A 55,642-nucleotide genomic window follows, 5' to 3' on the forward strand; every position below is an offset into this window, starting at 1 on the left:
GAGCGGCTGGCCCTTGAACGGCAGCGACACGCCGGTCGGACGCTCCGCGGACTTGCCCATCACCGTGCCGAGCGCATCGACGCGCTTGCCGGTGGTGTATTTGCCGGAGGTCTTGAGATCGGCGGGGGCGTCGGCCGGCGCGTCGATGAACGTGGCGGCCAGCATCACCACGTGGCCGGCGAGCTTGGCGGGAAATTCGCCTTCGCTCTGCGCGAGCGCGGCGCTCGCGGTGAGAATGATCGTTGCGACGGTGCCAAGAAAAGTCGCGCGCATGAGCGTCTCCTGTTATCGGAGGCCGTCTTATGCGGACCGCACATTGCAGTTTTGTGATGCCGGGCGAAACGCCGCAGGGTTATGCTATTCCTTTACCGCGCGCTGCGCCTCACGCGGTCTCGTAGACCAGTCTGGTGAAGAAACCGGGGTCGATCAGAAATTGTCCCCACCTCGCGTCGAACGCTTCTGTCGGCTTGGCGGCGACCGTCTCGTCGCGTGTCCTTCCCTGCTTCTTGAGATTGCCGACATTGTCCCTGATAGCGGCCAGCATGTCGCGGAATTCCTGCAGCTCGGCCTTGTTGCTTACGGGCTTGCCGTGACCGGTAATGATGATGGTGTCGTTGTTGGCGGCCGCCAGATTGGCGTCGCAGGCCGCGATCATGCCGCCGATGCTGCCGCCAGTCGAATGGTCGATGAAGGGGTAGATGCTGTTCCAGTAGGTGTCACCGGCGTGAAGAATGTTCGCCTCAGCAAATACGACTGAGATGTCGCCATCGGTATGAGCCGGACCGTTATATTTCAGCGCGATGGATGCGCCGTTGATCTTGAGATGATGCTCCTTGGCGAAGACCTCCGTCGGGACTGCCTTCGTCGCGAGAGGCAGGAAATTGTAATCCCAGTCTTCGACCCGCTGAATGCTGGAGAGATGCTTGCGGGTATTTTCGTGCGCAATGATCTTCGCGCCCGCGGCGCTCAGCCATTCATTGCCGTCGGCGTGGTCGAAATGCCAGTGCGTGTTGATGAGATGCGCGATCGGCTCGTTGCCAAGCTCGGCTAGTGCCTTGCTGAGCTGCGGGCGCGAGACGCCGATGCCACCGTCGACCAGAAGCTTGCCGTCAGGTCCCGTGAGCACGGCGATGTTGCCGCCGGATCCTTCGAGCACGCTGATGTTGTTGCGCAGCTTGTAAGTTTTGATCGGTGACGTCGCCGCGCTGTCCTTGATCAGGCTGACGAGGCCGCGGGCCTCGGCGTAGGCCTGTCGGGGGCTGAGCCATCCGCCTGTGGCGGCGAACGCAGCGGCGCCGACGCAACAGAAGCAAAATCCGCGTCGCGACATTGAATGGAGATTTGGCGATCCCATGCGAATCTCGCTTTCCGGGGCGAGTCTCGATGGCACCACGGTCGCCCTGCCGATGGTGCGGCAAAATGCGACCAAGGCGGACAGCAGTCTATCAGGATTGCACGATCAGTTTCCGTGCGGTGGCCCGCTACTCCTTCACAGCGCCGGTCAGCGACGACACGTCGTAGTCCACGAGCCGCGACTGGAAGATCGCAACCGGCAGCGAGCCGAGCAGCGATCCTGCCATCAGCGCACCCCATTGATAGACGGGCGCAGTGCCCGGGGCCTCGCATCACCTGTCGAGCGTTATCCGCCGTAACACGGCTTGCCGGCCATCTGCATTGCGCGGCTGCACCGGGGCAGCTTTTTGGTCTGTGGTTGCTTGCTATTCTGTTTGGTTGCGCTTGAGCTGCCAGTCTGGGCCTGCACGCTGGATGTGGCAGGGATGACGAACAGAGTCGCAACGACAATCAAAGCCAATGTCTTCATGTCAAATGCTCCAGAAAACAATGTGCAATGGCCTGGAGCTTATGCATGAGGCAGGCGCGTGTAAGGACGGCGCGAATCGCGCCAGACGTGTTTCGGGCGGTGCCGTTGAACGCGTTCCCGGAGCTTGGCTACTCCTTCACCGCGCCAGTCAGCGAGGACACGTAGTAATCCACGAACAGCGAATAGAAGATCGCAACGGGCAGCGAGCCGAGCAGCGAGCCCGCCATCAGCGCACCCCATTGGTAGACGTCGCCGGTGACGAGCTCGGTCAGGATCGCGACCGGCACGGTCTTGTTGGCGCCGCTCTGGATGAAGGCGAGCGCGTAGATGAACTCGTTCCAGGACAGCGTGAAGGAGAAGATGCCGGCCGAGATCAGCCCGGGCACCGCGAGCGGCAGCGTGATCCGGCGCAGGATCTGGAGCCTTGTGGCGCCGTCGACCAGCGCGCATTCCTCGAGCTCGTAGGGAATCGACTTGAAATAGCCGATCAGCAGCCAGGTGCAGAACGGCACCAGGAAGGTCGGATAAACCAGGATCAGCGCCATCGGTGAGTCGAACAGGCCGAACTGCACCACGACGGTCGCGAGCGGGATGAACAGGATCGACGGCGGCACGAGATAGGCAAGGTAAATGCCGAGGCCGACATAGGGGCTGCCGCGGAAGCGCAGGCGCTCGATCGCATAGGCGGCCAGCGTGCTCGCGATCAGCGACAGCGTGGTCGAGCCGACCGCGACCAGCATCGTCGTCCACAGCCAGCGCGGATAGGCGGTGTCGAACAAAAGGTGCTTGATGTGCGCCAGCGTCGGCGAGGTGATCCAGAACGGATTGTGCTCCTTGTAGTTCATCAGCTCCGCGTTCGGCTTGAACGACGTGATCGCCATCCAGTAGAACGGAAACAAGAGGATCAGCACGAAGCAGCCGAGCGGCAGGTAGATCATCATCAGCCGCCGCAGCCCGGAATCCCAGGCCATCGTGTCCGGCGCCGCCTTGGCGTCGGCGACGGACGGTTGGGCGACGGTATCAGTCATTGCTCTCTCCCTGCTGCCATTTGCGGCGCGCCAGGCCGAAATAGGAGAACAGCGTCGCGAACACCAGGAACGGGATCATCGACACGGCGATGGCGGCACCTTCGCCGAGCTCGCCGCCGGCAATGCCGCGCTGGAAGGCCAGCGTGGCCAGCAGATGGGTCGAGTTGCCGGGGCCGCCGCGGGTGATGGCGTAGACGAGCTGGAAATCGGTGAACGTGAAGATGATCGAGAAGGTCATGACGATCGCGAGGATCGGCATCATCATCGGGAAGGTGATGTAGCGGAAGCGCTGCCAGGCGCTGGCGCCGTCGAGCATCGCCGCCTCATAGAGCGAGGGCGAGATGGTCTGCAGGCCCGCCAGCAGCGAGATCGCGACGAAGGGAATGCCGCGCCAGATATTGGCGGCGATCAGCGAGAAGCGCGCCGGCCAGGGCGAGCCGAGGAAGTCGATATTGGTGCTGCGCACATGCAGCACGTCGACCAGCAGATAGGAGATGATCGAGAACTGGGGATCGTAGATCCACCAGAACGCCAGCGCCGACAGCACCGTCGGCACGATCCAGGGTAGCAGGATGATCGCGCGCAGCAGGCTCTTGAACGGAAAATGGTTGTTGAGCAGCAGCGCCAGCCAGAAGCCGAGCGCGAACTTCCCGAATGTCGCGATGCCCGTGTAGACCACGCTGTAGAACACCGCGTTCCACCACAGGGAATCGGTGAGCAGGTACTGGAAGTTCTCGAAGCCGACGAAAACGCCCTTTCGTCCGATCGTGGTGTCGGTGAAGGCAAGCCAGATGCCGAGGCCGAGCGGATACGTCAGGAACACCGCGAGCAGCCCGATCGCGGGCGCGAGACACATCACGACCAGGAACGGCTTGTAGTCGAACAGGCGGACCAGCCAGGACGGCTGCCGGTGTGCCAGGGCGAGAGGGGGAAGTGTGGTCACGGACATCGGTTTTTATTGTCCTGTCTGCGAAAGTCACCACGCCGTCATTACGAGCGAAGCGAAGCAATCCAGTCTGTCTCCGCAGTTGCAGTCTGGATTGCTTCGTCGCTTCGCTCCTCGCAATGACGGCCGTTGCTTCGGTTACTTCTGCCGCCGGAAGTACCGTTTGCTGCGCTGCTCGGCTTCCGCGGCCGCGGCTTCCGGCGTCGCAGCGCCGGTCGCGACGGACGCGAACATCTGAATCAGCACGTAGTCGGCGCTGACGGCGCCGGTCGCCGTCGATATCGGTCCCGCGTAACCGTCATAGTATGTGCTCTTCATTGTGTCCTTGAACAGCGCCACCTTGGGATCCTGCGACCACACGGCGGCCTCGGCATAGGCGGCCAGCGGCTGCGACCAGTAGCCGGAATTGGCATTGAGCCACGGCTCGTACTGGTCCTTTTCCAGCATGTATTGCAGGAAGGCCTTGGCGGCATTGGGGTACTTGCTGTGCTTGAACACCATGGCGTTCAGCGTCAGGCCCGCCATCGGCGAGACCTTGGCCACGCCCTTCGGCAGCAGTTGATGCTCGCTGTCCTCGGCAATCGCCTTGGTCGCCGGATCGTTCTTCAGCGAGAAGTACAGCGAGACGCCGTTGGCGGTCAGCGCGATCTCCTGCGCGGCATAGGCGCGGTTGTTGCTGACGTCGTTCCACGACGTCGTACCCGCGATGAAGGTCGGGTAGAGCTGCTTGACCCAGTTCAGCGCCGCAATCGTCTCCTTGCTGTTGATGACGACGTCGCCCGCTTCGTTGAGCAAGGCGCCGTTGTGCGACCACAGCGCCCAGCTCGCGAAGCCGTTGCCGTCGCCCTTGGCGTTGCCGAGCGCGAAGCCCGCCGGCTTGCCGGCCTTCTGGAGCTTCTGGCACAGGTCGAGGATGCCGGCATGGTCTTCCGGCACCTTGTCGAAGCCGACCGATTTCAAAATCGACTTCCGGTAGATCAGGGGGCCTGCGGTGGCGCCGAACGGCAGTCCGATCCAGGCGTCGCTCTTGTTCTTCTTCCCGTAGCGCTGCGCCAGGGGCAGCCAGCCGCCGTAACGCTTCCCGACATAGTCGGCCACGTCGGTCAGTTCGATCAGCTTGTCGATATAGATGTGCGGCGCATCGGAGAAGCCGATGATGATGTCGGGGCCGGCGCCGGAATTGGCGGTCACCGCGGTCTGCTGGTTGATGTCTTCCCAGCCGACGAAGTCGACCTTGACCTCGACGCCGGTTTCCTTGGTGAACTTGGCCGCATTGGCGCGGAACACGTCCTCGTCGGCCTGGACGAAGCGTACCGGCCGCAGCATGCTCAAGGTTGCGCCCTTTTCGATCGGCAGTTTCGGCGCGGGGACGTCCGCGGCCTTGATCGCGGATTGGGCGTTCGCCGGAGCACCGGTTGCCGCGATGGCCGCAGCGGACAGGCCCAGCGCCAAGGCATCACGACGTGTGATGTCGTTCCTCATCAGATCCTCCCTGTTATGTCTCCCTTCCCGGCGTTGATCGCCGGTGAAGGGCCTTGATGGTCCTCGACGCTCTTTGCGCCGGCCGCCTTAGCTGTTCGGCCCGCGGTCCATGCTGACGGGTTGCCAGCGGCGGAGCGCGGTGTCTTGCAGCACCGACGGATTGACGCAGCTTACCGGCCACATGCCCTGAAGCACCAGTGACAATTCGTAGCCCACCCGGCGCTTGCGCGCCTCGTCAAACCGTGCCGAGGCTGAGGCGACATGGGCGGTCAGGGTCACGTTCTCCATGCTGAGGAGGGGGTTGTTGTGCGAGGGCGGTTCCTTCTCCAGCACATCGAGGGCGGCATGGGCGATCCAGCCCTCCTGCAGCGCTTTGATCAGGCTTTCCTCGTCCACCGTGGCGCCGCGGCCGGTGTTGACGAAGACCGAGCCCTTCTTCATCTGCCGGAAATGCTTCTCGGTCAGCATGTGATGCACCTCGGGCCGGGCTGGGGCGTGCATCGACACGAAGTCGGATTGCGACAGCACCTCGTTCAGCGTCGCCGGGATGACGCCGTGGTCGTACATCAGCGTTTCCTGGATGAAGGGATCGTAGGCCATCATGCGCAGGCCGAACGGAGCGGCGCGCTTCGCAACGGCACGCGCGACGCGGCCGAACGAGATGAAGCCCAGCGTCTGACCCATCAGCCGCGGGACCTTCAGGAGCGCCGGCCGTCCCTCGGCCCAGCGGCCGCTGCGCACCATCTTGTCCTGCTCGACCAGGCGGCGGAATCCAGCGAGCAGCAGCATCATGGCATGGTCGGCGACCTCCTCGATGAAGGTGTCGGGGATGTTGGTGACGGGAATGCCGCGGGCGGTGGCCGCCTTCACGTCGACGCTGTCGACGCCGACCGAGCCGAGCGTGATCACCTTGCAGCCCTCCAGCGCGTCGATGATGGTCTTGGTGATCGGGATGCCCTTGGCGTAGATCGCGTCAGCATTCTTCGCGGCGGCGATGAATTCGGCCTCGTTGGCGGGCGCCTCGACGATCTCGGCATCGATCGGATCGAGCGCCTCGCGCTCGTAGGAATAGTCGCTGCCGGCGACCGTGAAACTCGCGCCCTTCGGCGTCACCACCCTGTATTTCGGCATGTCCTGCTCCCGATCCGGTTTCTTGTTGTGACCCGCGTTCGCACGGGCCTTTGCGTCTTTTACGCGAAATCGATGCCCTTGCGTACAATTCCCGGTTGTCCGAACGAGGATAAATTTCCCGTTGTCCTTGCGTTTTCCGGGCTTCTACGGAGGTACGTAAGTAACTTGCTAAGGCCTCTCGCACTAAAAGTTGATTCGATTTCTACCGATCTGGTCGCGTGCCCCATCCCATTATTTGCCGGAGCTATCCCGTGAAATTGAGCAATCTGAAGATCGCCCCCAAGCTCGGCATTCTGGTCGGCGTCACCTTGTTCGGTCTCTGCATTTCCGGGGTCCTCGCCGGATACCTGATGAAGCAGGAGATGGTGAACGCGCGTATCGATCAAGCCAAGGCGATCGTGGAGATGGGACGGAACTACGCCGCCGCCCTCAGGAAGCGGGTCGACGCCGGCGAACTGACGAAGGATGCGGCCTTGGCCGAACTTCGCCGTTACGGCAACGCGATGACCTACGACAACGGCTCGGGCTATCTGTTCGGCACGTCCTATGACGGCATCACCCAGCTCGCGCCCGATCCGAAGCAGATCGGCACCAACCGCATGGATGTCGTGACCAATGGTCGAAAGCTGTCGACCGAACTGATGGACGGCGTCAAGGCCAATGGTTCGATCCTGCTGTATTATGAATATGTGAAGCCCGGTCAGGAGAAGCCGATTCGCAAGCTCGGCTACGCGGTCGCAGTCCCCGGCTTCGACATGTATCTCGGCACCGGCGCCTATCTCGACGACATCGACGCCAAGATGGGCCCGGTGTTCTGGCTGCTCGGCCTCGCCTTGCTCGGTATCGTCATCGTCGCCGGAAGTGTTGCCTGGCTGATCGGCCGCAGCATCAGCCGTCCGCTGGTGCTGCTCGGTGCCCGCATGAAGGATCTCGCCGACGGCAAGCTCGAAGGCGACATCCCCGGTGTCGGCCGTGGCGACGAGGTCGGCGCGATGGCTTCGACCGTCCAGATCTTCAAGGACAACGCGGTCCGTATCCGCGAAATCGAGAAGACCGAGGCCGATGCCAAGGAGCGTGCCGCGGCGGAACGTCGCAGTGCCATGGAAGGTATCGCCAGCGACTTCGAACGCAGCGTCAACGGCATCGTCCGCTCGGTCTCCTCGGCCGCGGCTGGCATGCAGAGCACGGCGCAGTCGATGACCGCGACCGCGAGCGACGCCTCGTCGCGCGCCGCCACCGTCGGTGCCGCCTCGCAGAAGGCCTCCGGCAATGTCGGCACGGTTGCCGCCGCCGCCGAAGAGCTGTCGAGCTCGGTTGCGGAAATCTCCCGCCAGGTCACGCGCTCGACCGAAGTGGCGAGCCGCGCGGTCAACGATGCCGAGCGCACCAACGCCACGGTGCAGGAACTCTCCACCGGCGCCGAGAAGATCGGCGAGGTGGTCAAGCTGATCCATTCGATCGCGGCGCAGACCAATCTGCTCGCGCTCAACGCCACCATCGAGGCGGCGCGTGCCGGCGAATCCGGCCGCGGCTTCGCCGTCGTCGCCTCCGAGGTCAAGGCGCTCGCCAACCAGACCGCGAAGGCGACCGAGGAAATCTCCGCTCAGGTTGCGGCAATGCAGACTTCGACCAGCGATGCCGTCGCGGCCATTGCCGGCATCACCCAGACCATCGCCGAGATGAGCGAGATCACCGCCGGCATTTCCTCGTCCATCGAGCAGCAGGGCGAGGCAACCCGCGAGATCGCCCGCAACATCCAGTCGGTCGCGGCGGGATCGAACGAGATCAACGCCAATATCGGCAGCGTCACCTCGGCCGCGGAAGCGACCGGCACGGCGGCCACCGACGTGCTCACCAACGCCCGCGAGCTGGACAGCCAGTCCGGCGCGCTGCGCAGCGCCGTCGACGGCTTCCTCGCCAAGGTGCGCGCGGCTTAAATCTCGCGATGAATTCGCAGGGTGGGCAAAGGCGCGCAAGCGCCGTGCCCACCTTTTCTTTTCGGTTCGTTGAAATGCCGGTGGGCACGCTTCGCTTTGCCCATCCTGCGGCGCCGCGGCGCGCATCAGCCCATTACTGCTTCTCGATCCCCGCATCCCGGATCAGCTTTTCCCACAGCACGAGCTGCTCGTTCACGAAGGTGCCGAGCTGCTCCGGCGTGCCCGAAAACGCGTCCATGCCGAGAGTGGCGAGCTGGGCCTTGATCTCCGGCTTCTCGACGATCTTCCGGATCTCGGCGTTGAGCCGCGTCACGATCTCCCTGGGCATGCCGGCCGGGCCGAAATAGCCCTGCCACGACGAGATGTCGAAGTTCGGCACGCCGGCCTCCTGCATCGAGGGCAGGTTCGGCACAAGCGGCGAGCGGTCCTTGGTGGTGACGGCGAGCGCGCGCAGCGCGTTGCCGTTGACATGCGGCAGGCCGGTCAGGATGTCCACGAACATCATCGAGACGCGGCCGCCCATGACGTCGTTGAGCGCCGGCGGCGAGCTCTTGTAGGGTACGTGCAACAGGTCGAGCCCGGCATTGTGCGCAAAGGTCGCGCCCGACACGATCGCCGACGAGGAGCCCGAGGCGTAGCTCAGCTTGCCCGGATTGGCCTTGCCATAGGCGACGAGCTCGCCGACGGTCTTCGCCGGCAACTCGGGGTGAATCACCAGCATGAACGGCAAATCGCCGGTGCGCGCGATCGGGGTGAAATCCTTGACGGGGTCGTAAGTGAGGCTCTTGAGCAGATAGGGATTGGCCGAGTGCGTGGTGTTGGTGGTCACCAGCAGCGTGTAGCCGTCGGGCGCGGCGCGCGCGACATAGGTCGCGGCGATCATGCCGTTGGCGCCCGCCTTGTTCTCGATCACGATGCCGACCCCGAGCGCCTGCGACAGATGCTGCGAGATCAGCCGCGTCGTGGTGTCGGTGCCGCTGCCGGCCGCGAACGGCAGCACCAGCGTGATGTTGCGGCTCGGCCAGTTGTCGGCTTGCGCGCCGGTTGCGGCGGCGAGACACAGCGCGGCCGCGCCGGCGTTGCGCAGGGCTCGGATCAGTGATGACAGCATGTCTGGACGTTCCCTCTTTTTGGTTGGCGGGGAACCTAGCCAATCCACATCAAAACCGGAAGACGCGATTGACCTGCTCTCGTGCCCCGGACGCAGCGCAGCGCTTCTTCAGCGGTGCGCTGCGCCCGGGACACGAGACTTGTTGTGCGTCCGCGGTGCGGAATTACTTCACTGCGGAGCCCTGGCGCGAGGCGATCACGACGCCGGCGAGGACCAGCGCGTAGCCGATCAGGTGGAACGGCTGGAGCTTTTCGCCGAGCAGCAGGATCGCCATCGCCGAGCCGAACACCGGCACCAGATGGAAGAACGGCGCGGCGCGGTTAGGCCCGATCAGCGCTACGCCGCGATTGAAGAAGAGGTAGGCGAGCGTCGAAGGAAAGATCAGGATGTAGCCGAGCGTCGCCAGCGTCACCGCGTCGAATTGCATGACGCGGCCGCTCCAGGTCTCCCAGATCGCCGTGGGCAGCAGCATGAACGCGCCACAGCAGGTGGTGAAGGAGAGGAAGGAAAGCTGATGGACCTTCGGCCGGCGCGGGATGAAGGCGGAGTAGAGCCCGAACGCCACCAGCGAGGACGCGAACATGAGGTCGCCCCGGTTGAAGCTGATGCTCGCGAGCGCCGCGAAATCGCCGTGCAGGATGATGACGAGCACGCCGAGAAGCGAGATCGCGATGCCGGCAAGCTGCGCGCCCGTCAACCGGACGCCGAACAGCACCAGCGACCACAGCGCCACGAACAGCGGTCCGGCCGACTGGATCAGCAGCGCGTTCAACGCCTCCGTGTATTGCAGCGCCCAGTACGAGATCGCGTTGTTGAACGCGAAGCCGACCAGCGACAGGAACAGCATCAGCGGCAGGCTCTTGCGCAGGTGAGGCCAGTCGCGCTTCAGATGCGGCCAGGAGAACGGCAGCAGGATCAGGAACACGCCGAACCAGCGGATCGTGGTCACCGTCAGCGGCGGGACATGCGCGCCGACATGGCGCGCGAGCACGATGTTGCCGGCCCAGAACAGCGAGCTCAGGCTGAGCAGCAGGTAAGGCTGGTTGTTGAGCCAACTGGCCGGATTCGAGGGCGGTGGCGCGGGCGAGGCAATCGTCATTGGCGTCGGATGCAACCTTGCGCCGGATTCCCGTCGTGACACAAGTCACGGCGCCGCAATGCTACAATGCGTGCATGATCTGAGGAGGCGTCTTTGGCGGTCAATATGTTGAACATCGCGGGCCTGCAAGGGCTCGACCAGCGTGCGCCGGTGGTGATGCTGAACCTGATGCGCTTCCACGAACGCTCGCGCGACGGCGACGGTTCGGGCTGGGAGGCTTATCTTCGCTACAGCGCGATCACCGTGCCCATGATCAAGGCACGTGGCGGCACGCTGCTCTGGACCGGAGACGCCAAGACGGTGGCACTCGGTCCGCAGGATGGCAACGATTGGGATTTCGTCGCGCTGGTCTCCTACCCGTCGGTCGCGGCCTTCCTCGACATGATGACGTCGGAGGCCTACGAGCGTGACGCCGATCCGCACCGCGTCAACGGCTGCGCCGAGCATGTGATCGTTGCGACGGAGCAAGCCTATAGTAAATTCAGCGCCGGCTGATCCTGCCGGGCTCGCGGACCATGCGTGCGTGTTTTATCTATAACATGCAACCCCTGGACGCGACTTCGGCGCAGTTGCGCGCCAAATGTGAACTATTCGGTTGCCTGGGGGTGCCAAAGATGGTGCCTTTGGCCGGTGAGCGCGCATGACGGGCATTGCAGGCCCAGCGTGACGCGTTGCGGTGCTGCTTCCTCCTGGTCGATTATTGCTTCGTTGGGGATCAGATGCTCTGTGAGCGTTGTGGCGGTGACAATCCGGCGACCAATCGCTTCTGTCACGGCTGCGGTTCGGCTCTGCCGATGGCCTGCTCCGCCTGCAATCATCTCAGCCCGCCCGGCTCGGGTTTTTGCGGGGCCTGCGGCGCGGCCCTGAATGCCGCGAGCAGGCCAATTCCGGCAGTGGCGGGGCATTCTACCAGGCCGATTCGGGGCGAGCTGAAGCAGGTGACGGTGCTGTTCGCCGATCTCGTCAGCTCGACCGAGATCGTTGCCGGCCTAACCGCCGAAGATGCCATGCAGCGTCTCAAGCCCGCGCTCGATTCCATGTGCGATGGCGTGGAGCGGTTCGAAGGCACAGTGGTGCGAACTCTCGGCGATGGCATCCTCGCCTTCTTCGGCGCACCGCGCGCGCAGGAGGGCCACGCCCTGCTGGCGTGCGAGGCGGCGCTGGCGATCCGCGACGCGTTTCGTGCGCGCGATGATGCCATGTCGGTACGCATCGGGCTGCATTCCGGCGAGATCGTCGCGGATGCTCCGATCGTCGACACGGTCACCGAGCACGGCGCTTACGGGCTCACCATTCATCTCGCAAGCCGCCTGCCGGCCAAGGCGGAACCGGGTGAGATTTGCCTGACCGACGAGACTTACCGCCTGGTGCGCTCGTTCTGCGATGTCGGGCCGCTCGGCCGTCATCGCCTGCGCGGTGTGCCAGAGCCGATCGAACTGTATCTTCTCAAGAACCTCAAGCCGGCGGTCGCCAGCCAGCAATTCCGCGGCGTCGCCCTGGCGACGTTCCGCGGGCGCGAGCGGGAGATGGCTCTGCTGCAGCGGACCCTGGCGGCGGTGGAGACCGGCAGCTCGCGCGTCACCGGCATCGTCGGCCCGCCCGGGACCGGCAAGAGCCGGCTGTGCTACGAGTTCGCTGAATGGTGCCGCGCGCGTCACATTCCGGTGTTCGAGGCCCGGGCGCAGCCCTATGGCACGGCAACGCCGCTGCAGCCGGTGCTCGAATTCTTGCGTTCGACCTATTTCAACGTCTCGCCGGACGACGAGCCCGATCTGGCGGTGAAGCAGATCGCCACGCGCCTCGCCGAGCTCGGCTCGACCTTCGAGGCGGACCTCTGGCTGGTCTGCGATTTCCTCGGCATCAGGCACGGCCAGGGCCCACCCTCCTGGCTCGGTCCGCGCGCCCGCAACGTTCGTCTGCTGGACATCGTCCGGCACATGATTCGCCAGCGCGGCGCGTCGGCGTCGGTGATCATCATCGAGGACCTGCATTGGCTCGATCAGGCGAGCGAGGAATTCGTCGCAACGCTCGTTGACGCGGTGATCTCCACCAAGACGGTCCTGATCGTGAATTTCCGGCCGGCCTATTTCGCGCCCTGGATGAGCGGGCCGCTGTACCAGCAGATCGAGCTCGCCGAGCTCTCGCCGACGGATACGGACGATCTCGTCAACGAGCTGCTCGGGCCGGGGGACGAGCTTCTCGACGTACGGCGGCGCGTCGCCGAGCGCAGCGGCGGCAATCCGTTCTTCGCCGAGGAACTGATTCGTTCCCTGGTCGAGCATCTGGCCATCGTCGGCGAGCAGGGCGGCTACCGGCGCGGCATCTCCGGTGTCTCCGACGTGCTGCCGCCGACCGTGCAGGCCGTGATCGGCGCGCGGATTGATCGGCTGGCGCCCGGCGATCGCGACCTCCTGCACACGGCGGCGATCATCGGCAAGGAGTTTCAGCTCGCGGTCCTGCAGAGCGTCGCCAACCTGCCCGCCGCTGAACTCGAGGCGACGCTGGCCCGGCTCTGTTCCGCCGAGATGCTCCAGGCGCGCAGCGGCGAGGACGGCCAGGGCTATAGCTTCCGTCATCCCCTGATCCAGGAGATCGCCTACTCGACCCAGCTCCGCGCGCGGCGCAGCCTTCTGCACGCGCGGGTGGCGCGCGCGATCGAGCAATTCTATCCGGAGCGGCTCGAGGAGTTCGCAGCGCTCCTGTCGCACCATTTCGAGCAGGCCGGCGAGGTCGACGCCGCCGCCGAATACGCCGCGCGCGCCGCGCGCTGGATCGGCTCGACCAGTCCGGCAGAAGCGATCCGGCATTGGCACAAGGTGCGCGCGCTGAAGGGGGGACAGAAGCGCAGTTCCGCGGGCGATGTGCTCAGGATCGCGGCCAGCAGCCAGATCGCCTGGCTAGGCTGGCGCGAGGGCATGACGTCGGAGGACGCAAGGCCCTTCATTCAGGAAGCGTTGGAATGGGCGCAGGAGATCGACGATTCCATGATCCCGCTCCTGCTGTTCGTCGAAGGACGGATCGCGGGCGCGAGCGGCGGGCAAGCCGATGCCTATGTCAACACCGTCAGGGAAGCCCTGGCGCTGACGGAATCGCGACAGCTCACCAGCCGCGCTGCGACGCTCAATGCCTCGCTCAGCCAGGCCTATGGCTGGGCCGGCCTTTTGCGCGAAGCCCTGACGGCGAGTGATGCGGCGCTCGCCGGTGTCCCCGGCATCACCGAGTTCGAGCACCAGTTCCTTGGCTACAATGTCGAGCACTGGATCCTCGGCTTGCGCGGCCGAATTCTCGTTCGTCTCGCCCGTTTCGACGAGGCGCGGCGGTGCTTCGATCGCATTCTCGCCATCGATCCGACGCTGATCGATCCGACGGTGCAGTTCATCGCGCATCTTGGGCATGTCGATCTCGCCTGGTGCCTTGGCGATTCCGCGATGGCCTCCACCCATGCATGGCGCGTGATCGAACTGGCGACGCGCCAGGCCAGTCCGTATTTGCGCGCCTATTCGCTGGCCTGCATCGGCACGGCGCAGGGCATCGCGCAGAACTATCAGGCCGCAATCCTGTCGTTGACGGAGGGCGTCGAGTTCGTGCGCGCGGCGCGCGTCGCCATGGAAATCGAACCGGAGATGCTTGCAAGCATCGCCGACTATCAGCTTCGTTCGGGCGCCCACGCCGCGGCCATCGACAAGGCGCGGGAAGCGATCGCGGTGGCGCAGGAACGGCACGCCCGGCTGCCGGAATGCCGCGCCACCATCGCGCTCGCCGCCGCGCTGGCGGCGAGCAACAACCTGGATCACCTCGGCGAGGTGGCCGTCCTCGTCGATCGGGCCGAGGCCTTGATCGAGCTGACGGGGGCGGGCATCTACCGGCGGCTGCTGGAGGAGACGCGACGACGGCTGTCGGTCGGTGCGTGAAGGCTAGACTTTCCGCACGATGAGCGTGAACTCCATCAATCCATAGCCGTCGTGCACCTCGGCAGTGGCATTGAACCGGCTGGCGCAGTAGCGCGCCCAGGATGCGGTGTCGGTGGTGTAGAGGCCGCGGCGGGCGGGCGCACCTGGCGGCCGCTTCATGAAATTGACGCCGAAGCCGCGCCTGGTGGTGCGATGGAGGTCATCGAAGCTCGCCGCGATGAACTGCTCCCAGTCGTGCTGCGGCTGATCCTGCGCGACGTTGAAAATACCGCTGGCGACCGCGTAGTCGGCTATCCGGGGGCTGTTATGGCCAAGAGCGAAGGCGGTGTTGCCGCGGTCCCGCCACAGCCGCCGCGCCCGCCGAACCATCGCATCCGACACGTCGATGCCGAGATAGTCCACCGCGCACCCGCCATGCCGGCGGCCGAGATAGGCGATCAGCGCGCCATAGCCGCAACCGAGATCGTTCAGCGAGAAGGGCGATGCGAAGTCGCACAATTTCAGGAGCTGGACGAAGCGCATCTCCTGCGTGGCCTGGCAGGTCCAGTCGACACCGTTCGGTGTCGCGCCGAAGCGTGCGACCTTCGCCGAATAATAGGCGGCGATGCCGCTGTAGATCCGGGCCAGGTCTCCGGCGCCCGGAGAGGCTGGCTCCCTTGCGACAACGGCGGCGCGCATCGGCCCGCCTATTTCTTCGGCTTCTTCTTGCCCTTGCCCTTGTCCTTGCTTCCAGGCGGGACCTTGGGCGCCATCGGCACCGAGATCGTGAGATAGGTTCGCTCGATGTAGAAGATCGGGTTGTCCTCGCGAACCACGACCCGCAGTCCGTAGCCGCCGGTATCGCGGGAATCATGGGCCTTCATGAAGCAAGGCAGCGGCGACTTGCGCGCAAAGTTCTTGATCAATGCGTTCACGATGCGCTGGTCGCCTGTTTCGCCGTCCTGGTCCGATGGAACCTTGGCCAGCCAGGCCAGCACGCTGTACCACCGGTTCTTTGCACGGTTGTTGTTCAGGCCGCCCAATCCGAGCAGCTTTGCGCTCTCGACGAACGGCCGTCCTTGCTGGAAGATTTCGAATTCGTCCTGCAGGGCCTTGATTTCGGACACGCCCCCGGCGGTCAGCTCGAGATCTGTCTGCTCGGGACCAAACCTCAAATTGAAGAGATCGAAAAGCGGACCGATATAGATATCGTCCTCGGCCATCAACGCGCCCATACCACTCTCCCTGACAATTGCAGTTGGGTTATTGGATCGGGAAGCCAGCAATGGGGATATTGAACCTTGGTCCCGGACAAATTGCAAGGAAGCGGGAGGGGTGTCGGCCTACTTCTTCCGCTCAACGCGCTTTCTGCCCCTCCAGTGTCAACCCATCCACAGCGGCGCGGCACGCATTGCGACCGCACAGCGGGTGGCGGCGGGGCTGCTCGGCATCACGGCGCTCTGCATGGGTGCGGCGCGCTACCTTTGAAGACGAGCTAGACTAGCTCGCCTGCTTCCTCGACGCCGCGAACACGCCCGAGAGCACCAGCGCGAAGCCGATGAAGTGGAACGCCTGCGGGTGCTCGCCGAGGAAGACCATTGCCATGATCGAGCCGAACACCGGCACCACATGGAAGAACGGCGCGGCGCGGTTGGCGCCGATCAGCCGGACGCCGCGATTGAAGCAGAGATAGGCGAGCGTCGAGGGGAACACGGCGACATAGAACAGGGTGAGCAGGTTGGGCCCGTCGAGCTTCATCACGGGACGCGCGTAGAGTTCCCAGATCTCCAGCGGGATAAGACAGGCGGCGCCGGCGCCGAAGGTGAAGGCAAGGAACGACAGGCCGTGCATCGGCGGGCGCTTCAGGCTCAGCACCGAATAGAGTGCGAAGATCAGCAGCGCGACGATGAAGATGAGGTCGCCCTTGTTGAAGTCGATCTTCGACAGGGTGGTGAAATCGCCGTGCAGGAGAATCGTCAGCACGCCGCACATCGACAGCAGCACACCAAAACTCTGCGCGCCCGTGAGCCTGATGCCGAGGATGACCAGCGACCACAGCGCCACGAGCAGCGGCGCGGCCGACTGGAGCAGCAATGTATTGAGCGCCTGGGTATGCTCCAGCGCCCAATATTGCAGCGTGTTGAAGGCGCCGATGCCGGTGATCGAGAGCGTCACCATCAGCCCGAGCCTGCTGCGGATGGCGGGCCAGTCCTGCGCAAGATGTTTCCAGGCGAACGGCAGCACCAGCAGGAAAGCGAAGAACCAGCGCAGGAAGGAGAGCGTCACCGGCGGGATATGGCCGGCGGCGAGCCGCCCGACGATGGCGTTGCCGGCCCAGCACAGCGCGGTGATGCTGAGCAGGAGGTAGGGCTGGTTGGCGATCCAGTTGTGGCCGGATGTCTCCGCGCGCGTGGTCTGGCCGGTGGCGGACATTGTGATCGTTATGGCCCCGCGTCATGCGCCGAGGCCCCGGCCCGGCGATGTCCGGGCCGGCTCATAGCCCGGCCAGCTCAAAGACACGGAAATCTGCCTGATATCAATGGGGCACGACGCATCGCGTCCATGCGCACGAGCGGCGGCGGGAACCGGCGACCGTTCATCGCTTCCGCAACGCGCGGATCGCAAGCGGCTTCAACAGCTCGGCACAGGCGAGATAGACCACGACCAGCAGCGCGACGCCGGCCATCATCATCGGTGGCGGTGCAACAAAGCCGAACCAGGCGCCGACCGGCGTAAACGGTACGATCATCGCGACCAGCAAGGCGATCAGCGAGGAGGCCGACAGCACGGGATCGGGCCAGTTGCGCCAGGGGCGGCCGTTGGTGCGGATGATGAAGATGACCAGGATCTGGGTCGCCATGGATTCGATGAACCAGGCGGTGCGGAATTCGTCCGGTGAAGCCTTGAACAGATAGAGCAGGGCGCCAAAAGTCAGGAAGTCGAACACCGACGACAGCGGCCCCATGATCGCGGCGAAGCGCGCCAGCCGCCTCATGCTCCACACCTGCGGCTGCGCGGTCGCCTGGCGCGAGACCTGGTCGAAGGGAATGCCGAGCTCGGAGAGATCGTAAAGCAGATTGTTGAGCAGGATCTGCGTCGGCAGCATCGGCAGGAACGGCAGCGCCATCGAGGCGATCGCCATCGACAGCATGTTGCCGAAATTCGAGCTCGCGCCCATGCGGACATATTTCAGGATGTTGGCGAAGGTGCGCCTTCCTTCCTCGACGCCGTCGGCCACCACTTCGAGGTCGGAGGCGAGCAGGATGATGTCGGCGGCAGCCTGGGCCACGCCGGTCGCACCCTCGACCGACAGGCCGATATCGGCGACCTTCAGCGCCGGTGCGTCGTTGATGCCGTCGCCGAGGAAGCCGACCACCGCGCCGCTTGCCTGCAGCGCCTTCACGATGCGCGACTTCTGGTCGGGCGCGAGCCGGCCGAAAGCGTCGGCCGATTGCACCTGCACGGCCAGCGCATCGTCGCTGAGCTCGGCGATGTCGGCGCCCGACAGCACGCGCTCGGCATTCAGCCCGACCAGGCCGGCGAGCCGTTTCACCACCACGGGATCGTCACCCGACAGGACCTTCAGGCGGACGCCGCCCGCCGCGAGCCGGGCAATGGCTGCTGCAGCCGTCGGCTTCGGCGGGTCGGCGAAGGCGCAAAGGCCATCGAAGACGAGTCCGGTCTCGTCCTCGGTCTCGACCTCGCGGGTTGCGCCGGTCCAGGGACGCGAGGCGATGGCGACGCAGCGCAGGCCTTCGCTCGCGAGCTGATGCACGCGCGCCAGTGCAGCGGCTCGCGCGTTGCCATCCATCACGCCGCTGCGCTGCGTCGTGCACAATTCGAGCACCGCCTCGGGCGCGCCCTTGACGATGAGCAGTGCGCCTTCAGGACCGGTCGCGAGCACCGATCCCAGCCGCCGCGAAAAGTCGAACGCCTGCCTGCCGGCAAGCGTCCAGCCTTGCGCGGCATCCGGCTTGCCGGCAACCAGCGCCGCATCGAGCGAGCCGCGATCGCCGCCGAGTGCCGCGGCGATGGCGCCGAGCCGCGCGGCACGGGGATCGTCCTTGCCGTCGGCATCGAGGCTCTTGGCCAGCGTGATCTCGGCCGAGGTCAACGTGCCTGTCTTGTCAGTGCACAAGACGGTCATGGCGCCGAGGTCGTGGATCGCGGCGAGGCGCTTGACGATCACCTTGCGGCCGGCCATGCGCAATGCGCCGCGCGACAGCGTCACCGTGGTGATCATCGGCAGCAGTTCCGGCGTCAGCCCGACCGCGAGCGCGACGGCGAACAACAGCGAGTCCATCACCGGGCGGCCGAACACCACGCGGACGGTGAGCACGATCAGCACCAGCGCGAGCGTGGCGCGCGCGATCACAAGTCCGAATTCGCGCAAGTCGCGTTCGAACGGCGAGGGCGTCTGGGCCTCTGCCAATGCAGACGCCGCCGCCCCGAACACGGTGTCGCGCCCGGTGTACACGACGAGCGCAATCGCCTCGCCGGTCTGGGCCACCGCGCCGCGAAACAGCGCATTCGACGTATCGTCGGGATCGGCGCATGGTCCGGCGCGTTTCTGTACCGGGTAAGGCTCGCCGGTGAGCGCCGCCTCGCCGGCGGTGAAGGCGGTGCTCTGAAGGATCAGCGCATCCGCCGGGATGATGTCGCCGGCACGAACGCGCAGGATATCGCCGGGGACGACCTGCTCGACGTCGATCTGGCCGAACGCGCCGCTGCGCTTGACCTCGGCCTTCAGCGCCACCGATCGTCGGAGGATATCCGCAGCCCGGACCGCGTGGCCTTCCTGGATGGTGTCGAGCCCGATCGAGAGCGTCAGGATCAGGACGATGATGAGACCGCCGATCTCGTCGCCGGTGAGCATCGAGACGATGCCGGCAAGCAGCAGGATCAGAGACAAGGGCTCCAGCAGCCGGCGCAGGATCGCGTGCATCGCACCTTCGGTGCGGGGCGGCGCGTCGCTGTTCGGCCCGAAGCGCCTGGCGCGCTCGGAGGCGTCCGCCGCAGCCAAGCCTGTGAGCCCGCAGCCCAGTCGCTTGCAAAGCTGGTCAGGTGAAAGGCGCCAGAAATGGTTGTCGGCGTGCGCTGGACTGTCCGGCAAGGCGAGGCTCCCGCTTCATGGCGTCTCGTTGGAGGCAGATGCCTCGAAATTCGGGGTAGCCTGTTGACCTGCCGCAATCTGGGATGCCGGGGGGCGGGCTAGCTTTGCCGGCAATCAAGCCCGGCCTTCGCCAGGGCGACAATCGAAATCGAGATAAGGACGAATCCGCCGGCCGGTTCGGCGGGATTCGGATGGCGTTTCATGGTCGAGCACGCAATGGTTCTGCCGCAGCACAAGAGCCGGTTCTCTGTCGCGGCGTTGTGGTCGGGATTTCTCGGTCACAAATGGTTCATTCTCGCGGTCGTCGTTCTGCTGGGCTTTGCGGCCTGGCAAAGCGTGCGTGCGGTCCTCGGGCCAGCCGTCGTGGTCGATCCGGTCAAGAGCGGCCGCCTGGTCGAGACGGTGGTGGCGAGCGGCCATGTCGAGACGCCGTTCCGGGTCGAGATCGGCAGCCAGCTCACCGGCACGGTGCAGGATGTGCTGGTGCAGCAAGGTGAAAAGGTCACCAAGGGCCAGCCCCTGATCTCGTTGGAAGCGCGCGAACTGAAAGCCAGCGTGGTGCAGGCGCAAGGTGCGGTGGCCCAGGCCGAAGCGCGCATCAGGCAGCTCGAGGAATTGACGTTGCCTTCGGCCAACGAGGCGTTGACGCAGGCCAAGGCGACCCTGCGCAACGCCCAGCAGACCTACGACCGTACCGCGCAGCTCGAACACAACGGCTATGCCACGCGCGCCGCGCTCGACGATGCGCAGAAGACCCTCGACGTCGCCCGCGCCCAGATGCGCTCGGCGGAATTCCAGGTCTATACCGCAAGTCCCGGCGGCAGCGACTACGTGATGGCGCAGACCCTGCTGAACCAGGCTCGCGCCAATCTCGACACCGCCGAATCCCGCCTCGGCTACGCGACGATCGCCGCGCCCCGCGACGGCGTCCTGATCACGCGCAGCGTCGAGCGCGGCACTGTGGTGCAGCCCGGCAAGGCGCTCCTCGTGCTCGCGCCGGCCGGCGACGCCCAGCTCGTGATGCAGATTGACGAGCGTAATCTCGGCAAGATCGCGCTCGGGCAGAAGGCGATCGCCTCGGCCGACGCCTATCCGGATCGGCGCTTCGCCGCCGTGATCACCTACATCAATCCCGGCGTCGACATTTCGCGCGCATCGGTCGAGGTGAAGCTGACGGTCGCCGACGCGCCGGACTATCTGCGCCAGGACATGACCGTCTCGGTCGATATCGAGGTCGCCGCCCGGGACGATGCGCTGATCCTGCCGTTGCGCTCGGTGCACGACGTCCTGTCGGCCAACCCCTGGGTGCTCGGTATCAAGGACGGTCGCGCCGGCCGGCGCCCGGTGAAGATCGGCCTGCACGGCAACAGCCATATCGAGATCGTCGACGGCCTCGCCGCCGGCGACGTCGCGATTCCGCAGAGTTCCGGCGTCCTGACCGGGCAGCGCGTACGGCCTGTCCTGCAATGAACCATTGGCTGCCGATCGAGTGGACCATGGCGGTGCGCTTCCTGCGCGAAGGCCGGCTCCAGACCATCTTCATCATCGGCGGCATATCGATCGGCGTCGGCGTCATCGTCTTCATGTCGGCCATGCTGGCGGGGCTCCAGGCGAACTTCATCAAACGTGTGCTGACGTCGCAGCCGCAGATCCAGCTGCTCGCGCCGGATCAGATCGCGCGCCCGCTGCGCAACGGTCCGGGCGAGATCGAGGATCCGGCGGTGCAGCGTCCGAGCCAGCGGGTGATCTCGATCGATCAATGGCCGAAGATCAGGAACCAGATGCAGGCGATGCCCGAGGTGGTCGCGGTATCGCCGACGATTCTCGGCTCGGTGCTCGCGATCCGTGGCGACGCCAGCCGCTCGGTGAATCTGTCGGGCATCGAGCCGGACTCCTACTTCAAGATCGTCAAGGTGCCCGACTATATCGTCGCCGGCGAGCCCCGCCTGACCAGCGAGGACGTCATCGTCGGCATCGAGCTCGCGAGGGAGCTGGGCGCGAGCGTCGGCGACAAGCTCAACATTCGCGCCGCGTCCGGCGCCACACGCGTGCTCACGATCTCCGGTCTCGTCGACCTCGGCAACAAGAGCGCCAACCAGCGCATCTGCTATGCGGCCCTGCGCACCGCGCAATCGCTGCTCGGCATGATCGGCGGCATCACCACCATCGACATCACGGTCAACGACATCTACGCGGCCGAGAACATCGCCCAGCGCATCCAGGCCGCCAACGTGGTCGAAGCCGACAGCTGGATCAAGACCAACGCGCAGTTCTTCAGCGCAGTACAGGCCCAGCAGAACACCAACACCCTGATCCGCCTGTTTGTCGGGCTCTCGGTCGCATTCGGCATCGCGGCCGTGCTGGTCGTCTCGGTGATCCAGCGCTCCAAGGATATCGGTATCCTGCGCGCGATGGGGACGTCACGCGGCCAGGTCCTGCGGGTGTTCCTGATCCAGGGCGGGCTGCTCGGCTTCGTCGGCTCGCTGTTCGGTGCCGCGATGGGCGCCTTCGCGCTGGTCTATTGGCACTCGGTCGCACGCCAGGCCGACGGCACCGAATTGTTTCCGCTGATCCTGGAGCGGAGCCTGTTCGCGTACACGGCGCTGCTCGCCACCGTCACGGGCCTGCTGGCCGCGATGGCCCCGGCGGTGCGCGCCGCCAAGCTCGATCCGGTGGTGGCGATCCGTGGCTAGCGTAATCCTGAAGCTCGAACGGGTGTGCAAGGCCTACAATGTCGGTCTGCCGACGGAGACCGAGGTGCTGCACGACATCGACCTCGAACTCAATCATGGCGAGTTCCTGGCGCTGATCGGCCCGTCCGGCTCCGGCAAGAGCACACTGCTCAACATCGTCGGCCTGCTCGACCGGCCGACCTCGGGCCGGCTGCTGATCAAGGGCCAGGACACGGCTGTCCTCGGCGATACCGAGGTCACGCATCTGCGCGGCCACACCATCGGCTTCGTGTTCCAGCACCACTTGCTGATCTCGGCCTTCACGGCACGGGAGAACGTCATGATGCCGATGCTGGCAGACCGCGGGTATCCGTCTGCGGAGATCGAGGCGCGGGCGGACCGGCTGCTGGCGCAAGTGGGTCTGGAGAAATTCGCCGGCAACCTCGCCAACAACATGTCGGGCGGCCAGCAACAGCGCGTGGCAGTGGCGCGCGCGCTCGCCATGAGCCCCGACCTCGTTCTGGCGGACGAGCCGACCGGCAATCTCGACACCAGATCGGCCGATGCCGTGTTCGAGCTGATGCGGCAGGTCAACCGCGACAGCGGCACGAGCTTCCTGCTGGTGACCCATAATATGGATCTGGCCCGGCGCTGCGACCGCATCATCGAAGTGGTCGACGGCCGCATCCGGGCCTAACGTCGTAGAGCCCGTCTGACAAAGCGGATTTTTAGGGGATATCAAGGGCTTGGATAGGGCGTTGGGCCCCGAAAAAGCCCCGTTCTTGCTTGCTTACAGAGGCCGCATCCTTTATCCGGGTGGCTGCCTCGCGTTGGAGCGGCCCCGGCCGTGATTGGGCTGGGCGCATCTAACAGATTGCATAGGGATTACCCGCGAATGGCCAATGTTGTCGTCGTCGGCGCCCAGTGGGGCGACGAAGGAAAGGGCAAGATCGTCGACTGGTTGTCGGAGCAGGCGGACATCGTCGTCCGCTTCCAGGGCGGCCATAACGCCGGCCATACCCTGGTGATCAACGGCAAGACCTACAAGCTCGCGCTGCTGCCGTCCGGCGTGCTGCGCGACCAGAAGCTGTCGGTGATCGGCAACGGCGTCGTGTTCGATCCCGCCGCCTTCCTCGACGAGGTCACCAAGCTGCGGTCGCAGGGCGTCGCGGTCAGCCCGGACAATCTGCGGGTCGCCGAGAACGTCACCCTGATCCTGCCGCTGCACCGTGAACTCGATGCCTTGCGCGAGTCCTCCAACGCGGCGACCGCGATCGGCACCACCCGCCGCGGCATCGGCCCGGCCTACGAGGACAAGGTCGGCCGCCGCGCCATTCGCCTGATGGACCTCGCCGATCTCGACACCCTCCCGCACAAGATCGACCGGCTGCTGGCGCATCACAACGCTTTGCGCCGCGGCCTCAATCTGCCGGAGTTCGACGGCAGGGAGATCCTGAAGGAGTTGACCGCGTTCGCGCCGCAATTGCTGCCCTATGCCGAGACGGTGTGGCGGCTGCTCGATATCAAGCGCCGCGAAGGCAAGCGCATGCTGTTCGAAGGCGCGCAGGGCGCGCTGCTCGACGTCGATCACGGCACCTATCCTTACGTCACCTCGTCGAACACTGTGGCGGCGCAGGCCGCGACCGGCTCGGGCCTTGGCCCCGGCGCGGTCGGCTATGTGCTCGGCCTGTGCAAGGCCTATACGACCCGCGTCGGCCAGGGCCCGTTCCCGACCGAGCAGGACAACGAGACCGGCCGCAAGATCGGCGAGCGCGGCCGCGAGTTCGGCACCAATACCGGGCGTCCGCGCCGCTGCGGCTGGTTCGATGCGGTTCTGGTCCGCCAGGCGGTCCGGACCTGCGGCATCAACGGTCTGGCGCTGACCAAGCTCGACATCCTCGACGGCTTCGACACGATAGAGGTCTGCACCGGCTATCGGCTCGACGGCAAGGAGATCGATCATTTCCCGGCCGGCGAGGGGGCCCAGGCCCGGGTCGAGCCGATCTACGAAACCATCGAGGGCTGGAAGGAGCCGACCGCGGGTGCGAGGTCCTGGGCTCAGTTGCCGGCCCAGGCCATCAAATATGTCCGCCGGATCGAGGAATTGGTGGGCTGCCCGGTGGCGCTGCTTTCCACCAGCCCCGAACGCGAGGATACTATCCTGGTGCAAAATCCGTTCGAGGCTTAACGATATCTTACCGGGACGTGCGCTAGTTGAGTTGAAATGGCTGATTATTATCCGCTGATCGCCCGCGCTATTGCCGCCCTGGACCCCAACGCTCCCGGCGAAAGCCGTCGCGCGCTCTATGAGCGGGCGCGCACGGCGCTGATCGCACAGCTGCGCAGCGTGCAGCCGCCGCTCTCCGAATCCGAGATCACCCGCGAACGGCTGTCGCTGGAAGAGGCCGTCCGCAAGGTCGAATCGGAAGCTGCCCAGCGTGCCCGCGAAGCCTCGCGCCCCGGTGGCGGCACGCGCAGCGGCGGCAGTGGCGATGCCTTCCGCCGTGCCAGCACCCGCGCCGCCGATGGCAACTCGCCCGCCGCCCCAACCGCTGCACCGCCACGCGCCCGTCCGGCCCCGCCGCCGCCGCGCGCCGACCGGCCGTCCTTCAACGTCGATGACCAGGGCGATGCCCAGCGTCCGCCGCGCGCCCCCCGTTTCGACGCGCCGCGCCAGCCGGGTCCTTCGGCCCCGCCGCCGATGCCCGAGCCGCCGGCGCCTGCCGGACGTGATCGCGCCGGTGGGCGCCGTTCCCCGGACATGGGATCCGCGCCGCCGCCTGCACCGGGTGTGCGCGGCTTCCGCGACATCACGGCCGACGCCAACGATCTCGGCGGTGCCGCCGCGCAGGCCAACCGTGCCGCGCGCCGCACCTACGCCAACGTGCCCTCGCCCTCGCCGGAATTCGACCGGCTCGAGCCGAGCCTGGAGAATCGCGCCGCCGGGGTGGACGCGCCGTATTCCTACGACGAATCGATCGAGGAGGCCGAGCGCTACGCGCCGCAGTCGCAGCCGCCGCGTCCGCACATTCCGGTTCTCGACCGCGATCCCAAGAAGAAGCGCGCCCGCACCGGCTCCGTGTTTCCGTTCAAGAGCGCGATCGCCGTCGGCATCGTGCTGATCCTGGTCGGCGCCGGCATTCTCTGGGGCAAGCAGCTGGTCCAGACCGCGAGCGGCCTGCTCAAGTCCTCGCCGACGCAGGTCGTGGAAGCGCCGAAGGATACGTCCCAGCCGCAGAGCAAGCCGAAGATTCCGGATCGCGTCGGCCAGCCTTCGGCCAGCGACCAGCCGATCGCGCCGGTGGCGCAGAAGGTCGTGCTCTATGACGAGGATCCGTCCGATCCGAAGGGCAAGCAATATGTCGGCTCGGTGGTGTGGCGGCTCGAGCCGATCAAGGCCTCGGGCGCCCAGAAGGCCGACGTCGCCGTGCGCGCCGACATCGAGATTCCCGACCGAAAGTTCAAGATGACGATGTCGTTCCGCCGCAACACCGATTCGTCGCTCCCGGCGAGCCACACCGCGGAGCTGACCTTCATCCTGCCGCAGGATTTTCCGGGCGGCAGCGTCTCCAACGTGCCGGGCATCCTGATGAAGTCGAACGAGCAGGCCCGCGGCACCCCGCTCGCAGGGCTCGCGGTCAAGGTCACCGACGGCTTCTTCCTGGTCGGCCTCTCCAATGTCGACGCCGACCGCAGCCGCAACGTTCAGCTCCTGAAGGAGCGCTCCTGGTTCGACGTGCCCCTGGTCTACGCCAACCAGCGCCGCGCCATCATCGCCATCGAGAAGGGCGCTCCCGGCGAGCGCGCCTTCAACGACGCGTTCGCGCAGTGGGGCGACTAGGGTAGCTGATGTTCACCTCTCCTTCCGGAGAGGTGAACTGACCTCTCGACGATCCAACCGAAATTGAACCGCGCCTATTGTGCAGCCGCTTCCCGCTTGCGCGATGTTGCTGCGGCTGCGTGCTCACGGTCCATCACGGCGCGGCAGCCGGGGCTGACCTGCGCCTTTTTCTGCACCATGCACGAACGGATCCTCGGGATGTCGGGGATCTCGCTGGAGCACAGCCGCATCGCGTCGCCCGAGCACATCTGCTGCGCTTCGGACGAGAAGGCCTGGCCGGGTGATGTCTGGAGGGTGATGGCGGCGGTGGCGACGGCGAAGAGAGTTGCGATTGTCTGGTAGCGTGTCATGCGGAATGCGTCCCCGAGTTCCGTGGGCTTGAGCCACTTGGTTTTTGGGGCGCCGCACGCGGCTTGATCTGCCGCATGTTACAGCCTTCACGCCGGGAACATTAATCCCGCATGTGGTCGCTCGATCTCTCGTGATGTTCGAATCGAAAAGTGCTGCGCCGCCCGAGCGAAGTATGCGCCATTGTCACGCAGCTGCAATGGCAAGCCAAAAGGATTTCCCGATTGTTGCGCGCACGTCACGCACAATGCGGGCGCGCGCGATCAGGTCAAACGATCGGAGGATACGCTCGCTTGTTCGGCGTCGCTCGCGCCAAGCGCCGCGGGATGCTCATCGACCGCCGTCACGCCCTTGGCCGTGAGCTCGAACAGGTCGCCGTCCTTCGTCACATAGCCGTCGGCGATCAATTGTCCCACCTTGCCTTGCCGATCGTCGGCGAAGGCGACCGATTGGCTGATGTCCCTGAGGATCGAAAGCTGTTCGTCGCGCAACATGGATTCACTCTCCGTTCACCGGGAATGGTTCCGGTCCTCACATGCCGTGACTCTGGAACACCTTGCTGCACGACTTCGACAGTTTGGCCCGGTTGGCCTGCAGACAGCCCTGCACCGCGCCGTCATTGCCGAGGTCCTTGCGGCAGAACCGCGAAGCGTCCCGCGAACAGGCCTGCTGTTCCTGCGGCGAGCCCATATGGCCTTGTGCGAGAGCAGGCGCGTCCGACAGGCCGCTCAGGGCTGCCAACGCGATCGTCGCCAGGAGAAATTTGCAGGCCATCGGCGGCTCCAATCTGACAAAATGGATATTCAGGTCCTGTCTGAACTCGTCGCCTTGCCGCTTGTTCCCCCGGGGGCAGAGCGCGTCCCCGCTATTCAAGGTTCCCGCGGCGCTGCTATAACACTGGGGAAGGTGAGGGTGCTCGATGAAACGCTATCTGGTGTTTGCAATGGTGGGCCCGTTCGTGGGCGGGTTTCTGCTGCTGCTGACGACGACCTATCAATCCGGCTATTGGGCCCAGACCAATCTCGCCGAGGTCGGCAAGCTGTTCGCCGTGTTCTTCAAATCCCTGCAGTACAGCTATCTGTTCGGCTTCCTGCCGTCGCTGATGATCGGCGCGGTCGACGACATCCTGGTGCACATTCGCCGGATCGGCCCTGTGCTGCGGATGCTGCTGGTCGGCCTGTTCGCCTTCGTCCTGGCCTCGCTGACCTACAGCTCGCGCGGACCGGATTCGGGCGCCGTGCAGTTCATCCTGTACGGCCTCGTCGGCTTCGTGCCGGCCGTGATTTCATCCTGGCTCGTCCATCGATATGTCGAGGAGCCGCAGCCGGTGGCCGCGCCGACCTGAGCGCGCGACGTTCGCCCGCACACTGCAACCTCGGCGGCCTATCGGCGTTTCCTCCAGGCGATGACCATGCCCGACGACGACATTCTTGCTCCGCGCAGGCCTCCTTCGGGAGGCGGCTCGCGCGCGTCTTCTGCGCGCACCGGAGCGCGCGGGCCGATCATCGATCAGGAGGGCCACGAGATCCGGCCCGAAACGCTGGAGCAGGGTTTCCGCGAATTTCGCTTCGAATTCGGTCAAGGGAGCCCGTTCGGCAATCTGACGCGCGAGCAGCGGATCGCGCGGCTCGAGGCGATCGCAAAGCTGCTCGACGTCGCCTTCATCCTGCCCGGCACCAACATCCGCTACGGCATCGACGGGCTGATCGGGCTGATCCCCGTCGTCGGCGACATCATCACCACCGCGATCTCGCTGTGGCTGGTTCGCGAGGCCCGCGCCCTGGGTGCGCCCTGGTACATCACCGCGCGCATGCTCGGCAACGTGGCCGTCGACGGCGTGGTCGGCATGGTCCCGCTCGCGGGCGATGCCTTCGACGTCATGTTCCGCGCCAACATGCGCAACGTGCGGCTACTCCGGCGCTGGCTCGACAAGCAGCCGCGGATCTGAGCTCCCCCGGAAACGCGAAAAGCGCGACGGCCCTTCGGACATCGCGCTTTCAACGCACATCGCAATGCTTGCGAAACTTAAGGCTTGCGAAAACTTACGCCGCGTCGGCGTCGGTGGTCGCTTCCACCGGCTTGGGGCGGCGGGGCAGCGGGAAGGCTTCGCTCTCATACAGCGAGCGGATGCCGTTCTGGTCGAAGCGCGCTTCCTCGACCTGCAGATAGGCGCCGTTCAGCGAATCCGTCGGCAACTGCTCCATCGCGAACTGCACGGCCTCGGCCGCGGTGCCGAACCGGCGATAGGTGAAGCCTGCGCGCTTCTTCTTGCGGATCGCGGCGGGGAAGAGCTCGGCGGAGGTGTTGAAGTTGAACGGACGCAGTGGACGCATGGTCAAAGACCTCGTGATCTTGTCTGGGGCTTTAAGCGCGTGGGGTTTTGACGGGCTGCGGCCACGATCGGGTGGGCCCGCCGCTCATGTCATTTTCGCCCTCTAATATAGGCCGATTTGACAAAATTGCGACCCCTGCGATGGGAGATGATGAATCCGCGCATGGCAGCCCCGCAAGAGAAATAAACCAAGTAAATTCAATGTCTTATTTGGTTTACAACTTGCCGAGCAGCAGCAGGACGACCAGCACCACCAGCACGAGGCCGCCGATCCCCATGCCGGAATGGCCCATGCCATAGCCATAGCCGCCGACCCGGCCGGACATGCCGCCCAGAAGATAAATGATCACCAGGATGATCAGGATGGTCCCGAGCGACATGGCATCCTCCTTCGCGGCCGCAGCACCGCGATGATCGGCCGCACCGCCACAGAAGGAAAGCACATCGCGGCGCCGGGTTCCATGGCGGAACCCGGCGCCGCGCAGCGTTTATTTCGGCTCGAGCTTCAACGCCGCCGAGTTGATGCAGTAGCGCAGGCCGGTCGGCCCGGGACCGTCAGGGAAGACGTGGCCGAGATGGCCGCTGCACTTGGAGCACAGCACCTCGGTGCGGATCATGCCGTGGCTGACGTCCCGCTCCTCGTCGACATGGCTCTCGACGGCGGGCTGGGTGAAGCTCGGCCAGCCGCAGCCGGAATCGAACTTGGCATCGGACTCGAACAGCACGTTGCCGCAGCCGGCGCAGACATAGGTGCCGGCACGGTGGTCATGCTCGTACTCGCCGGAGAAGGGACGCTCGGTCGCCTTCTCGCGCAGCACGGCATACTGCATCGGCGACAATTCCTGCCGCCACTGCTCTTCGCTCTTGAGGACCTTGTCGTCCGTGGGTTTCGTCCTGGTGTCGGGCATGGGTCTCCCGTTTTTTCGGTGATCTCGTTTTCAGTGATCTTGTTCAGTGATCTTGCGATCAGTTGGTGGCCTTGCTGGCGCTCACCAGCGTCGGCTTCTCGATGTAGTTATCCGCGAACAGCTTTTTCAAGTTCTCGACCTTCGGGAGGTCGTTATAGGCGATGTAGGGCTGGTTCGGGTGCAGCGTCAGATAGTCCTGGTGATAGGCCTCCGCCGGATAGAACGCCTCGAGCGCCCCGACCTTGGTCACGATCGGCTTGCCGAAGACCTTGGCGCCGTTGAGCTGGGCGATATAGGCCTCGGCCACCTTCTTCTGCTCGTCGGAGGTGGTGAAGATCGCCGAGCGATATTGCGTGCCGCTATCGGGGCCCTGGCGGTTGAGCTGGGTCGGGTCGTGCGCCACCGAGAAGTAGATCTGGAGGATCTTTCCGTAACTGATCTTCTTCGGGTCGTACTTGATCTCGACCGACTCGGCGTGGCCGGTCCGGCCGCTCGAAACGGTCTGGTAATCGGCGGTCGCCTTGGTGCCGCCGGCATAACCGGAGACCGCGTTGACGACCCCGGCGGCGTGCTGGAACACGCCCTGCACGCCCCAGAAGCAGCCGCCGGCGATCACGGCAGTCTGGATTCCGGTTGCGGGTGCTGAATCCACGGCGGGAGCCGGGATCACGACCGCATCCTCTGCGGCCCGGGACGGCATGGTGTAAGCCAGCGCCAAAGCTGTGGTTGCGGCGGCGGCGAGCAAGGACAGGAGGGCGGGGCGGCGCATGGTGGATCCTCTTTCGGAAGGCCTGCAGTCTAAGGCGGTTGGAGCCGGGCGAACAGCCTGCCCGGCATTTTCAGACATCTGAGATACGGGCCGGCCGGGCCATTGTTACGGCCTGACGGACACGGGTCCGTGAAGAAGGCCGCTCAGGACAGCGCGGCTTTGCGAGGCGGGGAACTCCGCGCTAGATGAACCGGCGCGATCGATGATCGACTTAGAAATGTGATGGCTGGAGCTGGTCCGAGAAACATGCTGCGCGTCGTATCCCTGACCCTCGTCGTCATGTTCGCCATGCTGGCCGCCTGGAGCCCGATCGCGGCCGCCGATCCGCAAGCCGGCGACGACCTCGCCACCTGCCATGACCGCCAGGCGGAGACCAAGGCCCGCGCGACGGCCTGCGACAACCTGCTCAACGCCGACCGCGTCACCGGCAAGGACAAGGGCATCGCGCTCTCCGTGCGCGGCAATACGCTGATCAACAAGCGCGACTACGTCCACGCGATCGAGACCCTGTCCATGGCCGTCGACCTCGATCCCGACAATGTCGTGACGCTCAACCTGCGCGGCCTCGCCTATGAGCGGACCGGCCAGGACGACCTCGCGATGGCGGACTACAACCTCGCGCTCCAGAAGCGCCCGACCTACGGTGTCCCCTACAACAACCGCGGCGTCATTCATCTGCGCAGGAACGCGCTGCAAAGCGCACTCGAAGATTTCAACCTGTCGATCAGGTACGCGCCAAAATTCCTGCTCGGCTGGACCAACCGCGCCCGCGTGCGCACCCTGATGAAGGACTATGACGGCGCGATCGCGGATTTTGCAGAAGCCGAAAGGATCGATCCGAACGCGCCGCAGATCGCCGGCAACCGCTGCATCACCTACGGCATGATGGGCAGGTTCGATCAGGCCTTCGCCGACTGCGACGGCTTGATCCAGAAGCAGCCGAAGAACCAGTACGCGCTCAACAATCGGGGCGAAGTCAACCTCATGAAGGGTGACTTCGATGCCGCGTTGACGGACTACAACACGGTCATTCAGCTCAACCCGAACAGTGTGCGCGCCCATTCCGGCCGCGGCCAGATCTACGAGCGCAAGCACGATCTCGGCCAGGCGCGCGCCGACTATCGCGCCGCGGCCTATTCGCTGACGAAGTTCGACGAGCTCGACGTCGCGCGCGCACGCGCCAAGGCGCAGGAGCGGCTCGCCGCGCTGACGCCGCAGGCGCCGGCCGGGTCCACCGGGCGCCGCGTGGCGCTGGTGATCGGCAACGGCGCCTACAAGAACGTCCATGCGCTGCCCAATCCGCCGCGCGATTCGAAACTGATCGCGAGCGTGCTGCACGATCTCGGCTTCCAGACCGTGATGTCGACCAGCGACCTGACCCGCGACAAGTTCTTCCAGGCCTTGCAGGCCTTTGCGGCGGAAGCGGAGAAGGCGGATTGGGCCATGGTCTACTATGCCGGACACGGTTTCGAGATCGGCGGCGTGAACTATCTGGTGCCGGTCGACGCCAAGCTTTCGGCCGACAAGGACGCCGAGACCGAAGCCGTGGCGCTGGAGCAGGTGATCGCGGCCGTCGGTGCCGCGCGAAAAGTCCGCCTCGTGGTGCTGGACGCCTGCCGCGACAATCCGTTCGCGCCGACCATGCAGCGCACGCTGTCGCTGAAGCTGGTCGACAAGGGCTTTTCCAACATCGAGCCCGGCGCGGGCTTCATGGTGGTCTACGCCGCCAAGCACGGCGAGACTGCGATGGACGGCGACGGCAGCGCCAACAGTCCCTTCGCCACCGCGCTCGCCCGCGACGTCAAGGAGCCCCGCGTCGAGATCAGAAAACTGTTCGACATCGTTCGCGACGACGTCTGGGCCGCGACCAGGCACGGCCAGCAGCCGTTCACCTACGGCTCGCCGCCGGGGCGCGAGGATTTCTATTTCGTCGCGGGGAAGTGAGGGCTGCGTCGGGATGCGAAAGCCGTGCGTCTCAAAAAGGGTGGGCACGGTGCCTTGCGCATTTGCCCACCCTGCGCCACCGGCGTGTCACACCACGATGCTCAGCCTTTTCGCCGCCCGCGTGATGCCGGTGTACAGCCACCGCGCCCTCGACTCCTGGAACGCAAAGCTCTCGTCGAACAGCACGACGTCGTCCCATTGCGAGCCCTGCGATTTGTGCACGGTCAGGACGTAGCCGTAGTCGAACTCGTCATAGGGCTTGCGCTGCTCCCAGGCGATCGCCTCGACGCCGCCTTCGAAGCAGTCGGCACGCACCGAGACCTTCGTCACCTTGTGCCCGAGATCCTCGTCGGGTGACAGCCGCATGCTGAGGATGCGCGATTTCGAGCGCGAGGTGTTGCGCGATTTCACGCGCCACAGGCCGCCGTTGAACAGGCCCTTCTTGCGGTTGTTGCGCAGGCACACCAGCTTGTCGCCGGCGACCGGGAAGACGTCCTCGATGTTCTGCCGCTGACGCACCCGCATGTTGTACGCGCGCCTTGTGTTGTTGCGGCCGACCAGGACCTGGTCGGCGCCCATGACGCGATCGGGATCGAGCTCCTTGCGCGACACCACCTCGCTCTCGCCATAGCGGCCGATGTCGAGCTCGCGCCCTTCGCGGACGTCCATCGACATCCGCACGATCGGATCGTCCTGGGCCTGGCGGTGCACCTCGGTCAGCATCGCGTCGGGCTCGGTGTTGGTGAAGAAGCCGCCGCCCTGGATCGGCGGCAGCTGGGCGGGATCGCCCAGCACCAGCAGCGGGCAGTCGAACGACATCAGGTCGCGGCCGAGTTCGGCGTCGACCATCGAGCATTCGTCGATCACGATCAGCTTGGCTTTGGATGCCGGCGCGTCGTCCCACAGCTCGAAGCTCGGCTGCTCCTCGCCGGATTCACGGGCGCGGTAGATCAGGGAGTGGATGGTGGAGGCCTCGTCGCAGCCCTTGTTGCGCATGACGAGCGCCGCCTTGCCGGTGAAGGCGGCGAATTTCACCTCGCCGTCGACGCCGTCGGCGATGTGCCGCGCCAGCGTGGTCTTGCCGGTGCCGGCAAAGCCGAACAGCCGGAACACCGGCGGCGTGCCGGCCCGGCCCGGTTTTGCCTTGAGCCAGTCGCCAACGGCCTTGAGCGCGGCGTCCTGATGCGGGGTGAAAGTGGCCATGTCTGTCTTGATGAGGGGGGCGAAACGGAGCGATTCGCCATCCACAAAACTAACCATTCGCCCCGCTGGTTCAAGCGCGGGGCCATCGCATTTCAAGGCCGTTGTTCGCGGCCCATCCTTCGAGACGCCCGCCTTTTTGCGGGCCCTCAGGATGAGGGCGGAGTGCGCGGCGGCAGTTTCGGCAGGCGAGGTGCCGCCTAGCCTCATCCAGAGCAGACCGCAAAGCGGTCGTCTCGAAGGACGAGGCGCGCGCTCAACGGATCGCCCCTACTGCCAGCCGGGAACGCCGCGCATGTCGGGCAGATGGTGGGCGATGCCCTTGTGGCAGTCGATGCAGGTCTTTTCCTTGGTGAACAGGAAGCGCTGGTGCGCCACCGAGGCCCGCGGCGACTGCTTGGTGATGTCCATGGAATCGGCGCTGTGGCAGTTGCGGCATTCCAGCGAATCGTTGGCTTTGAAGCGCGCCCATTCATGCGCGGCGAGCTCGAGTCGGTGGTCCTGGAATTTCTCGCGGGTGTCGATCGTGCCGAAAAGCTTGCCCCAGACCTCCTTGGAGGCCTGCATCTTGCGCGCGATCTTGTCGGTCCAGTTGTGCGGCACGTGGCAGTCCGGGCAGGTCGCGCGCACGCCGGAGCGGTTGGAGAAGTGGATGGTCGACTTCAGCTCGGCGAAGACGTTGTCCTTCATCTCGTGGCAGCCGGTGCAGAACTTCTCGGTATTGGTCAATTCCAGCGCGGTGTTGAAGCCGCCCCAGAAGATCACGCCGGCCGCAAAGCCCGCCAGCACCAGCACGCCGAGCCCGAACACCGAGCTCGGCCGGATCAGCACCTGCCAGAGCTCCAGCGCGAAATCCCGGCAGCGCGGGATGAAGCCGCGCTTGGCTTTTGGCTCGTCAGCAGTCGTCGTCATCGCCGGCCACCCGGACTTGCACGCGACAGCAAGGTGTCGATATCCGTAAAATCGTTGCTGACGGGCGGCGTGGCGGTGTTCTGCGGCACGTGGCATTCCGTGCAGAAGAAGCGGCGCGGCGAGATCGAGGCCAGGAACTGGCCGTCGCGGTCCATGAAATGCGTGATCGAGACCATCGGCGCCTGCGATTCGGCGATCCGTGCCCGCGCGTGGCAGGACAGGCATTTGTTGCCGTTGAGGTCGATCTGGTAGCCGTCGATCGTATGCGGGATCACCGGCGGCTGCTCCGGATAGTTGCGAACCTCTCGCTCGGACGTGTTTCGGTTCGGCAGCATCGGAGGCGCCGGACCCTCTTCATTGAGCGGGGTCGGACCGCGCAGGCCCGATGTCACCGTCTGCGCGGTCAGCGAGCTCGCGCCTGCGGCGACCGCGACCGCGAGCAGGGCGATTGCAAATCGTTTCATCATGACAGGTTCACCCGCTCGATGCGCACGGCGCATTTCTTGTAGTCGGTTTGCAGCGAGATCGGATCGGTGGCGTCGAGCGTCACCTTGTTGATCAGCTTGGATTCGTCGAACCACGGCACGAACACCAGCCCGCGCGGCGGCCGGTCGCGGCCGCGCGTCTCGACCCGGACGCGGATGAAGCCGCGGCGGGAGACCACCTTCACCTCGTCGCCGCGGCGGATCTTCGCTTCCTGCGCGTCGTCGGGATGCATGAAGCACACGGCCTCGGGGAAGGCCTTGTAGAGCTCGGGCACCCGGCGCGTCATGGTGCCGGAATGCCAGTGCTCGAGCACGCGGCCGGTCGAGAGCCAGAACGGATATTCGTTGTCGGGCGATTCCGCCGCCGGCTCGTAGGGCAGGGCGAAGATGCGCGCCTTGCCGTCGGGATAGCCGTAGAACTGCACGTCGGTGCCTTGCTTGACATAGGGGTCGCTGCCTTCGCGGAAACGCCATTTGGTTTCCTGGCCGTTGACGACAGGCCAGCGCAGCCCGCGTTCGCGGTGATAGGTGTCGAACGGCGCGAGGTCGTGGCCGTGGCCGCGGCCGAAGGCGGCGTATTCCTCGAACAGGCCCTTGTGGACGTAGAAGCCGAACGCCTTGGACTCGTCGTTGAGATAACCCTGCTCGATGTCGGAGACCGGGAACTTGTCGACCTGACCGTTCTTGTAGAGCACGTCGAACAGCGTCTTGCCGCGTACGTCCGGCTTCTTGGCGATCAGCTCCTCGGGCCAGACCTCCTCGATCTTGAAGCGCTTGGAGAATTCCATGAGCTGCCAGAGATCGGACTTCGACTCGCCCGGGGCAGCGACGAGCTGATGCCAGAACTGCGTACGCCGCTCGGCATTGCCATAGGCGCCTTCCTTCTCCACCCACATCGCGGTCGGCAGGATCAGGTCGGCCGCGAGCGCGGTGACCGACGGATAGGCATCCGAGACCACGATGAAATTGTCGGGGTTGCGGAAGCCCGGGTAGGTCTCCTCGTTGGCGTTGGGACCGGCCTGGAGGTTGTTGTTGACCTGGACCCAATAGGCGTTGATCAGGCCGTCCTTCAGCATCCGGCTTTGCAGCACGGCGTGGGCGCCGGGCTTGTCGGGAATGGTGCCCTCCGGGAGCAGCCAGATCTGCTCGGCCTTGGTGCGGTGCTCCTTGTTGGTCACGACCATGTCCGCCGGCAGGCGGTGCGAGAAGGTGCCGACCTCGCGCGCGGTGCCGCAGGCCGAAGGCTGGCCGGTCAGCGAGAACGGGCTGTTGCCGGGCGAGGAGATCTTTCCGGTCAGAAGGTGGATGTTGTAGACGAGGTTGTTGCACCAGACGCCGCGGGTGTGCTGGTTGAATCCCATGGTCCAGAACGAGACCACCTTGGTCTTGGGGTCGGCATAGAGCTCGGCGAGCGCCTCCAGCCGGTTCAGCGGCACGCCGGACATTTCGGCCGCCTTCTCCAGCGTGTACTCCGACACGAACTTTGCGTACTCGTCGTAGCTCATCTCGGTGGAATCGTTGGCCTTGGCCGCGCCTGTCGCCTTCTTCTGCAGCGGATGCTCGGGCCTCAAGCCATAACCGATGTCGGTCTGGCCGCGCCTGAAGATGGTATGCGCGGCAACGAAGTCCTTGTTGACCCGGCCGGTCTTGATGATGTGGTTGGCGATCGCGTTCAGCAGATAGAGATCGGTCTGCGGCTTGAAGATCATGCCGATGTCGGCGAGGTCGAACGAGCGGTGCTCGAAGGTCGAGAGCACGGCGACGCGGACATGCGGCGCGGACAGCCGGCGGTCGGCGAGGCGCGTCCACAGGATCGGATGCATCTCCGCCATGTTGGAGCCCCACAGCACGAAGGCGTCGGTGGCCTCGATGTCGTCATAGCAGCCGGCCGGCTCGTCGATGCCGAAGGTGCGCATCATGCCGGCGACGGCGGAGGCCATGCAGTGGCGCGCATTGGGGTCGATGTTGTTGGTGCGGAAGCCGGCCTTGAACAGCTTCACGGCCGCATAGCCCTCCCAGACCGTCCACTGACCGGAGCCGAACATGGCGACGCCGTTCGGCCCGCGCTTCTTGATCGCCTCCTTCCACTTCACCTCCATGATGTCGAAGGCTTCGGTCCAGCTGATGGGCGTGAATTCGCCGTTCTTGTCGTACTTGCCGTTCGTCTTGCGCAGCATCGGCTGCGTCAGGCGGTCGTGGCCGTACATGATCTTGGAGAGGAAGTAGCCCTTGACGCAGTTGAGGCCGCGGTTGACCTCGGCCTTGGTGTCGCCGTGGGTGGCGACGACGCGGTTGTCCTTGGTCGCGACCATCACCGAGCAGCCGGTGCCGCAGAAGCGGCAGGCGGCCTTGTCCCATTTCAGTTCGGCGACGTCGCGATCAGTGACGAGGTTCGCGGCGAGCGCCGGGACTGGCATGCCCGCGGCGGCGGCCGCGATCGCGGCGGCCTCCAGCTTCAGCATCTGGCGGCGGTCGAGCTTTGGTGATGTCATGATGGCTCTTCCTTGCTCAGGCGGTTTCGATGGCGTGGAAGACGAGCGCCGCGGAGTAGACGTCGGGCAGCGACTGGATGGTGTTGAGCAGGGTGCCGAGGCTGCCGGAATCCGGCGCCTCGGTCACCACGACGAGCTTGCCGCGTGGATCGCGGCCGTGGATCTCGCAGCCGGGAAGGGCGGTGATCGCGGCTTCCAGATCGGCGAGACGCTCCGGGCGGGCCTGCACGATGATGCTGGCGATCTCGCAGCCGGGGGGCGCGACGACGCGGTCGGCGCCGAGCACCCGGCCGGTGATCAATGCACGGCGGTTGTATGCGGTTTGGGCCATGATGCCTGTCTTTCGCTGTTCGGATGATCAATGCGGGGAAGGCGGCGGGCCGGGAGGGCCGGCGAACATCTGGTAGATCCAGACGCCGAGACCGTATGAGCCGACCGTTCCGACCGCGAGGACGGGCATCACGACCGCGGTCAGGAACAGGAAAGCGAAAATCTCCATGCGCTTACGGCGCACGCGCGATGTCGCGTCGTCAGGGGCCGACATATCCGGTCTCGTCTGAAATGTGGGGATTGGGACGGCATCCGGGCCGTTACCTTGCTGCATTTTAGATGCAGCCAAGCCGCTGTCGCGTTGATCTGGATCAATCTGCGAGGTCGCCGGAATGTCGCAGCCCGGCTTCCTGGGCAGCGCCGGACTGCCACGTGGGCGCGAAGAATCGTTCTCCCGCGCGGCGGAATTGCTGCTCCGTAGACAGCGCCGCCCCGCTCATTAAGATGCCTGCAACAAAAAATAAGCGGGCAAGAAACTTGGGAGAGACGGCGTCATGAAGTTCGGCATCTTCTACGAGCTGCAACTGCCACGGCCCTGGGTGGCCGGCGACGAGCTGAATCTCTACCAGAACGCGCTCTCGCAGATGGAACTCGCCGACAAGCTCGGCTACGACCACGCCTGGGTGGTCGAGCATCACTTTCTCGAGGAATATTCGCACTCGCCGTCACCCGAATCGTTCCTCGCCGCCGCGAGCCAGCGCACCAAAAACATCAGGCTCGGCCACGGCATCCTTCAGCTCACCACCAACCATCCGGCGCGCGTTGCCGAGCGTGTCGCAGTGCTCGACCTCTTGTCCAACGGCCGCTGCGAATTCGGCATGGGCGAGAGCGCCTCGATCACCGAGCTGACGCCGTTCGGCCGCGACATGGAAACCAAGAAGGAGGTGTTCGAGGAGGCCGTGGCCGCGATCTTCCCGATGTTCAAGGACGCCGGCTCCGAGCATCACGGCAAGTATTTCGACATCCCCCTGCGCAACGTCGTGCCCAAGCCGGTGCAGAAGCCGCATCCGCCGCTGTGGATGGCGTGCTCGCAGCTGCCGACCATCGAGCGCGCGGGCCGCCACGGCTTTGGCGCGCTCGGCTTCCAGTTCGTCAGCGCGGATGCCGCGCACGCCTGGGTGCATGCCTATTACAACGCGATGACCAAGCGGCTGCAGAAACTCGCCGACTACGAGATCAACCCGAACATGGCGCTGGTGTCGTTCTTCATGTGCGCGAAGACCGACGAGGAGGCGCGTGCGCGTGCCGACGGCGCCACCTTCTTCCAGTTCGCGCTGCGCTTCTACGGCGCCTCGCAGAACCGCCAGCGTCCCGCGCCCTACACCGTCAACATGTGGGACGAGTACAACAAGTGGAAGCGCGACAATCCGGAAGCGCAGGAGGCCGCGCTGCGCGGCGGCCTGATCGGCTCGCCCGAGACGATCCGCAGGAAGCTGAAGCGCTTCCAGTCCTCGCACATCGACCAGGTCATCCTGCTGAATCAAGCGGGCAAGAACAGCCACGAGCACATCTGCGAATCGCTGGAGCTGTTCGGCCGCGAGGTGATGCCGGAGTTCCAGAACGATCCGGCACAGGCTGTCTGGAAGCAGGGCGTGATGAGCGGCGAGATCAAGCTGGAAGAGATCGACACCGAGGCTTTTTCGGACCGCTACGGCAAGCTCGCCATCAACGTCGCGCCGGCGAAGGCTGCGGTGGGGTAGGGGACCGCTGATCGTGGCAAAACACCGGATTTATACGACGAGCTTCGCAAGCGTGTACCCGCTGTACGTTGCGAAGGCAGAGAAGAAGGGACGGACCAAGGCAGAGGTCGATCAGGTCATCTCCTGGTTGACAGGCTATGGTCAGAAGGAGCTGGAAGCTCAATTGAAAGAGAAGACGGACTTTGAAACCTTCTTTGCGAAGGCCCCCAACATCAATCCGTCGCGAGCCCTGATCAAAGGCGTGGTTTGCGGCGTCCGGGTCGAGGATGTCAAAGAACCGACGATGCAGGAGATCCGCTATTTGGATAAGCTGATCGACGAGCTGGCCAAGGGAAAAGCAATGGACAAGATCTTGCGGAAAAGTGGTTCCTGAGCCGCCAGCCTTCGTCCACCTCGTTCGGCGGCGTTGCGGGAGATACCCGACGACCCCGCCTTCCTCCGCGCAGCCATCGCTGATAAACCCTAGGCAAACGCGACAGGGAGAGAACGATGCGCCCTCACGGAGCGCCTGCAAATCCGGCGGCCGGCGATGTCGCCTCCGCGGTCCTCGCCATCGGCCGCCCCGATTTCCCAAACGTGCTGATCGATACGCTGCGCCGGCAGGCCGATGTCGGCCATTGCATGGTGTTCGCGCTGAGCCGGGCCGGCGCCGCACACTGCCTGCTCGATGCCGGCAACATCCCGATCGGCGGGGATCTCGGCGCCGCCTATGCCGGGCAATTTCACGAATCCGATCCCAACCGCGATGCGCTGTTCGAAGGCGAAGGCGGCGCGCCGATCATGCTGCCGGCGTTCGCACCGCGCATGTACGGCGCCCGTTATCGAAAGATATTCTTCCACGATTCCGGCATCGTCGACAAATGCGCGGCTGCGATCTGGACTGGCGACACTTGCTTCTACGTCAATTTCTACCGTATCGCCGCGCAGGGCCGCTTCAGCGTCGCGCAGCGCCAGCGGCTGGAGACGATCGCACCGGCGATCGCGGCGAGCATCGCGCGTCATTTTCAGGAGAAGGCAACGCCCGAGCAATCGCTCGCCGCTTTATTCGCAACGCGCGCGCCGCTTTCCGGTCTCACGCCGCGCGAACGCGAGGTCTGCCGGCGCATCCTCGAAGGCTTCAGCTCGGAGGCGATCTCGCAGGCGCTCGGCATCAGCCTGCATTCGACGCTGACCTATCGCAAGCGCGCCTATGAACGGCTCGGCATCTCCTCGCAGAGCGAGCTGTTCGCGATCGTGCTGCAACTGCTCGCCGGGCCGCGCAGCCTGAACTGAGGATTGGACCTTCCCATCCGAATTCAGCACATGGTCGGCAGGCTGAGGCGCTTTTGAGAAGCCACAAAACAGAGCTGAACACGCTGGCGCGGATGTCGCCAGCGTGAACCGCATGAGGCGTCTTGGCTAGAGCATGATCCGGAAAAGTGCGAAGCGGTTTTCCGAAAAGAACATGCTCAAACAAGAACCTGAAGCGCGATGACGATTCATCCCAATCTCATCGCGCTTTAGTGGGCGAACTCGCTCTTCGCCATCATCAGATGGTGCCGCTGGTGGTGTGCGCCCTGCACCATGATCCCCATGAAGCCCAGCGCCTTGAGCTTGACGACTTGCCTGGCGTCCGTGCTTGTGACGATGAGCTTGACCCCGTTGGGCAAGTCTTCCGTTTTGGCGTTCCAGCCAAGCTGGCTGAGTTCGTGTGTATGCGCGGGGACCATACGCTTGATCGCATCAAGTGTGCGGCCCTCTCCGGTCACGGCGATCTCAACGCCGTCATCAAGATTGCGCTGCGCAGCCGTCGCGCGCATCGTAACCTCGTCCATATCGATCAGGTGCTCACGTAGCGCCGAGATGTTCACTTTCGACCAGTCGGTCGTCGGATCGGCATCGAGGATACTTACGACTTCCTGGATCGTACCGAACGCTTCTTGCCCGGGCATGATCGGCTGACCGGTCGTTCCCGTCATGCCGTGCCGATGCATCCCATTTTGCATGTCGTGCATCATCGGGCCACCCTGCTGCATCATGGGATGCTGCTGATCAGGACTTCCCGAATTCATCTGCTCATGCATACGGGTGTGGTTGGGCATCTGAGCTGCTGCGTACGCAGTCGCGGCAACAATCGCGACGCCGGCAAGGCCGGACTTCCATGACCATGACATGATCGACCTCATTCCTGTGCGCGCCCTTGTTGCCTGAATATGCCATTGAGGCCGCATCCGCATATGATCACGATCATATCTTGATCACGCCAATGGCTTCGACAGCCTGATTTTTCCCTTAAGTCTTTCGATTTCACCGGCGGCCGCCATGTCGGCCAGTGTTCGGTATAACGCCTCATGGGTAAGGCCGAGCTCGCCCGCCAGGTCTTTGAGGGTGCCGGTCAGCTTGACATTGCGTCCGTCGGCTCCGGTATTGAGAGCCAGATAGTGCCGGACACGATCACGGGCCGAGTGAATGTTTCGCTGTTCAACGCGCGTACGCAGCTTCATGACCTGGCGAGCGAGCATCGCCATGAAGGCTTGTGCGGTTTCCGGGTTGCGCTCGAATTCGGTCAGCACTATCGCCTTGGGATAAAGGCGAACGACGGCGTTGGTCGTCGCAATCGCATCGCAGTGATAGGCTGGCGCGAAAAGCGAGGCTTCAGCGAGGGTTTCACCAGCCACGGCAACATGAAGCAGCGCCTCGCGCCCCGCGCGGTCCACGCGAACCAGCCGCAACTTGCCGGTGATCACCTCGTAGAGCCCGACAGTCCGCTGCTCCGAGCGAAATAGAACTTCTCCGGCCTTGAGCGCGCGCTCAACTCCAGCAATCCGAACATTCCGTGAGAGCCAGTCCGCCATATTGGTCGCCTCGTGGCCTCGTCACCTATCTAATATTGCTTCTGGGAGCACCGACGAACCCTAGACCAACGCGCGGCAAATGTCCGTAGTCGGCCCTTCGTTCGCTTATGCGTTTGCCGATGTCCGGGGTTGGTGGCCATGCTGAACTCGCTATCGCGACTGCCTGTTATCCGGCTCGTGACGACACGCCCGACGCCGTCCGTCCCTATCCCTAGGGACAGCCGCCGGCCTTCGATTTCGCTAGTCTGGCCTGGAAAACACGAGAATCCAGGGAGGCTGCCTTGAGCACCGCGCCACGCATCGACATCGACCCGGCCGCGTTCTGGGCCGATCCCTATCCGATGCTTGCGCGGATGCGGAAGGAGGCACCGATCGTTTTCGTGCCGCAGCTCGGCTCGACGCTTTTGACCAGCCGCGACGATATCTCGATCTCGGAGAAGCAGATCGACGTGTTTTCCTCGCACCAGCCCGCGGGCCTGATGAACCGGCTGATGGGCCACAACATGATGCGCAAGGACGGCGAGGCGCATCAGGTCGAGCGCCGCGCGATGTTTCCGACGGTGTCGCCGAAGACGGTGAAGGCGCACTGGACCGCGCAGTTCCAGGCCCATGCCGACCGCATCATCGACAGTATCGAACCGGGGCGGATCGATTTCATGCGCGACTTCGCGCTGCCGTTCTCCGGTGAATGCCTGAAGTCGATCACCGGCCTTACCAACATCGGCTTCCAGGACATGGATGCGTGGTCGCAGGGCATGATCGAGGGCATCGCCAACTACGCCGGCGATCCCGCCGTCGAGGCGCGCTGCCATGCGGCGACGTCGGGTATCGATGCGGCGATCGACGACATCCTGCCGGTGATCACGAAGAATCCTGACCAGAGCATTCTCGGCGTGCTGCTCGCCTCCGGCATGCCGATGGAGAGCGTGCGCGCCAACGTCAAGCTTGCGATTTCCGGCGGCCAGAACGAGCCGCGCAAGGCGATCGCCGGCACGGTATGGGCGCTGCTGGCCCATCCCGCGCAGCTCGATCTCGTGCGCAGCGGCGAGGTGTCGTGGTTGCAGGCGTTCGAGGAATATGCCCGCTGGATCTCGCCGATCGGCATGTCGCCGCGGCGCATCGCAAAGCCGTGGTCGATCCGCGACGTCGACTTCGAAACCGACGAGCGCGTGTTCCTGATGTTCGGTTCGGCCAATCGCGACGAGAAGCATTTTGAGCGCGCCGACCAATTTGATGTGAGACGAGACACGTCGAAAAGCGTCGCCTTCGGCGCCGGACCGCATTTCTGCGCCGGCGCCTGGGCCTCCCGCGCGATGATCGCCGACGTCGCGCTGCCGACCGTGTTCGCGCGTGCCAGGCAGCTCGAGATTGCCGATGACGAGCCGGTGCGGCTCGGCGGCTGGGCGTTCCGCGGGCTGCAAAATCTGCCGGTGAAATGGCTGCATTAGTCCGGCAAGGCCCGGCCCATCCCGAACGCCGCCATGATGCCATCTTGCCCCTGTTTTGCCCGACGTGTCAAATCGACTTCGGATAATACGTAAGTCGTTGTTTTCGCGGGCCCGGCTACTGTGCATGGGGTTGTTTTCGGGATTTTTTAAGTCCCGGGCCGGGCGAGGAGGGCCGGATCGCCCATGACGTCGTGGTTAACGCAGCCCGGCCGCGGGAGCACGGCTCCGCCGAGCTTGCCGGCCTCGAAGGCTCCATCATGGGCTACCTTTTGTCGGCGGATGATCGTACCTAAATAAGGGGAACCCCCGTTCGGGGACCACGCCATGAATGTAGTGCCTCGCGATCTCATGACCGAAATCCCCGTCTCGTCCGCCGATTTCCGCGGCGCCATGCGCCACCTCACCGGCGGCGTCAGTGTCATCACCGCCGGGCGGGGCAAGGACATTACCGGCATGACGGTGACCTCGGTGACCTCGCTGTCGGTCGATCCGCCGACACTGCTGGTCAGCATCAACCGGGATGCCTCGTCCTTCCCGCTGATCCGCCGCTACGGCGCCTTCGGCGTGAATATCCTCGCGGCCGACCAGCTCGACGTTGCCGAGCGCTTCGCCGGAAAGGGCGGGCTGAAGGGCGCTGATCGTTTCGCAGGCAGCCGGTGGGTGACGGCGGTCTCGGGTGTTCCGCTGCTGGTCGGCGCACTGTCCGCCGTGGATTGCGAGGTCGAGGAGATCGTCGAGCGCCATTCGCACGGTATCTTCATCGGCCGTGTCAGGGACGTCAGGAATTCGACCCGCAATGCCGCGTTGGCCTATTGGCACGGCCAGTATGTGGCGGTCGACCCGGACGAAGAAGACGCGGCCACGCTAGCCGACGTCAGCGTTCCCGCGCGCGGCCGGCGCGGCGTTTGATCGCCGCCCCCAAGGCTGGCCTTTTTTCCCTCATCGCTCTAGAAGCGCCCTGAGCCTTCCATCCGGGACGGCCATGGAGCGGAACGATGAAGCGCGTCGCGATCCTCGCCTTCTACGCCATCGGCGCGCTGGCGATCGCGTATCTCGCGCTGTTTGCCTATGCGACCTTCCGCGGCGAGCCGATCGTTCCCGGCGACCCCATCCACATCTTCCGCAAGCCGGACGCGCCGAGCTATTCGTAGAACCCGGCAGGTCTCGCAGGGTGGGCATAGGCGCACCTGCGCCGCGCCCACCATCTCCTGCGCCGCGAGAAGTTGGTGGGCACGCTCCGCTTTGCCCAGCCTTGCAATAGCTACGGCACCGTCATTCACCCCCGCAGAATCGCCAGCGCGAGCGCCTGCGCGCGCGGCACGATGCTGTCGAGCTCGAGATATTCCTCCGGCGTGTGCGCGAGCCCGCCGACCGGGCCGAGGCCGCAGATGGTCGGCGTGCCGACCGCGGCGGTGAAGCCGGAATCGGCGCAGCCGCCGGAGAACTCGCCCTGCAGCGTGGTGAGGCCGGCCTGCCTTGCCGCCGCCTGATAGCCTTCGAACAGCGCCTTCGAGGCTTCGCTCTGCACCACCGGCACGAACTCGCCCTTGATCGTCAGCGCCGCGCTGGTGCCCGGCACGTGGGAGGTCGCGACGATCGTCTCGATCGCGGCCATCACCGTGGCCCGGTCTGAAGGATCGACATAGCGCATGTCGATCTGCCCCTCTGCGTAGGGTGCGGTCGTGTTGACGGACTGGCCGCCCGAGACGAGGCCGACATTGAGCGTGATGCCCTTGTCGAGATCGGTCAGTGCATGGATCTGCACGATCTTGTGCGCGAGCTCGCCGATGGCGCTGACGCCGGCGGCGAAATTGGCGCCGGAATGCGCGGCTTTGCCGGTGATGGCAAGATGCATGAAGATGCCGCCCTTGCGGCCGGTGACGATGTTGCCGGTGGGGCGGCCCGGCTCGGAGTTGAACACGGCGCGCGCGGCGCGTCCCTCGCGCTCGATCACGGGGCGGGACGAGGGCGAGCCAATCTCCTCGTCCGAGGTGATCAGCACCTTGATCGGATGCGGGCTGCCGCCGAATTTATGGAAGGCGGTGGCAACGAAGATGTTCATCACGACGCCGGACTTCATGTCGGCAACGCCGGGACCATAGGCGCGGGTGCCTTGGATCGTGAACGGACGCCGCCCGGCCTCGCCCTTGCCGAACACGGTGTCGCGATGGCCCATCAACAGCACCGGCTTCTCGTTGCTGCCGGGTTTGGCGACATCGGCATGGATCGCATCGCCGAATGTGGCGTGGCTTTCGCGCCGGAACGGAATGCCGTGCTCGGAAAAATGCCGCTCGAACCGCGCTCCGACCGCATCGACGCCTTCCTTGTCATAGGATCCGGAATCGATGTTCACGACATCGCGCAAGAGATCGATCATCGCCTGCCGCTGCGACGCCAGCCAATCCGTGATTTGAGCTTCAGACATGTATATCCTCGCATGGTTCTCACGCGGGGTTATAGAGCCTTGCGCCGGTGCGACCTAGTCGCCGGATGCGGTGCCGCCATGTGTTCGCCCCAGTAGCCGGATCGAGCGATGCACAACCTTATCGGTTTGGCTCCGCCATCGCTTCCACACCGCAAAGCTGCGTTGCGACGGTCAGCGCGCCGATGAAGATGGTCCACGACGAGTTCTTCATGGCATGCCCTTTCGATGTGAAGGACGTCTCGCGAGGCATGAGGCTTTGGCCGACATCACGTCGCGCCGATCGAGGACGCTTGCGATCGTGCGGTACTTCGATTGTGAACTGCTTCACTCGGCGCCCCGCGGCCGGACCGCCGAGAAGCAGATTGCTCCCGGCCGGCAGAATAGCGGCGCTCCTGATGGGTCCGCTTGGCTTACCGTTCGCGCGGCATCGTGGGGTCGGCTATAGTCAGCACAAGCTGCCAGTTGGACGTGCCGAAGTCCGTAGCTCGATTTTCAAGGCAGCTCGCATGCCGTCGGCAGGCCATGCCGTGCTCTCGTTTCAGAGCGGCTTCTCTAGGGCTGCATTCTCATTGCTGTAACCTCGACGGAGAGAAACATGCCGTTGTTCATCTCGTACGTCTCATACTCGAATTCCGGTATCAAGGGACTGGTCGACAAGCCGGCGGATCGCACCGCGGTCATCGGCGCGATGGTCGAGAAGGCCGGCGGGAAGCTCCAGGGAGCGTTCATGACGACCGGCTCGCATGACGCGTTGCTGGTTACCGAGTTGCCCGACGGGGCGGATGCCGTCGCCATCGGAATGGCCGCCGCTGCAAGCGGCGCCATTGCCAAGATCGAGACGGTACGCGCCTGGAAGATGAGTGAGTTCAAGACTATCGCGGAAAAGGCCGCGAAGCTTGCAAGTACCTACGTGCCGCCGGGCAAGTAGGTCGACGCGAGCTCAGCTTCGAGATGAAGCCAAACGCCGTGGCCGGGTCGTCCCGGGCATCCATGCGTTTCGCATGAATGCCGGGCGCCGGGCTCATGCGCCGACCATCGGCATCCGCGGATACTCGCCCGGCGTACCCGCGGGCGTGATCGGGATGCCGCCGTCGGAATATTCGTTGAGCTTGTTGCGCAGCGTCCGGATCGAGATTCCGAGGATGTTGGCGGCATGGGTCCGGTTGCCGAGGCAGTGCTTCAGCGTCTCCAGGATCAGGTCGCGTTCGACGTCGGCAACCGTGCGGCCGACGAGAGCGCGCGTCACCTGCTCGGCGGCCATGGTGGCATGCGCCACCGCCGGTGGTGTCTTGGCGAGGTCAAGGCGGTCGCCGTCCGGGGTGAGGATGGCGTCCGCCCCGATCTCGTCGCCCTGCGCCATCAGCACCGAGCGGTGCATGGTGTTTTCGAGCTCGCGGACGTTGCCCTGCCAGCGGTTGGTGGAGAGCACGCGGCGCGCTTCGGCCGAGATCGGGCGCATCGGCACGCCGTTGGCTTCGGCATACTTCTTCACGAAATGCTGGGCGAGCTCGAGGATGTCGAGGGGACGCTCGCGCAGCGGCGGGATCTTCAAATTCACGACGTTGAGGCGGAACAGCAAATCCTCGCGGAACGAGCCTTCGCGCACGGCCTCGGCCAGATTGCGGTTCGAGGTCGCGATGATGCGGATGTCCACCGGCACGGGCTTGGTGCCGCCGACACGGTCGATCACGCGCTCCTGGATCGCGCGCAGCAGCTTCGATTGCAGGCGGACGTCCATCTCCGAGATTTCGTCGAGCAGCAGCGTGCCGCCGGTCGCCTCCTCGAACTTGCCGATGCGGCGGGCGATCGCGCCGGTGAAGGCGCCCTTCTCGTGGCCGAACAGCTCGGACTCCAGCAGGTGCTCGGGGATCGCGGCGCAGTTGATCGAGATGAACGGGCGCTTGGAGCGGGTCGAGCGGGTGTGTACGTAGCGGGCCAGCACTTCCTTGCCCGTGCCGGATTCGCCGGTGATCATCACCGAGGCGTCGGAGCCGGCGATCTGCTGGGCGAGCTTGACGACCTTCGCCATCGCCTCGTCGCGATAGACCAGCTCGCGAGAATCGTTGGCGACCGCGGCCAGCACCGCGGCGATCAGCTCGGGATCCGGCGGCAGCGGGATGTATTCCTTGGCGCCGGCATGGATCGCGGCGACCGCGGCGCGGGCGTCGTTGGTGATGCCGCAGGCGACGATCGGAGCGTGGATGTGCTCGGCCTCGAGCCGCATCACGAGGTCGCGGATGTCGAGGGCGACATCGACCAGCAGGAGGTCGGCGCCCTTGCCGCCGCGAAGCACGCGCATCGCCTGCTCGTGATCCTCGGCATGGGTCACGGTGGCGCCGTTCTCCATCGCGATCTTGGTGGCGGTGGTGAGCTGGCCCTTCAATGTGCCAACGATGAGAAGCCGCATGTCAGTCTCCTGTCCGTCTAGTCGCGCTGCCGCGCGTCATTCCCCATTTTCGCTTTACGCGCGTTCGGTCTTGATGATTTCGGTCATGGTCACGCCGAGCTTGTCCTCGACCAGGACGACTTCGCCGCGGGCGACCAGCTTGTTGTTGACGTAGATGTCGATGGCCTCGCCGACGCGCCGGTCGAGCTCGAGCACGGTGCCGGGTCCGAGCTTCAACAGCTCGCTGACGTCCATCTTCGAGCGGCCGAGCACGGCGGAGACCTGCACCGGCACGTCGAACACGGCTTCGAGGTCGGCGGCGGCGCGCGCCGCATATTCGTCCTCGGTGTATCCGACGTCGGTGCCGGTCGGCGGCATGGGGCCGTTGAGATCGGGCAGCGGGACCTGTCCGTCGGTGTCGCTCATGGCTTAGCTCCCCCTGCGGGACGCAACATAGCGTCCCACCATTTCGTCGATCTTGGCCGCGATGGCGCCGCGTTCCAGTACGACGCCGCCATCGGCCCATTCGATCCGGCAGTCGCCGGTGGCAATTTCAGGCTCGGCCAGGATCACGAGCCGGCCTTCGAAGCCGCTCTGCTTGGCGAGCCGTTCGATCTTCTCGCGCGCGGCCTCGTAGAGCGCATCGTTGATGCGGACGACCAGATGCGGCGTCGCGACGAGATGCGAGAAGCAGTCCTTGACCAGCGCGACGATCTCGCCGAGCGGCTCGGCGGCGACCAGATCGGCGCACAGCTTGCGCGCCACCGCGACCGCGACGTCGACCGCCTCGGTCTCCATCTTGGATTCGATGTTGCCGATGCCGGAGGCGATGCCCCGGATGGCGATGTTGATCTCTTCCATGGCGAGGGCGACGCGGCGGTCGCTCTCGGCCTTGGCTTCGCGCTGGCCGGCGGCAAAGCCGTCCTGATAGGCGCGCGCCTCGGCTTCGGCGATCTTCTGGGCGATCTCGGCCGCGGTCGCGGCCTTCTCGCGCGTCGTCCGCTCGGGCGTGGCGAAGTCGGTATCGAACAGGAATTTTGCCGGAGCCGCCATCAATACACCAGCTCGTCGTCGGCGCGGTTCTTGGTCAGCATGATCTCGCCCTTGGCGGCGAGATCCTTGGCGAGGTTGACCAGCAGCGCCTGGGCCTCGTCGACGTCGCGCAGCCGCACCGGCCCCATCGCCGCCATGTCGTCTTGGAGCATCTTGGCCGCGCGCGAGGACATGTTGCCGAAGAAGAAGTTGCGGACGTCCTCGTTGGCGCTCTTGAGCGCCACGCCGAGCTTGTCCTTGTCGACGTTGCGCATCAGGGTCTGGGCCGAGCCCGAATCCAGCTTCACGAGGTCGTCGAAGGTGAACATCAGAGCCTTGATGCGCTCGGCCGATTCGCGGTTGTCCTCTTCCAGCGAGGTGATGAAGCGGGTTTCGGTCTGGCGGTCGAAATTGTTGAAGATCTCCGCCATCACCTCATGGGCGTCACGGCGGCGGGTCTGCGACAGGTTGGACATGAATTCGGTGCGCAGCGTCTTCTCCACGCTCTCGATCACCTCCTTCTGCACCGCCTCCATCTTCAGCATGCGGTTGACGACGTCGAGCGCGAGGTCCTCCGGGAAGATGCCGAGCACGCGGGCGGCGTGTTCCGGCTTCAGCTTCGACAGCACCACGGCGATGGTCTGCGGATATTCGTTCTTGAGATAGTTGGCCAGCACCTCTTCCTGCACGTTGGAGAGCTTCTCCCACATGTTGCGGCCGGCGGGGCCGCGGATCTCGTCCATGATGCCGTTGACGCGCTCCGGCGGCAGGTATTGCTGCAGCAGCCGCTCGGTGGCGTCGAAATTGCCCATCAGCGCGCCGGAGGCCGACATGCGCGAGACGAATTCGAGCAGCATGTCCTCGACGGTGTCGACCTCGACGGTGCCGAGGGTCGACATCTCCAGCGAGAGCTGGCGCACCTCGTCGTCGTCGAGCAGGCCCCAGATCTTGCCGCCATACTGCTCGCCCAGCGCCAGCATCAGGATCGCGGCACGCTTCGGTCCGACCAGTTGCTCGGCCGGCTTGCCGTCCTTGGACCGGGTGTTGGCACGCTGACCGAGCGTGGAGATCACGCTGGTGATGTCGTTGCTGTTGGCGTTTTGCAAGGCTGCGGCCATGTCAGATCACTTCTCGAATCATTTCGCGGGTTCGCTCAGCCACTGGCGGATGATGGCGACGGTCTCGTTGGGGTTGCGCTCGGCAAGCTCGCCGACGCGATGAACGGACTGGGCGTGGACCTGGCCCTGGATGGTGGCGACGTCGATCGCGCTGGCGGCGGCGCTCGGAAGCAGCGGCTGGCCGGCCGGCGCGGCCTCGTCGCTCGAGGCCGGGCCGGTGAGGACGCCAGAGATGGCGGCGGCGACCTCGTCGGACGCCAGGATGCGCTTGACCAGCGGGCGGATCACCAGGAACAGCACGACCAGGCCGAGCAGCATCATCACGCCAAGCTCGACGAAGTACATGACGTCGTCCTTGGTGAACTGGAGCATGCCGAGGAAGCCCGAGGGCTCCGCGATCGGGGTGCTGGAGGGGGCATCGGCAAAGCGCAGATTGACGACCTCGACCTGGTCGCCGCGCTTCTGGTCGAAGCCGATGGCCGAACGCACCAGCGTGGCGATGCGGTCGAGCTGCTCCTTGGTGCGGTCTTGGTAGGTCAGATCGCCCTTGTCGTTCTTGGAGTAGATGCCGTCGACCAGCACCGCGACCGAGATGCGGTTGACCCGGCCGGCCTCGGTCACCTCGGTCTTGGTGGTGCGGGAGATCTCGTAATTGTTGGTCTCCTCGCTCTTCTTGCTCTGGTCCTTGGCCGCGACGCCGCCGTTCTGCTGGTTGCCCGGCAATTCGTTGTTGACGGTGACCTGGCCGTTGTTGTCGGCGGTCATGCTCTGCTCTTCGCGAGTCTGGCTCGAGCGCAGCACGCGGCCTTCGGGGTCGAACTTGTCCGAGGTCTGGGTGATCTTGTTGAAGTCGAAATCGGCGGAGAGCTGGACCCGGGCGCGCCCCGTCCCCACCACGGAGGAGACGATGTCCTCGACCTGCTTGCGCATCCGCTTCTCGAAGGCGGTGCGGCGCTCGTCGCCGATCTGCTGGTCGGGATCGGTCTGGGCGCCGTCGGCGAGCAACTGGCCGGCCTCGTCGACGATCGAGACCCGCTGCGGCTTCAACCCGTTGACGGCCGAGGCGACGAGGTGGCGGATGGCGCGGATCTGCTGGGCTTCGAGCGCGCCGCGGACCCGTACCACGATCGAGGCCGACGGCTCCGGCGCCTCGCGCGAGAACAGCGGGCGCTCGGGCAGCACCAGATGGACGCGGGCGGCCTGGATGCGGTCGATGGCGCGGATGGTGCGGGCGAGCTCGCCTTCCAGCGCGCGCAGATGGTTGATGTTCTGGACGAAAGAGGTGGTGCCCAGCGCGTCCGACTTGTCGAACACCTCGTAGCCGACGCCGCCGCCCTTGGGCAGGCCGCCCTCGGCGAGCTTCATCCGCAGCCGGGTGACTTTGTCCTTGGGCACCATGATGATGCTGCCCTCATTGCGCAGCTCGTACTGGATGCCCTGGCGCTCCAGGTCCTTGATGATGCCCGAGGAATCCTCGACGCTGAGGTCGGTGAACAGCGTCGTCATCTGCGGCGTGGTGACACGCATGATGACGAACGCGAAGAAGCCGATGAGCGCGGCGGTCACCGCGATCATCGCCCCGAACCGGGCGGCTCCGATACCCTTTAAGAAGTCCGCAAGACCTTGCAAGCAACCGCCCCGACAGATTCGGCTGCTTTCACTGGAAAGGCCGACTGGGCAATTATTGCCTAGGTGATGGTTTCGATATGGTTAACGAAGGTTAAGAGGTCGGACAAAAGTGGCGTCATAAAAAAAATCGGCCTCGCGGGGCGAGACCGATTTTCGTCAAAAGCCGCAGATTTCCGGATTGCCTACTGGCGATATTGCTGGATGCGCGTGGTGCGAAGACCCGCCAGACCGTGCTGGTCGATAGAAAACTGCCAGGAGAGGAATTCGTCGACCGTCAGGGTATAACGGCTACAGGCCTCCTCGAGGGACAGAAGCCCGCCACGGACGGCGGCGACGACTTCGGCCTTGCGGCGGATGACCCAGCGTTTGGTGCCGGGTGCAGGCAGGTCCGCGATCGTTAACGGACTGCCGTCCGGCCCGATGACGTATTTTACCCTCGGGCGATGGGGTTCTGTCATGGCGTACTCACAAACTCTCAACCACTGAACTCACTCAGGAACCCTACGCGTGCCGGCTTAAAAATCCGCTAAGCCTAAGGCATCAATACAATTCTCGTTGAAACTTGCGGGAACACGACCGGCTTGGCGGGCTGGAGACATGATCTCGGCCGGCCAAGCGGGCTCTTCGTTAAGACTTTACTAACGAACGAGGCCTCGCGCGACGCTGCAAGGCCTCTCAAGGTCGTCCCGGCCTGGTGCGCAATTGCGCTCGGGAGGGCCTGGACCCATACCGCGTGATCTATCGATTGGACGCAGGTAGCAGTACTTAGAATGAATTCCTAATCACGCGTCTTCGCCAAACTTCTTCCTGTGGTTATGGACCCGGCTTTCGCCGGGATGACACCGCGTGTGTGGCGTGGGCGCGCGTCTTTAATTGCTGGCCGTGGCGATGATACTCTTGACCTGACTCAGGGTGTAGCTGGCGCCGTCGATGGTGAGCAGCGGCGGCGACTGGGTCAGGTCGACGGACGACACCGTGCCCTGCACTTGCGCGGCGATGCCGACATTGTTGTTCGCCACGTCCTTGCCCGTGGCCGAGATCGTGTACTTGCCGTCGGGCCATTGCGTGCCGTCATTGCCCTGGCCGTTCCAGGTGAACGGAACGTCGGTGCCGGCACCGGCGGTGTACTTGCCGGTGAACACGGTCTGGCCGCTGGCATTGGCGACGGTGATGTCGACGGTCGAGTCGCTGGGGACGTTGAGATGCCAGGTCACCGACGAGTTCGTCATGGTCGCGGTGGTGCCGTCGACCAGGGCGGTCTTGCCGACGAAGCCAAGCGCCTGGGTCGCCTGCGTGGTCTGCTGCAGGGTGACGAGCTGGGACAGCGAATCGTTGGTCTTGAGCTGCTGCTCGACGCCTGCGAACTGCACCAGCTGCTGGGTGAACTGGTTGGTGTCGAGCGGATCGAGCGGGTTCTGGTTCTGGAGCTGCGTCGTCAGCAGCGTCAGGAAGGTCTGGAAGTTGCCGGCGAGCGTCGCGCCCGTGGTCGAGCCCAGGGAATTCGACGAGGATGACGACGATGATGTCTGCGTCGTTCCCGAGACGACGGAAGGCGCGGTGGCGGCATTCGTGGTGGTCATGGTCGAATACTCCTCACACTCTGATGTCGACGCCGCTGCTCGAACCGAGCATGCGGCCGTAGCTGCGCCCGACCGGTGCCGCGGGACCGGCTTCCTCGTCGCTGATGATCAGGCGGCGGGCGTTGCCGCCATTGTCGTTGTTCTGGCCTGAGTTCTGGCCCGACGAATTCTGGTCGCGCAGGCTGAAGGACAGCCCGTTGCTGCCGGTCTTGAGACCGGCGTCGTCGAGCGCGCGCTGCAGTTGCGGCGCGTCCTGGCGCAGCATCTGCAGCGTCTCCGGCTTCTCGACGGTGAGATGCGAGGTGACCTGGCCGTTGCGGTCGACATTGATGCGGACGTCGATACGGCCAAGATCGATCGGATCGAGGCTGATGTCGAACCGGGTCTTGCCGGCACGCGCGGCCGCCGCGATCTCGATCGGGACGCCGCTGATCGGCACCGCCGTGTTGGTGGCCGCGGTCGCGGTGAGCGTTGCGGTCGATGCGGTCGCCGTCGAGGTCGTATTGGTCAGCGGCGCCTGCACGGCGGAGGCCGCCTGCGCGCTGGTATCGGCCTGCGTCGCGGCGGCCTGCGTTGCCGCATGCGCGTGCGTGGCCGGCGTGCCTTGTGCCGCATCGGCGCCGCGGTCGGCGGCACCGGCCTTCGCGTCAGCCGCTCCAATGTCGGCCTGCGGCTTGGCGGCCTGCGGATGCGCGGCGTCGGCGGTTGCGGCCGTCGTCGGCGTTTGCGTGGCGTTCGCCTTGCCCGCATCCTGGCCGATATTGGAGACGTCGCCGGCGCCTGGCGCGGTGGCGACGGCCTTGAACGAGGTCTTCGGCGTGCCCTGGTCGACGGCGGCGATCAGGCCGCCCTTGGTCTTGGCGTCGGTCGCGGACGCATCGGTCGCGCCGGTGGCGGCATCGGCCAGTGTCGCCGACGTCTCGGCATCGACCTTGGCGCCTGCAGTCTTGGCGCTCTTGTCGCCCGGCGTAGCGGTATCGGTCTTGGGGCCGGCAATCTGCGCCGCGATGGACGCGCTGGCGGCGATGCCGGCGGCGGCGATCGTCAGCGGCGAAGAGTCGGTGCTGGCGGCCTGGGTCGCGGCCGCGCTGGGATCGACCGGCACGACCGGCACGGCGACCACGATCGCGTTCGGATCCGGCACGGCGGCCTGCGCCGCACCGGATTGCGCGGCTGCCGCGGCATCGACGGCGACGGCGAGCCCGTCGGTGCCGTCGGTCTTGTCGGCCTTGGTCTCGTCGGACTTCTCCGAAGCCTTCCCTGGAGACTTGTCCGACGCCTTGGCGTCGGAGGTCTCGGCCTTGTCCTTGGTCTTGCCCGTCGCATCGCGCGTGGCGTCGTCCTTGGCGGGCGCGGAATTCTCGGTGTCGTCGCTGGCCTTGCGCGGCGGGGAGGCATCGGTCGAGGAAGTATCGCGCGGGCTCCTGTCCGAGGCGGACGAGGACGAATCGGTCCGGCGCGGCGCGGTGTCCGGGTTGGAGGACGCCGCGTTCTCGGTGACTGCCTGGGTGTTGCTGTCGACCAGCGAGCCGAAGGAGTCGCTCGCGGAATTGTCTTTCGGTGCTTGCGAGCGGGCAGGCTTTTGCTGCGCGCTCGAAACCTGCACGCTTGCCGCGACATCTGACGTACGACCGACCACAGGCGACCCCTCGGAAACATCTTCGGCATAAGGGGTAGCAAGGAGCGGGCCAGCCCCTC

54 protein-coding genes and 2 pseudogenes (1 of these 56 cut by a window edge) are annotated in these 55,642 nt (G+C 65.1%); 19 read left to right on the forward strand and 37 right to left on the reverse strand.

All coding sequences use genetic code 11. The annotated features are described in order from the left end of the window. The 7 genes and pseudogenes from OC450_RS00265 to OC450_RS00295 all read right to left on the reverse strand — a co-directional run. A protein-coding gene (locus OC450_RS00265) for an esterase-like activity of phytase family protein (protein ID WP_262046961.1) crosses the window boundary here: on the reverse strand, positions 1 to 273 show its beginning. The gene continues 1,083 nt to the left of window position 1, outside the view; 273 of the gene's 1,356 nt are visible here — the first part of the coding sequence; its start codon is at positions 271 to 273; its stop codon lies beyond the left edge, outside the window. Between the two features lie 109 nt (positions 274 to 382). After that, positions 383 to 1,354 (reverse strand): MBL fold metallo-hydrolase, encoded by a 972-nt coding sequence (locus OC450_RS00270; RefSeq protein ID WP_211382278.1) that lies wholly within the window; start codon positions 1,352 to 1,354, stop codon positions 383 to 385. 127 nt (positions 1,355 to 1,481) lie between these two features. Beyond that, positions 1,482 to 1,601, reverse strand: a pseudogene (locus OC450_RS00275) (carbohydrate ABC transporter permease); the annotation flags it as partial. Positions 1,602 to 1,950: 349 nt separating this feature from the next. After that, on the reverse strand, positions 1,951 to 2,793 hold the full coding sequence (locus OC450_RS00280) for a carbohydrate ABC transporter permease (protein ID WP_306235220.1): 843 nt from the start codon (positions 2,791 to 2,793) through the stop codon (positions 1,951 to 1,953). A 49-nt stretch (positions 2,794 to 2,842) separates the two neighbouring features. After that, positions 2,843 to 3,799 (reverse strand): carbohydrate ABC transporter permease, encoded by a 957-nt coding sequence (locus tag OC450_RS00285; RefSeq protein ID WP_256805717.1) that lies wholly within the window; start codon positions 3,797 to 3,799, stop codon positions 2,843 to 2,845. Positions 3,800 to 3,934: 135 nt separating this feature from the next. Continuing rightward, positions 3,935 to 5,278, reverse strand: a complete 1,344-nt coding sequence (locus OC450_RS00290) for an ABC transporter substrate-binding protein (protein WP_256805718.1) — start codon at positions 5,276 to 5,278, stop codon at positions 3,935 to 3,937. A gap of 87 nt (positions 5,279 to 5,365) precedes the next feature. After that, positions 5,366 to 6,409, reverse strand: coding sequence for a C-terminal binding protein (locus tag OC450_RS00295; protein WP_211382282.1), 1,044 nt, complete (start codon positions 6,407 to 6,409; stop codon positions 5,366 to 5,368). Between the two features lie 251 nt (positions 6,410 to 6,660). Here OC450_RS00295 and OC450_RS00300 point away from each other — a divergent pair, with 251 nt between their 5' ends. Next, positions 6,661 to 8,346, forward strand: a complete 1,686-nt coding sequence (locus OC450_RS00300) for a methyl-accepting chemotaxis protein (RefSeq protein ID WP_262046962.1) — start codon at positions 6,661 to 6,663, stop codon at positions 8,344 to 8,346. 133 nt (positions 8,347 to 8,479) lie between these two features. On the opposite strand, the gene OC450_RS00305 is transcribed toward OC450_RS00300, so the two are convergent. Beyond that, entirely contained in the window at positions 8,480 to 9,457 is a 978-nt protein-coding gene (locus OC450_RS00305; protein WP_211382284.1) for a Bug family tripartite tricarboxylate transporter substrate binding protein, read from the reverse strand. A 163-nt stretch (positions 9,458 to 9,620) separates the two neighbouring features. Continuing rightward, a complete protein-coding gene (locus tag OC450_RS00310; RefSeq protein ID WP_211382285.1) occupies positions 9,621 to 10,556 on the reverse strand; it encodes a DMT family transporter in 936 nt (311 codons plus the stop codon). Between the two features lie 105 nt (positions 10,557 to 10,661). On the opposite strand from OC450_RS00310, the gene OC450_RS00315 reads away from it, so the two are divergent. Both OC450_RS00315 and OC450_RS00320 read left to right on the forward strand, forming a co-directional pair. Further along, entirely contained in the window at positions 10,662 to 11,051 is a 390-nt protein-coding gene (locus OC450_RS00315; protein ID WP_211382286.1) for a DUF1330 domain-containing protein, read from the forward strand. A gap of 224 nt (positions 11,052 to 11,275) precedes the next feature. Beyond that, complete coding sequence (locus OC450_RS00320; RefSeq protein ID WP_211382287.1) at positions 11,276 to 14,467, forward strand: adenylate/guanylate cyclase domain-containing protein; 3,192 nt, start codon at positions 11,276 to 11,278, stop codon at positions 14,465 to 14,467. 3 nt (positions 14,468 to 14,470) lie between these two features. Here OC450_RS00320 and OC450_RS00325 read toward each other — a convergent pair whose 3' ends face one another. The 4 genes from OC450_RS00325 to mgtA form a co-directional block, all read right to left on the reverse strand. Further along, entirely contained in the window at positions 14,471 to 15,145 is a 675-nt protein-coding gene (locus OC450_RS00325; RefSeq protein ID WP_262046963.1) for a class I SAM-dependent methyltransferase, read from the reverse strand. Positions 15,146 to 15,153: 8 nt separating this feature from the next. After that, positions 15,154 to 15,681, reverse strand: coding sequence for a hypothetical protein (locus tag OC450_RS00330; protein ID WP_211382289.1), 528 nt, complete (start codon positions 15,679 to 15,681; stop codon positions 15,154 to 15,156). Between the two features lie 265 nt (positions 15,682 to 15,946). Then, a complete protein-coding gene (locus tag OC450_RS00335) occupies positions 15,947 to 16,879 on the reverse strand; it encodes a DMT family transporter (RefSeq protein WP_256805723.1) in 933 nt (310 codons plus the stop codon). Between the two features lie 163 nt (positions 16,880 to 17,042). Beyond that, complete coding sequence (gene mgtA, locus OC450_RS00340) at positions 17,043 to 19,559, reverse strand: magnesium-translocating P-type ATPase (RefSeq protein ID WP_262046964.1); 2,517 nt, start codon at positions 19,557 to 19,559, stop codon at positions 17,043 to 17,045. 201 nt (positions 19,560 to 19,760) lie between these two features. Between mgtA and OC450_RS00345 the strand changes: the two genes are divergently transcribed. The 5 genes from OC450_RS00345 (at position 19,761) to OC450_RS00365 (ending at position 26,072) form a co-directional block, all read left to right on the forward strand. After that, the gene (locus OC450_RS00345) at positions 19,761 to 21,029 is read left to right on the forward strand and encodes an efflux RND transporter periplasmic adaptor subunit (protein ID WP_211382292.1); all 1,269 of its coding nucleotides are present in this window, start codon (positions 19,761 to 19,763) and stop codon (positions 21,027 to 21,029) included. Beyond that, positions 21,026 to 22,252 (forward strand): ABC transporter permease, encoded by a 1,227-nt coding sequence (locus tag OC450_RS00350; protein ID WP_211382293.1) that lies wholly within the window; start codon positions 21,026 to 21,028, stop codon positions 22,250 to 22,252. The genes OC450_RS00345 and OC450_RS00350 overlap by 4 nt, the downstream gene beginning before the upstream one ends. After that, complete coding sequence (locus OC450_RS00355) at positions 22,245 to 22,928, forward strand: ABC transporter ATP-binding protein (RefSeq protein WP_211382294.1); 684 nt, start codon at positions 22,245 to 22,247, stop codon at positions 22,926 to 22,928. The genes OC450_RS00350 and OC450_RS00355 overlap by 8 nt, the downstream gene beginning before the upstream one ends. 198 nt (positions 22,929 to 23,126) lie before the next feature. Further along, positions 23,127 to 24,419: an adenylosuccinate synthase gene (locus OC450_RS00360; RefSeq protein ID WP_262046965.1), complete on the forward strand. Its 1,293-nt coding sequence runs from the start codon at positions 23,127 to 23,129 to the stop codon at positions 24,417 to 24,419. A 36-nt stretch (positions 24,420 to 24,455) separates the two neighbouring features. Further along, a complete protein-coding gene (locus OC450_RS00365; protein WP_262046966.1) occupies positions 24,456 to 26,072 on the forward strand; it encodes a hypothetical protein in 1,617 nt (538 codons plus the stop codon). A 74-nt stretch (positions 26,073 to 26,146) separates the two neighbouring features. Here the strand turns inward: OC450_RS00365 and OC450_RS00370 are convergent, their stop codons facing one another. The 3 genes from OC450_RS00370 to OC450_RS00380 all read right to left on the reverse strand — a co-directional run bounded on the left by OC450_RS00370 (position 26,147) and on the right by OC450_RS00380 (position 27,194). After that, entirely contained in the window at positions 26,147 to 26,422 is a 276-nt protein-coding gene (locus tag OC450_RS00370) for a hypothetical protein (protein WP_211382297.1), read from the reverse strand. 261 nt (positions 26,423 to 26,683) lie between these two features. Then, entirely contained in the window at positions 26,684 to 26,914 is a 231-nt protein-coding gene (locus OC450_RS00375; protein ID WP_262046967.1) for a hypothetical protein, read from the reverse strand. Positions 26,915 to 26,951: 37 nt separating this feature from the next. After that, positions 26,952 to 27,194 carry a hypothetical protein gene (locus OC450_RS00380; RefSeq protein ID WP_262046968.1) on the reverse strand — a complete coding sequence of 81 codons (243 nt, stop codon included), beginning with the start codon at positions 27,192 to 27,194 and terminating at the stop codon, positions 26,952 to 26,954. 145 nt (positions 27,195 to 27,339) lie between these two features. On the opposite strand from OC450_RS00380, the gene OC450_RS00385 reads away from it, so the two are divergent. Continuing rightward, the gene (locus OC450_RS00385) at positions 27,340 to 27,765 is read left to right on the forward strand and encodes a DUF5413 family protein (protein WP_211382300.1); all 426 of its coding nucleotides are present in this window, start codon (positions 27,340 to 27,342) and stop codon (positions 27,763 to 27,765) included. 60 nt (positions 27,766 to 27,825) lie between these two features. After that, the gene (locus OC450_RS00390; protein WP_211382301.1) at positions 27,826 to 28,368 is read left to right on the forward strand and encodes a DUF4112 domain-containing protein; all 543 of its coding nucleotides are present in this window, start codon (positions 27,826 to 27,828) and stop codon (positions 28,366 to 28,368) included. Positions 28,369 to 28,462: 94 nt separating this feature from the next. On the opposite strand, the gene OC450_RS00395 is transcribed toward OC450_RS00390, so the two are convergent. The 4 genes from OC450_RS00395 to msrA form a co-directional block, all read right to left on the reverse strand. Beyond that, on the reverse strand, positions 28,463 to 28,753 hold the full coding sequence (locus OC450_RS00395) for a hypothetical protein (RefSeq protein ID WP_211382302.1): 291 nt from the start codon (positions 28,751 to 28,753) through the stop codon (positions 28,463 to 28,465). Between the two features lie 214 nt (positions 28,754 to 28,967). After that, complete coding sequence (locus OC450_RS00400) at positions 28,968 to 29,132, reverse strand: DUF3309 family protein (RefSeq protein ID WP_211382303.1); 165 nt, start codon at positions 29,130 to 29,132, stop codon at positions 28,968 to 28,970. A gap of 108 nt (positions 29,133 to 29,240) precedes the next feature. Then, the gene (msrB, locus tag OC450_RS00405) at positions 29,241 to 29,660 is read right to left on the reverse strand and encodes a peptide-methionine (R)-S-oxide reductase MsrB (RefSeq protein WP_211382304.1); all 420 of its coding nucleotides are present in this window, start codon (positions 29,658 to 29,660) and stop codon (positions 29,241 to 29,243) included. 58 nt (positions 29,661 to 29,718) lie between these two features. Further along, complete coding sequence (gene msrA, locus OC450_RS00410) at positions 29,719 to 30,429, reverse strand: peptide-methionine (S)-S-oxide reductase MsrA (RefSeq protein ID WP_211382305.1); 711 nt, start codon at positions 30,427 to 30,429, stop codon at positions 29,719 to 29,721. A gap of 246 nt (positions 30,430 to 30,675) precedes the next feature. Here msrA and OC450_RS00415 point away from each other — a divergent pair, with 246 nt between their 5' ends. Next, positions 30,676 to 32,373, forward strand: a complete 1,698-nt coding sequence (locus tag OC450_RS00415; protein WP_262047225.1) for a caspase family protein — start codon at positions 30,676 to 30,678, stop codon at positions 32,371 to 32,373. 87 nt (positions 32,374 to 32,460) lie between these two features. On the opposite strand, the gene OC450_RS00420 is transcribed toward OC450_RS00415, so the two are convergent. The 6 genes from OC450_RS00420 to napE form a co-directional block, all read right to left on the reverse strand. Then, a complete protein-coding gene (locus OC450_RS00420; RefSeq protein WP_262046969.1) occupies positions 32,461 to 33,576 on the reverse strand; it encodes an ATP-dependent RecD-like DNA helicase in 1,116 nt (371 codons plus the stop codon). Positions 33,577 to 33,843: 267 nt separating this feature from the next. After that, entirely contained in the window at positions 33,844 to 34,485 is a 642-nt protein-coding gene (locus OC450_RS00425; RefSeq protein WP_211382308.1) for a NapC/NirT family cytochrome c, read from the reverse strand. Then, entirely contained in the window at positions 34,482 to 34,952 is a 471-nt protein-coding gene (locus OC450_RS00430; RefSeq protein WP_211382309.1) for a nitrate reductase cytochrome c-type subunit, read from the reverse strand. Before OC450_RS00430 ends, OC450_RS00425 begins: the two co-directional genes overlap by 4 nt. After that, complete coding sequence (gene napA / locus OC450_RS00435) at positions 34,949 to 37,462, reverse strand: nitrate reductase catalytic subunit NapA (protein ID WP_256805730.1); 2,514 nt, start codon at positions 37,460 to 37,462, stop codon at positions 34,949 to 34,951. Before napA ends, OC450_RS00430 begins: the two co-directional genes overlap by 4 nt. A gap of 16 nt (positions 37,463 to 37,478) precedes the next feature. Then, a complete protein-coding gene (locus OC450_RS00440) occupies positions 37,479 to 37,793 on the reverse strand; it encodes a chaperone NapD (RefSeq protein WP_211382311.1) in 315 nt (104 codons plus the stop codon). A gap of 27 nt (positions 37,794 to 37,820) precedes the next feature. Continuing rightward, the gene (napE, locus tag OC450_RS00445) at positions 37,821 to 38,006 is read right to left on the reverse strand and encodes a periplasmic nitrate reductase, NapE protein (protein ID WP_038932394.1); all 186 of its coding nucleotides are present in this window, start codon (positions 38,004 to 38,006) and stop codon (positions 37,821 to 37,823) included. Positions 38,007 to 38,286: 280 nt separating this feature from the next. Between napE and OC450_RS00450 the strand changes: the two genes are divergently transcribed. The 3 genes from OC450_RS00450 (at position 38,287) to OC450_RS00460 (ending at position 40,764) form a co-directional block, all read left to right on the forward strand. Further along, positions 38,287 to 39,492 carry an LLM class flavin-dependent oxidoreductase gene (locus tag OC450_RS00450; RefSeq protein WP_262046970.1) on the forward strand — a complete coding sequence of 402 codons (1,206 nt, stop codon included), beginning with the start codon at positions 38,287 to 38,289 and terminating at the stop codon, positions 39,490 to 39,492. 13 nt (positions 39,493 to 39,505) lie between these two features. Beyond that, positions 39,506 to 39,865, forward strand: coding sequence for a DUF2200 domain-containing protein (locus OC450_RS00455; RefSeq protein WP_211382313.1), 360 nt, complete (start codon positions 39,506 to 39,508; stop codon positions 39,863 to 39,865). 116 nt (positions 39,866 to 39,981) lie between these two features. Further along, entirely contained in the window at positions 39,982 to 40,764 is a 783-nt protein-coding gene (locus OC450_RS00460; protein ID WP_211382314.1) for a helix-turn-helix domain-containing protein, read from the forward strand. Positions 40,765 to 40,991: 227 nt separating this feature from the next. Here the strand turns inward: OC450_RS00460 and OC450_RS00465 are convergent, their stop codons facing one another. After that, positions 40,992 to 41,645 (reverse strand): hypothetical protein, encoded by a 654-nt coding sequence (locus tag OC450_RS00465; protein ID WP_211382315.1) that lies wholly within the window; start codon positions 41,643 to 41,645, stop codon positions 40,992 to 40,994. A gap of 84 nt (positions 41,646 to 41,729) precedes the next feature. Next, the gene (locus OC450_RS00470; protein WP_211382316.1) at positions 41,730 to 42,326 is read right to left on the reverse strand and encodes a Crp/Fnr family transcriptional regulator; all 597 of its coding nucleotides are present in this window, start codon (positions 42,324 to 42,326) and stop codon (positions 41,730 to 41,732) included. Between the two features lie 281 nt (positions 42,327 to 42,607). Here OC450_RS00470 and OC450_RS00475 point away from each other — a divergent pair, with 281 nt between their 5' ends. The 4 genes and pseudogenes from OC450_RS00475 (at position 42,608) to OC450_RS00490 (ending at position 44,925) form a co-directional block, all read left to right on the forward strand. Continuing rightward, positions 42,608 to 43,774, forward strand: coding sequence for a cytochrome P450 (locus OC450_RS00475; RefSeq protein WP_211382317.1), 1,167 nt, complete (start codon positions 42,608 to 42,610; stop codon positions 43,772 to 43,774). A 164-nt stretch (positions 43,775 to 43,938) separates the two neighbouring features. Next, positions 43,939 to 44,067: pseudogene (locus OC450_RS00480) on the forward strand (ABC transporter ATP-binding protein); the annotation flags it as partial. Between the two features lie 31 nt (positions 44,068 to 44,098). Next, entirely contained in the window at positions 44,099 to 44,683 is a 585-nt protein-coding gene (locus OC450_RS00485; protein WP_262046971.1) for a flavin reductase family protein, read from the forward strand. 86 nt (positions 44,684 to 44,769) lie between these two features. After that, on the forward strand, positions 44,770 to 44,925 hold the full coding sequence (locus OC450_RS00490; RefSeq protein ID WP_211382319.1) for a hypothetical protein: 156 nt from the start codon (positions 44,770 to 44,772) through the stop codon (positions 44,923 to 44,925). 125 nt (positions 44,926 to 45,050) lie between these two features. Here OC450_RS00490 and OC450_RS00495 read toward each other — a convergent pair whose 3' ends face one another. Further along, complete coding sequence (locus OC450_RS00495) at positions 45,051 to 46,199, reverse strand: M20 family metallopeptidase (protein ID WP_211382320.1); 1,149 nt, start codon at positions 46,197 to 46,199, stop codon at positions 45,051 to 45,053. Between the two features lie 595 nt (positions 46,200 to 46,794). Here OC450_RS00495 and OC450_RS00500 point away from each other — a divergent pair. After that, on the forward strand, positions 46,795 to 47,127 hold the full coding sequence (locus tag OC450_RS00500; RefSeq protein WP_211382321.1) for a GYD domain-containing protein: 333 nt from the start codon (positions 46,795 to 46,797) through the stop codon (positions 47,125 to 47,127). A 93-nt stretch (positions 47,128 to 47,220) separates the two neighbouring features. Here OC450_RS00500 and OC450_RS00505 read toward each other — a convergent pair whose 3' ends face one another. The 8 genes from OC450_RS00505 to OC450_RS00540 all read right to left on the reverse strand — a co-directional run bounded on the left by OC450_RS00505 (position 47,221) and on the right by OC450_RS00540 (position 55,583). Next, on the reverse strand, positions 47,221 to 48,606 hold the full coding sequence (locus OC450_RS00505) for a sigma-54 interaction domain-containing protein (RefSeq protein ID WP_211382322.1): 1,386 nt from the start codon (positions 48,604 to 48,606) through the stop codon (positions 47,221 to 47,223). Between the two features lie 54 nt (positions 48,607 to 48,660). After that, positions 48,661 to 49,011, reverse strand: coding sequence for a flagellar motor switch protein FliN (gene fliN / locus OC450_RS00510; protein ID WP_211382323.1), 351 nt, complete (start codon positions 49,009 to 49,011; stop codon positions 48,661 to 48,663). 3 nt (positions 49,012 to 49,014) lie between these two features. Then, on the reverse strand, positions 49,015 to 49,638 hold the full coding sequence (locus tag OC450_RS00515; RefSeq protein WP_211382324.1) for a FliH/SctL family protein: 624 nt from the start codon (positions 49,636 to 49,638) through the stop codon (positions 49,015 to 49,017). After that, positions 49,638 to 50,735 carry a flagellar motor switch protein FliG gene (gene fliG / locus OC450_RS00520; RefSeq protein WP_211382325.1) on the reverse strand — a complete coding sequence of 366 codons (1,098 nt, stop codon included), beginning with the start codon at positions 50,733 to 50,735 and terminating at the stop codon, positions 49,638 to 49,640. The genes OC450_RS00515 and fliG overlap by 1 nt, the downstream gene beginning before the upstream one ends. A gap of 18 nt (positions 50,736 to 50,753) precedes the next feature. Beyond that, entirely contained in the window at positions 50,754 to 52,364 is a 1,611-nt protein-coding gene (gene fliF / locus OC450_RS00525; protein WP_211382326.1) for a flagellar basal-body MS-ring/collar protein FliF, read from the reverse strand. 182 nt (positions 52,365 to 52,546) lie between these two features. Further along, positions 52,547 to 52,822: a DUF1153 domain-containing protein gene (locus tag OC450_RS00530; protein ID WP_002714638.1), complete on the reverse strand. Its 276-nt coding sequence runs from the start codon at positions 52,820 to 52,822 to the stop codon at positions 52,547 to 52,549. 411 nt (positions 52,823 to 53,233) lie between these two features. Then, positions 53,234 to 53,944: a flagellar hook assembly protein FlgD gene (locus tag OC450_RS00535; protein WP_211382327.1), complete on the reverse strand. Its 711-nt coding sequence runs from the start codon at positions 53,942 to 53,944 to the stop codon at positions 53,234 to 53,236. Between the two features lie 13 nt (positions 53,945 to 53,957). After that, complete coding sequence (locus OC450_RS00540) at positions 53,958 to 55,583, reverse strand: flagellar hook-length control protein FliK (protein WP_262046972.1); 1,626 nt, start codon at positions 55,581 to 55,583, stop codon at positions 53,958 to 53,960. Between the last annotated feature and the right edge of the window lie 59 nt (positions 55,584 to 55,642).

Source organism: Bradyrhizobium sp. Bra78 (assembly GCF_024519855.1).
GTDB classification, from domain to species: domain Bacteria; phylum Pseudomonadota; class Alphaproteobacteria; order Rhizobiales; family Xanthobacteraceae; genus Bradyrhizobium; species Bradyrhizobium japonicum_G.

What these genes read in the sequence shown, in the direction of transcription:
- OC450_RS00415 (WP_262047225.1), top strand. Translation starts at nt 30,676, where the DNA reads ATGCTGCGCGTCGTATCCCTGACCCTCGTCGTCATGTTCGCCATGCTG.
- OC450_RS00440 (WP_211382311.1), bottom strand. Translation starts at nt 37,793, where the DNA reads ATGGCCCAAACCGCATACAACCGCCGTGCATTGATCACCGGCCGGGTG.
- OC450_RS00470 (WP_211382316.1), bottom strand. Translation starts at nt 42,326, where the DNA reads ATGGCGGACTGGCTCTCACGGAATGTTCGGATTGCTGGAGTTGAGCGC.
- OC450_RS00370 (WP_211382297.1), bottom strand. Translation starts at nt 26,422, where the DNA reads ATGACACGCTACCAGACAATCGCAACTCTCTTCGCCGTCGCCACCGCC.
- OC450_RS00395 (WP_211382302.1), bottom strand. Translation starts at nt 28,753, where the DNA reads ATGCGTCCACTGCGTCCGTTCAACTTCAACACCTCCGCCGAGCTCTTC.
- OC450_RS00490 (WP_211382319.1), top strand. Translation starts at nt 44,770, where the DNA reads ATGAAGCGCGTCGCGATCCTCGCCTTCTACGCCATCGGCGCGCTGGCG.
- OC450_RS00280 (WP_306235220.1), bottom strand. Translation starts at nt 2,793, where the DNA reads ATGGCCTGGGATTCCGGGCTGCGGCGGCTGATGATGATCTACCTGCCG.
- OC450_RS00515 (WP_211382324.1), bottom strand. Translation starts at nt 49,638, where the DNA reads ATGGCGGCTCCGGCAAAATTCCTGTTCGATACCGACTTCGCCACGCCC.
- OC450_RS00385 (WP_211382300.1), top strand. Translation starts at nt 27,340, where the DNA reads ATGAAACGCTATCTGGTGTTTGCAATGGTGGGCCCGTTCGTGGGCGGG.
- fliG (WP_211382325.1), bottom strand. Translation starts at nt 50,735, where the DNA reads ATGGCCGCAGCCTTGCAAAACGCCAACAGCAACGACATCACCAGCGTG.
- OC450_RS00305 (WP_211382284.1), bottom strand. Translation starts at nt 9,457, where the DNA reads ATGCTGTCATCACTGATCCGAGCCCTGCGCAACGCCGGCGCGGCCGCG.
- OC450_RS00535 (WP_211382327.1), bottom strand. Translation starts at nt 53,944, where the DNA reads ATGACCACCACGAATGCCGCCACCGCGCCTTCCGTCGTCTCGGGAACG.
- fliN (WP_211382323.1), bottom strand. Translation starts at nt 49,011, where the DNA reads ATGAGCGACACCGACGGACAGGTCCCGCTGCCCGATCTCAACGGCCCC.
- OC450_RS00505 (WP_211382322.1), bottom strand. Translation starts at nt 48,606, where the DNA reads ATGCGGCTTCTCATCGTTGGCACATTGAAGGGCCAGCTCACCACCGCC.
- msrA (WP_211382305.1), bottom strand. Translation starts at nt 30,429, where the DNA reads ATGCGCCGCCCCGCCCTCCTGTCCTTGCTCGCCGCCGCCGCAACCACA.
- OC450_RS00295 (WP_211382282.1), bottom strand. Translation starts at nt 6,409, where the DNA reads ATGCCGAAATACAGGGTGGTGACGCCGAAGGGCGCGAGTTTCACGGTC.
- OC450_RS00390 (WP_211382301.1), top strand. Translation starts at nt 27,826, where the DNA reads ATGACCATGCCCGACGACGACATTCTTGCTCCGCGCAGGCCTCCTTCG.
- OC450_RS00325 (WP_262046963.1), bottom strand. Translation starts at nt 15,145, where the DNA reads ATGCGCGCCGCCGTTGTCGCAAGGGAGCCAGCCTCTCCGGGCGCCGGA.
- OC450_RS00380 (WP_262046968.1), bottom strand. Translation starts at nt 27,194, where the DNA reads ATGGCCTGCAAATTTCTCCTGGCGACGATCGCGTTGGCAGCCCTGAGC.
- OC450_RS00500 (WP_211382321.1), top strand. Translation starts at nt 46,795, where the DNA reads ATGCCGTTGTTCATCTCGTACGTCTCATACTCGAATTCCGGTATCAAG.
- OC450_RS00465 (WP_211382315.1), bottom strand. Translation starts at nt 41,645, where the DNA reads ATGTCATGGTCATGGAAGTCCGGCCTTGCCGGCGTCGCGATTGTTGCC.
- OC450_RS00365 (WP_262046966.1), top strand. Translation starts at nt 24,456, where the DNA reads ATGGCTGATTATTATCCGCTGATCGCCCGCGCTATTGCCGCCCTGGAC.
- OC450_RS00425 (WP_211382308.1), bottom strand. Translation starts at nt 34,485, where the DNA reads ATGACGACGACTGCTGACGAGCCAAAAGCCAAGCGCGGCTTCATCCCG.
- msrB (WP_211382304.1), bottom strand. Translation starts at nt 29,660, where the DNA reads ATGCCCGACACCAGGACGAAACCCACGGACGACAAGGTCCTCAAGAGC.
- napA (WP_256805730.1), bottom strand. Translation starts at nt 37,462, where the DNA reads ATGACATCACCAAAGCTCGACCGCCGCCAGATGCTGAAGCTGGAGGCC.
- OC450_RS00450 (WP_262046970.1), top strand. Translation starts at nt 38,287, where the DNA reads ATGAAGTTCGGCATCTTCTACGAGCTGCAACTGCCACGGCCCTGGGTG.
- OC450_RS00290 (WP_256805718.1), bottom strand. Translation starts at nt 5,278, where the DNA reads ATGAGGAACGACATCACACGTCGTGATGCCTTGGCGCTGGGCCTGTCC.
- OC450_RS00360 (WP_262046965.1), top strand. Translation starts at nt 23,127, where the DNA reads ATGGCCAATGTTGTCGTCGTCGGCGCCCAGTGGGGCGACGAAGGAAAG.
- OC450_RS00315 (WP_211382286.1), top strand. Translation starts at nt 10,662, where the DNA reads ATGTTGAACATCGCGGGCCTGCAAGGGCTCGACCAGCGTGCGCCGGTG.
- OC450_RS00400 (WP_211382303.1), bottom strand. Translation starts at nt 29,132, where the DNA reads ATGTCGCTCGGGACCATCCTGATCATCCTGGTGATCATTTATCTTCTG.
- OC450_RS00330 (WP_211382289.1), bottom strand. Translation starts at nt 15,681, where the DNA reads ATGGGCGCGTTGATGGCCGAGGACGATATCTATATCGGTCCGCTTTTC.
- OC450_RS00345 (WP_211382292.1), top strand. Translation starts at nt 19,761, where the DNA reads ATGGTCGAGCACGCAATGGTTCTGCCGCAGCACAAGAGCCGGTTCTCT.
- OC450_RS00320 (WP_211382287.1), top strand. Translation starts at nt 11,276, where the DNA reads ATGCTCTGTGAGCGTTGTGGCGGTGACAATCCGGCGACCAATCGCTTC.
- OC450_RS00335 (WP_256805723.1), bottom strand. Translation starts at nt 16,879, where the DNA reads ATGTCCGCCACCGGCCAGACCACGCGCGCGGAGACATCCGGCCACAAC.
- OC450_RS00375 (WP_262046967.1), bottom strand. Translation starts at nt 26,914, where the DNA reads ATGTTGCGCGACGAACAGCTTTCGATCCTCAGGGACATCAGCCAATCG.
- OC450_RS00420 (WP_262046969.1), bottom strand. Translation starts at nt 33,576, where the DNA reads ATGGCCACTTTCACCCCGCATCAGGACGCCGCGCTCAAGGCCGTTGGC.
- OC450_RS00460 (WP_211382314.1), top strand. Translation starts at nt 39,982, where the DNA reads ATGCGCCCTCACGGAGCGCCTGCAAATCCGGCGGCCGGCGATGTCGCC.
- OC450_RS00495 (WP_211382320.1), bottom strand. Translation starts at nt 46,199, where the DNA reads ATGTCTGAAGCTCAAATCACGGATTGGCTGGCGTCGCAGCGGCAGGCG.
- OC450_RS00430 (WP_211382309.1), bottom strand. Translation starts at nt 34,952, where the DNA reads ATGATGAAACGATTTGCAATCGCCCTGCTCGCGGTCGCGGTCGCCGCA.
- napE (WP_038932394.1), bottom strand. Translation starts at nt 38,006, where the DNA reads ATGTCGGCCCCTGACGACGCGACATCGCGCGTGCGCCGTAAGCGCATG.
- OC450_RS00310 (WP_211382285.1), bottom strand. Translation starts at nt 10,556, where the DNA reads ATGACGATTGCCTCGCCCGCGCCACCGCCCTCGAATCCGGCCAGTTGG.
- OC450_RS00350 (WP_211382293.1), top strand. Translation starts at nt 21,026, where the DNA reads ATGAACCATTGGCTGCCGATCGAGTGGACCATGGCGGTGCGCTTCCTG.
- OC450_RS00485 (WP_262046971.1), top strand. Translation starts at nt 44,099, where the DNA reads ATGAATGTAGTGCCTCGCGATCTCATGACCGAAATCCCCGTCTCGTCC.
- OC450_RS00285 (WP_256805717.1), bottom strand. Translation starts at nt 3,799, where the DNA reads ATGTCCGTGACCACACTTCCCCCTCTCGCCCTGGCACACCGGCAGCCG.
- OC450_RS00530 (WP_002714638.1), bottom strand. Translation starts at nt 52,822, where the DNA reads ATGACAGAACCCCATCGCCCGAGGGTAAAATACGTCATCGGGCCGGAC.
- OC450_RS00270 (WP_211382278.1), bottom strand. Translation starts at nt 1,354, where the DNA reads ATGGGATCGCCAAATCTCCATTCAATGTCGCGACGCGGATTTTGCTTC.